The sequence below is a fragment of the Blastococcus sp. SYSU DS0541 genome, from assembly GCF_054050875.1.
The window spans coordinates 55485-112530 of the sequence record NZ_JBJHAD010000003.1; the positions used below are offsets into that span (position 1 = coordinate 55485).

General features: G+C 74.1%; 58 protein-coding genes and 1 tRNA gene (2 of these 59 only partly in view). 35 read left to right on the forward strand and 24 right to left on the reverse strand.

The annotated features are described in order from the left end of the window. The 20 genes from ACI794_RS04695 to ACI794_RS04790 form a co-directional block, all read left to right on the forward strand. Positions 1-898: the 3' portion of a FliI/YscN family ATPase gene (locus tag ACI794_RS04695; protein WP_456615757.1), read on the forward strand. Its footprint begins 413 nt before the window's first position; 898 of the gene's 1311 nt are visible here — the last part of the coding sequence; its start codon lies beyond the left edge, outside the window; it ends in the stop codon at positions 896-898. Next, the gene (locus ACI794_RS04700) at positions 895-1398 is read left to right on the forward strand and encodes a flagellar FliJ family protein (RefSeq protein ID WP_456615758.1); all 504 of its coding nucleotides are present in this window, start codon (positions 895-897) and stop codon (positions 1396-1398) included. The genes ACI794_RS04695 and ACI794_RS04700 overlap by 4 nt, the downstream gene beginning before the upstream one ends. After that, positions 1386-2339: a transglycosylase SLT domain-containing protein gene (locus ACI794_RS04705; protein ID WP_456615759.1), complete on the forward strand. Its 954-nt coding sequence runs from the start codon at positions 1386-1388 to the stop codon at positions 2337-2339. The genes ACI794_RS04700 and ACI794_RS04705 overlap by 13 nt, the downstream gene beginning before the upstream one ends. Next, entirely contained in the window at positions 2336-3709 is a 1374-nt protein-coding gene (locus tag ACI794_RS04710) for a flagellar hook-length control protein FliK (protein ID WP_456615760.1), read from the forward strand. The genes ACI794_RS04705 and ACI794_RS04710 overlap by 4 nt, the downstream gene beginning before the upstream one ends. A 16-nt stretch (positions 3710-3725) precedes the next feature. Next, positions 3726-4148 carry a flagellar hook assembly protein FlgD gene (locus tag ACI794_RS04715; protein WP_456600936.1) on the forward strand — a complete coding sequence of 141 codons (423 nt, stop codon included), beginning with the start codon at positions 3726-3728 and terminating at the stop codon, positions 4146-4148. Positions 4149-4227: 79 nt separating this feature from the next. After that, positions 4228-5460 (forward strand): flagellar hook protein FlgE, encoded by a 1233-nt coding sequence (locus ACI794_RS04720; protein ID WP_456615761.1) that lies wholly within the window; start codon positions 4228-4230, stop codon positions 5458-5460. A gap of 381 nt (positions 5461-5841) precedes the next feature. Beyond that, a complete protein-coding gene (locus ACI794_RS04725) occupies positions 5842-6123 on the forward strand; it encodes a flagellar FlbD family protein (protein WP_456600938.1) in 282 nt (93 codons plus the stop codon). A 3-nt stretch (positions 6124-6126) separates the two neighbouring features. Further along, positions 6127-6897, forward strand: a complete 771-nt coding sequence (locus ACI794_RS04730) for a motility protein A (protein WP_456600939.1) — start codon at positions 6127-6129, stop codon at positions 6895-6897. A 4-nt stretch (positions 6898-6901) separates the two neighbouring features. Beyond that, positions 6902-7804: a flagellar motor protein MotB gene (locus ACI794_RS04735; protein WP_456615762.1), complete on the forward strand. Its 903-nt coding sequence runs from the start codon at positions 6902-6904 to the stop codon at positions 7802-7804. Then, complete coding sequence (locus ACI794_RS04740) at positions 7801-8274, forward strand: flagellar basal body-associated FliL family protein (protein ID WP_456600941.1); 474 nt, start codon at positions 7801-7803, stop codon at positions 8272-8274. Before ACI794_RS04735 ends, ACI794_RS04740 begins: the two co-directional genes overlap by 4 nt. A gap of 166 nt (positions 8275-8440) precedes the next feature. Then, the gene (locus ACI794_RS04745; RefSeq protein ID WP_456579333.1) at positions 8441-9439 is read left to right on the forward strand and encodes a flagellar motor switch protein FliM; all 999 of its coding nucleotides are present in this window, start codon (positions 8441-8443) and stop codon (positions 9437-9439) included. Then, positions 9436-10176 carry a flagellar motor switch protein FliN gene (gene fliN, locus ACI794_RS04750; RefSeq protein WP_456600942.1) on the forward strand — a complete coding sequence of 247 codons (741 nt, stop codon included), beginning with the start codon at positions 9436-9438 and terminating at the stop codon, positions 10174-10176. Before ACI794_RS04745 ends, fliN begins: the two co-directional genes overlap by 4 nt. Then, positions 10173-10610 carry a FliO/MopB family protein gene (locus ACI794_RS04755; RefSeq protein WP_456615763.1) on the forward strand — a complete coding sequence of 146 codons (438 nt, stop codon included), beginning with the start codon at positions 10173-10175 and terminating at the stop codon, positions 10608-10610. Before fliN ends, ACI794_RS04755 begins: the two co-directional genes overlap by 4 nt. Beyond that, positions 10607-11440: a flagellar type III secretion system pore protein FliP gene (gene fliP, locus ACI794_RS04760; RefSeq protein ID WP_456615764.1), complete on the forward strand. Its 834-nt coding sequence runs from the start codon at positions 10607-10609 to the stop codon at positions 11438-11440. The genes ACI794_RS04755 and fliP overlap by 4 nt, the downstream gene beginning before the upstream one ends. Positions 11441-11442: 2 nt before the next feature. Next, positions 11443-11718, forward strand: coding sequence for a flagellar biosynthesis protein FliQ (gene fliQ / locus ACI794_RS04765; RefSeq protein WP_456579337.1), 276 nt, complete (start codon positions 11443-11445; stop codon positions 11716-11718). Positions 11719-11723: 5 nt separating this feature from the next. Beyond that, positions 11724-12488, forward strand: coding sequence for a flagellar biosynthetic protein FliR (gene fliR / locus ACI794_RS04770; RefSeq protein WP_456579338.1), 765 nt, complete (start codon positions 11724-11726; stop codon positions 12486-12488). An 11-nt stretch (positions 12489-12499) separates the two neighbouring features. Next, on the forward strand, positions 12500-13651 hold the full coding sequence (locus ACI794_RS04775) for an EscU/YscU/HrcU family type III secretion system export apparatus switch protein (RefSeq protein ID WP_456615765.1): 1152 nt from the start codon (positions 12500-12502) through the stop codon (positions 13649-13651). Between the two features lie 187 nt (positions 13652-13838). Continuing rightward, positions 13839-15884 (forward strand): flagellar biosynthesis protein FlhA, encoded by a 2046-nt coding sequence (flhA, locus tag ACI794_RS04780; RefSeq protein WP_456600946.1) that lies wholly within the window; start codon positions 13839-13841, stop codon positions 15882-15884. Beyond that, positions 15871-18552: a hypothetical protein gene (locus tag ACI794_RS04785; protein WP_456615766.1), complete on the forward strand. Its 2682-nt coding sequence runs from the start codon at positions 15871-15873 to the stop codon at positions 18550-18552. Before flhA ends, ACI794_RS04785 begins: the two co-directional genes overlap by 14 nt. Beyond that, entirely contained in the window at positions 18549-18797 is a 249-nt protein-coding gene (locus ACI794_RS04790; RefSeq protein ID WP_456600948.1) for a hypothetical protein, read from the forward strand. Before ACI794_RS04785 ends, ACI794_RS04790 begins: the two co-directional genes overlap by 4 nt. Before the next feature lie 39 nt (positions 18798-18836). Here ACI794_RS04790 and ACI794_RS04795 read toward each other — a convergent pair whose 3' ends face one another. The 6 genes from ACI794_RS04795 to ACI794_RS04820 form a co-directional block, all read right to left on the reverse strand. Next, positions 18837-20132 (reverse strand): PhoH family protein, encoded by a 1296-nt coding sequence (locus ACI794_RS04795; RefSeq protein ID WP_456615767.1) that lies wholly within the window; start codon positions 20130-20132, stop codon positions 18837-18839. 265 nt (positions 20133-20397) lie between these two features. Further along, on the reverse strand, positions 20398-21156 hold the full coding sequence (locus tag ACI794_RS04800; RefSeq protein WP_456615768.1) for an ABC transporter permease: 759 nt from the start codon (positions 21154-21156) through the stop codon (positions 20398-20400). Next, positions 21153-22139: an ATP-binding cassette domain-containing protein gene (locus ACI794_RS04805; RefSeq protein WP_456600951.1), complete on the reverse strand. Its 987-nt coding sequence runs from the start codon at positions 22137-22139 to the stop codon at positions 21153-21155. Before ACI794_RS04805 ends, ACI794_RS04800 begins: the two co-directional genes overlap by 4 nt. A 68-nt stretch (positions 22140-22207) precedes the next feature. Further along, complete coding sequence (locus ACI794_RS04810) at positions 22208-22627, reverse strand: hypothetical protein (protein WP_456615769.1); 420 nt, start codon at positions 22625-22627, stop codon at positions 22208-22210. Positions 22628-22630: 3 nt separating this feature from the next. Next, entirely contained in the window at positions 22631-23848 is a 1218-nt protein-coding gene (locus tag ACI794_RS04815) for a DUF885 domain-containing protein (RefSeq protein WP_456615770.1), read from the reverse strand. Between the two features lie 23 nt (positions 23849-23871). Next, a complete protein-coding gene (locus tag ACI794_RS04820; protein ID WP_456600954.1) occupies positions 23872-24660 on the reverse strand; it encodes an isoprenyl transferase in 789 nt (262 codons plus the stop codon). Between the two features lie 120 nt (positions 24661-24780). On the opposite strand from ACI794_RS04820, the gene trhA reads away from it, so the two are divergent. Continuing rightward, on the forward strand, positions 24781-25593 hold the full coding sequence (gene trhA, locus ACI794_RS04825; protein WP_456600955.1) for a PAQR family membrane homeostasis protein TrhA: 813 nt from the start codon (positions 24781-24783) through the stop codon (positions 25591-25593). A 147-nt stretch (positions 25594-25740) separates the two neighbouring features. Here the strand turns inward: trhA and ACI794_RS04830 are convergent, their stop codons facing one another. Continuing rightward, positions 25741-26991: a geranylgeranyl reductase family protein gene (locus ACI794_RS04830; protein ID WP_456600956.1), complete on the reverse strand. Its 1251-nt coding sequence runs from the start codon at positions 26989-26991 to the stop codon at positions 25741-25743. A gap of 19 nt (positions 26992-27010) precedes the next feature. Next, positions 27011-27505 carry a hypothetical protein gene (locus tag ACI794_RS04835; RefSeq protein ID WP_456579351.1) on the reverse strand — a complete coding sequence of 165 codons (495 nt, stop codon included), beginning with the start codon at positions 27503-27505 and terminating at the stop codon, positions 27011-27013. Positions 27506-27775: 270 nt separating this feature from the next. Between ACI794_RS04835 and ACI794_RS04840 the strand changes: the two genes are divergently transcribed. Beyond that, positions 27776-28240, forward strand: coding sequence for a Fur family transcriptional regulator (locus ACI794_RS04840; protein WP_456600957.1), 465 nt, complete (start codon positions 27776-27778; stop codon positions 28238-28240). Further along, a complete protein-coding gene (katG, locus tag ACI794_RS04845; RefSeq protein WP_456615771.1) occupies positions 28237-30459 on the forward strand; it encodes a catalase/peroxidase HPI in 2223 nt (740 codons plus the stop codon). Before ACI794_RS04840 ends, katG begins: the two co-directional genes overlap by 4 nt. Positions 30460-30518: 59 nt before the next feature. Here the strand turns inward: katG and ACI794_RS04850 are convergent, their stop codons facing one another. The 3 genes from ACI794_RS04850 to mca form a co-directional block, all read right to left on the reverse strand. Next, entirely contained in the window at positions 30519-30716 is a 198-nt protein-coding gene (locus ACI794_RS04850) for a hypothetical protein (RefSeq protein ID WP_456615772.1), read from the reverse strand. 666 nt (positions 30717-31382) lie between these two features. Continuing rightward, a complete protein-coding gene (locus tag ACI794_RS04855; RefSeq protein WP_456615773.1) occupies positions 31383-31694 on the reverse strand; it encodes a hypothetical protein in 312 nt (103 codons plus the stop codon). Beyond that, positions 31691-32578: a mycothiol conjugate amidase Mca gene (gene mca, locus ACI794_RS04860; protein WP_456600961.1), complete on the reverse strand. Its 888-nt coding sequence runs from the start codon at positions 32576-32578 to the stop codon at positions 31691-31693. Before mca ends, ACI794_RS04855 begins: the two co-directional genes overlap by 4 nt. A gap of 246 nt (positions 32579-32824) precedes the next feature. On the opposite strand from mca, the gene greA reads away from it, so the two are divergent. Both greA and ACI794_RS04870 read left to right on the forward strand, forming a co-directional pair. Next, complete coding sequence (gene greA, locus ACI794_RS04865) at positions 32825-33328, forward strand: transcription elongation factor GreA (RefSeq protein ID WP_456579357.1); 504 nt, start codon at positions 32825-32827, stop codon at positions 33326-33328. Positions 33329-33335: 7 nt separating this feature from the next. Beyond that, positions 33336-33668 (forward strand): RNHCP domain-containing protein, encoded by a 333-nt coding sequence (locus ACI794_RS04870; RefSeq protein WP_456579358.1) that lies wholly within the window; start codon positions 33336-33338, stop codon positions 33666-33668. 4 nt (positions 33669-33672) lie between these two features. Here the strand turns inward: ACI794_RS04870 and ACI794_RS04875 are convergent, their stop codons facing one another. From ACI794_RS04875 to ilvA, 5 genes are all read right to left on the reverse strand, one after another. Then, entirely contained in the window at positions 33673-34599 is a 927-nt protein-coding gene (locus tag ACI794_RS04875) for a DUF5996 family protein (RefSeq protein WP_456600962.1), read from the reverse strand. A gap of 115 nt (positions 34600-34714) precedes the next feature. Beyond that, complete coding sequence (locus ACI794_RS04880; RefSeq protein ID WP_456600963.1) at positions 34715-36778, reverse strand: M3 family metallopeptidase; 2064 nt, start codon at positions 36776-36778, stop codon at positions 34715-34717. 180 nt (positions 36779-36958) lie between these two features. Continuing rightward, positions 36959-37765, reverse strand: coding sequence for an ABC transporter permease (locus tag ACI794_RS04885; protein ID WP_456615774.1), 807 nt, complete (start codon positions 37763-37765; stop codon positions 36959-36961). Beyond that, a complete protein-coding gene (locus ACI794_RS04890) occupies positions 37762-38760 on the reverse strand; it encodes an ATP-binding cassette domain-containing protein (protein WP_456600965.1) in 999 nt (332 codons plus the stop codon). The genes ACI794_RS04885 and ACI794_RS04890 overlap by 4 nt, the downstream gene beginning before the upstream one ends. Before the next feature lie 146 nt (positions 38761-38906). Further along, the gene (gene ilvA, locus ACI794_RS04895) at positions 38907-40121 is read right to left on the reverse strand and encodes a threonine ammonia-lyase (protein ID WP_456600966.1); all 1215 of its coding nucleotides are present in this window, start codon (positions 40119-40121) and stop codon (positions 38907-38909) included. A gap of 153 nt (positions 40122-40274) precedes the next feature. On the opposite strand from ilvA, the gene ACI794_RS04900 reads away from it, so the two are divergent. Next, a complete protein-coding gene (locus ACI794_RS04900; RefSeq protein WP_456600967.1) occupies positions 40275-41738 on the forward strand; it encodes a sigma 54-interacting transcriptional regulator in 1464 nt (487 codons plus the stop codon). Between the two features lies 1 nt (position 41739). Then, a complete protein-coding gene (locus tag ACI794_RS04905; RefSeq protein WP_456615775.1) occupies positions 41740-43725 on the forward strand; it encodes a VWA domain-containing protein in 1986 nt (661 codons plus the stop codon). A gap of 106 nt (positions 43726-43831) precedes the next feature. Here ACI794_RS04905 and ACI794_RS04910 read toward each other — a convergent pair whose 3' ends face one another. Beyond that, the gene (locus ACI794_RS04910) at positions 43832-45157 is read right to left on the reverse strand and encodes a DUF2252 domain-containing protein (RefSeq protein ID WP_456600969.1); all 1326 of its coding nucleotides are present in this window, start codon (positions 45155-45157) and stop codon (positions 43832-43834) included. 94 nt (positions 45158-45251) lie between these two features. On the opposite strand from ACI794_RS04910, the gene ACI794_RS04915 reads away from it, so the two are divergent. Beyond that, positions 45252-46292: an SGNH/GDSL hydrolase family protein gene (locus ACI794_RS04915; protein WP_456600970.1), complete on the forward strand. Its 1041-nt coding sequence runs from the start codon at positions 45252-45254 to the stop codon at positions 46290-46292. 123 nt (positions 46293-46415) lie between these two features. Further along, positions 46416-47636, forward strand: coding sequence for an acetyl-CoA C-acetyltransferase (locus ACI794_RS04920; protein ID WP_456615776.1), 1221 nt, complete (start codon positions 46416-46418; stop codon positions 47634-47636). 176 nt (positions 47637-47812) lie between these two features. Here ACI794_RS04920 and ACI794_RS04925 read toward each other — a convergent pair whose 3' ends face one another. Beyond that, on the reverse strand, positions 47813-48661 hold the full coding sequence (locus ACI794_RS04925; RefSeq protein ID WP_456600972.1) for a Bax inhibitor-1/YccA family membrane protein: 849 nt from the start codon (positions 48659-48661) through the stop codon (positions 47813-47815). A 335-nt stretch (positions 48662-48996) separates the two neighbouring features. Between ACI794_RS04925 and ACI794_RS04930 the strand changes: the two genes are divergently transcribed. From ACI794_RS04930 to ACI794_RS04955, 6 genes are all read left to right on the forward strand, one after another. Next, on the forward strand, positions 48997-50112 hold the full coding sequence (locus ACI794_RS04930) for a MalY/PatB family protein (protein ID WP_456615777.1): 1116 nt from the start codon (positions 48997-48999) through the stop codon (positions 50110-50112). Between the two features lie 90 nt (positions 50113-50202). Then, positions 50203-50469 (forward strand): metal-sensitive transcriptional regulator, encoded by a 267-nt coding sequence (locus ACI794_RS04935; RefSeq protein ID WP_456615778.1) that lies wholly within the window; start codon positions 50203-50205, stop codon positions 50467-50469. Positions 50470-50492: 23 nt separating this feature from the next. After that, the gene (locus ACI794_RS04940; RefSeq protein WP_456615779.1) at positions 50493-50804 is read left to right on the forward strand and encodes a rhodanese-like domain-containing protein; all 312 of its coding nucleotides are present in this window, start codon (positions 50493-50495) and stop codon (positions 50802-50804) included. 59 nt (positions 50805-50863) lie between these two features. Next, positions 50864-52243: an MBL fold metallo-hydrolase gene (locus ACI794_RS04945; RefSeq protein ID WP_456615780.1), complete on the forward strand. Its 1380-nt coding sequence runs from the start codon at positions 50864-50866 to the stop codon at positions 52241-52243. 109 nt (positions 52244-52352) lie between these two features. After that, positions 52353-52928, forward strand: coding sequence for a rhodanese-like domain-containing protein (locus ACI794_RS04950; RefSeq protein WP_456615781.1), 576 nt, complete (start codon positions 52353-52355; stop codon positions 52926-52928). Next, positions 52925-53701 (forward strand): sulfite exporter TauE/SafE family protein, encoded by a 777-nt coding sequence (locus tag ACI794_RS04955; protein WP_456615782.1) that lies wholly within the window; start codon positions 52925-52927, stop codon positions 53699-53701. Before ACI794_RS04950 ends, ACI794_RS04955 begins: the two co-directional genes overlap by 4 nt. 68 nt (positions 53702-53769) lie before the next feature. On the opposite strand, the gene ACI794_RS04960 is transcribed toward ACI794_RS04955, so the two are convergent. The 6 genes from ACI794_RS04960 to eno all read right to left on the reverse strand — a co-directional run. Then, a tRNA-Leu gene (locus ACI794_RS04960) sits at positions 53770-53843 on the reverse strand. Between the two features lie 236 nt (positions 53844-54079). Continuing rightward, positions 54080-54844: a uracil-DNA glycosylase gene (locus tag ACI794_RS04965; protein ID WP_456600974.1), complete on the reverse strand. Its 765-nt coding sequence runs from the start codon at positions 54842-54844 to the stop codon at positions 54080-54082. A 62-nt stretch (positions 54845-54906) separates the two neighbouring features. After that, positions 54907-55854, reverse strand: a complete 948-nt coding sequence (locus tag ACI794_RS04970) for a Ppx/GppA phosphatase family protein (RefSeq protein ID WP_456600975.1) — start codon at positions 55852-55854, stop codon at positions 54907-54909. Continuing rightward, on the reverse strand, positions 55851-56411 hold the full coding sequence (locus tag ACI794_RS04975) for a DUF501 domain-containing protein (RefSeq protein WP_456600976.1): 561 nt from the start codon (positions 56409-56411) through the stop codon (positions 55851-55853). Before ACI794_RS04975 ends, ACI794_RS04970 begins: the two co-directional genes overlap by 4 nt. Before the next feature lies 1 nt (position 56412). After that, positions 56413-57003 carry a septum formation initiator family protein gene (locus ACI794_RS04980; RefSeq protein WP_456615783.1) on the reverse strand — a complete coding sequence of 197 codons (591 nt, stop codon included), beginning with the start codon at positions 57001-57003 and terminating at the stop codon, positions 56413-56415. A gap of 10 nt (positions 57004-57013) precedes the next feature. Further along, positions 57014-57046, reverse strand: partial view of a phosphopyruvate hydratase gene (eno, locus tag ACI794_RS04985; protein ID WP_456600978.1) — the 3' portion only. 1245 nt of this gene lie beyond the right edge of the window; the window shows 33 of its 1278 coding nt (coding positions 1246-1278); its start codon lies beyond the right edge, outside the window — the gene reads right to left on this strand; the stop codon is at positions 57014-57016.

A 57046-nucleotide genomic window follows, 5' to 3' on the forward strand; every position in this document is an offset into this window, starting at 1 on the left:
GGAGCCGCTCACCTTCGGCGTCCGCGCGCTGGACACCCTCGTCCCCTGCGGCAAGGGCCAGCGCCTGGGCATCTTCGCCGGCTCCGGCGTCGGCAAGTCCAGCCTGCTCGCCCAGATCACCCGCGGCACCGACGCCGACGTGCGCGTCATCGGCCTCATCGGCGAGCGCGGCCGCGAGGTGCGCGAGTTCATCGAGGAGAACCTCGGCCCCGAGGGCCTGGCCCGCACGGTCGTCGTGGTGGCCACCTCCGACGAGCCGCCGCTCGTGCGCCTCAAGGCCGCCTTCGTCGCCACCCGCATCGCGGAGGCCTTCCGCGACCAGGGCCGCGACGTCCTGCTGCTCATGGACTCCATCACCCGCACAGCCATGGCGCAGCGCGAGGTCGGCCTCTCCGCGGGCGAGCCGCCGGCCACGCGGGGCTACCCCCCGAGCGTCTTCGCGATGATGCCGCAGCTCCTGGAGAAGGCCGGCACCGGCGCGGTCGGGTCGATCACCGGGCTGTACACGGTGCTCGTCGAGGGTGACGACCACAACGAGCCGATCGCCGACACGGCGCGCTCCATCCTCGACGGGCACGTCGTGCTCACCCGCACACTGGCCACGGCCGGGCACTTCCCCGCCATCGACGTCCTGGAGTCGATCTCCCGCGTCGCAGGCGCCGTGGTGCCTCCCGCGCAGATGGCCGACGCCCGCGAGATCCGCCGGCTCATGGGTGCCCTCCGGGACGTGCGCGAGCTGATCGAGATCGGCGCCTACCAGGCCGGCAGCGACCCGATGGTGGACCGGGCCCGCCTGCTCGCGCCCCAGATCGACGCCTTCCTGCAGCAGCCGCTCGGGGAGTCGACGCCGGCGCCGGAGGCGTGGGCCTGGCTGCAGCGCATCGTGAGGGGCGCGTGAAGCGCGCGGCGTTCCGGCTGCAGCCGGTCCTCGAGCTGCGTCGCACCGAGGAGCGAGCCGCGGCCGCCGCCGCAGCCGCCGCGGCGAACGCCGCCGGCGAGGCCGCCCGGCGGGCCACCGAGCAGGAGACGGCGCTGGCCGGTGCCCTGCTCCCGCCCTCACTGCCGGCCGGCTCTTTCGTGGCGGCCATGGTGCTGCTGCGGACGGCGGCGACCGACGCCGCCGACGCCCGCTCGCTCGCCACGGCGCAGGCCGAGCAGGCCGAGGCCGTGCGCGCGGAGTGGACCGCCGCCGCGCGCCGGACGAAGGCGCTCGAGCGGCTGGCCGAGCGGCACCGGGTGGCCGAGCAGCAGGCCGCGGACGCCGCCGAGGTGCGGGCCGTGGACGACCTGGTCACGGGCCGCGCCGGCCGGGTCGCGGCCACGGACACCGCCTCGGAGGCAGCCGACGACACGGAGACGGACACAGACACGGACAGGGGGACGGCATGGACGGGGTGAGCGCGGTGCAGTCCCGGATCGCCGAGATCCAGGCCCGCTTCCAGCCGGCGGTCCCGCGGACGTCGTCGTCCGCGGCGTGGGCGTCCGCCGCCGGCGCCGCCGGCCTCACCGGCAGCACCGCGGCCGGCGCGGCGACCTCCGCCACCGCCACCGCCTCGGAGAGCGCGGTGGTCGCCGAGGCCCAGAAGTACCTCGGCGTCCCCTACCTGTGGGGCGGCACCGACCCCCGCACGGGCCTCGACTGCTCCGGCTTCACCAAGCTCGTGTTCGGCAACCTGGGGATCGACCTGCCGCGCACCTCCTCCCAGCAGGCGACCGCCGGCAAGGCCGTCGCCTCGCTCGCCTCCGCGCGCCCCGGCGACCTGGTCTTCTTCGACCACTCCTCCTCCCGCGCGGGCATCGACCACGTGGGCATCTACCTGGGCAACGGCCAGATGGTCGCCGCGCCCCAGGCCGGGGAGACGGTGAAGGTCCAGGCGGTCGGCAACCCGACGGTGATCCGCAGGGTGCTGCCGGAGGCCGCCGTCTCCCCCTCCGTCCCGACGGCTGCGGGGGCGCTGGCCGGCGTCCCCTACGCGGACCTGTTCCAGCGGGCGGCCAGCAGGCACGGCGTGGAGGCCTCGCTGCTGGCCGCGGTCGCCAAGCAGGAGTCCGGCTTCGACACCTCGGCCGTCTCCCCGGCCGGCGCCCAGGGCCTCATGCAGTTCATGCCTGCGACGGCGAAGGGGCTCGGCGTCGACGCGCTGGACCCGTCCTCGGCCATCGACGGCGCGGCCCGCTGCCTGAGCTCGCTGACCCGGCAGTTCGGCACCACGGAGCTCGCGCTGGCGGCCTACAACGCCGGGCCGGGGACGGTGAGCCGCTACGGCGGCATCCCGCCCTACCCGGAGACCCAGAACTACGTCCGGTCCGTGATGAGCAAGGCGGAGGCCTACCGATGACCGCACCCGTGACCACTGCCGCTCCGGCTGCGCGTGCCGCGTCCGCCGCGTCTTCCACCGGCGGGGCGGGCGAGAGCGCGGCACCGTTCGCCTCCGCCCTCGACGGCGCGCTGGCCGACGGTGTGCGCGACGCCGGCGCCGAGGGCCGGGAGCAGCCCTCCGGCGAGACCCCGGGCGAGGAGACCGTCCCCGCCGAGGAGTCGGTCGCCGCGCCGGTCGTGGACACCGCCGCGGTGACCGTGGCCGCCGCCGTGTGGGCGCTGGTCCGGGGCGAGGCCGCCACGCAGACGGCCGCAGGCGCCGCCGGCCCGGCTGGCCCCGCGGTCGCCGCAGGCTCTCCGGACACCGCGGCGGCCACCGCCCCCGGGGCAGCCGGGGCCACCGCCGCGCAGGCCCTGCCGGTGCCCGTGGCGACGGACCCGGACGGAGCCGCACCCGTGCCCGGTGCCGTCCTCCCGGTCGTTGCCGGCGCACCGGTGCCCGGCAGCCCGCCCACCGGGCGACCCGGCCCCGACTTGCCGGCCACGGCCTCGGCCCGGGCCGTGGAGGTCACCGCCGTCGTCGGCGACGGGGCGGCGCGCGGGCGGGCCACCGGGCACGCCGGCGCACCGGGGCTCGCCGTCGTCGCCGGCTCCCCCGCGCCGTCGCGACCGGCCGCGGAGCACCCGACCCCGGCGCCGTCCACCCACGCTGCCACGACGGCGACCGCCGCGACCGCCACCCCCGGTCTGCCGGTCGCCGGAGCGCCCGGGCAGCAGCCCGGTGCCGGCGACCCCGCGGCCGGGGCGGAGCCGACCGCCGCCGCGGTTCCCGCCCCGGATGCCGAGGGCCTCCCAGCGGTCACCGGAGCCACCGGCCCCGCGCCCGTCGCAGCCACCGCACCGGTGAGCGCCCCCGTCACCGGCGACGGTGCCGCCCTGCCTGTCTCCGGCCAGGTCTCCCGCCAGGTGGCGGTCCTGAGCGGCGCCGGCACCGGCTCCCACACGATGACCCTCGTGCTCACCCCCGAGACCCTCGGGCCGGTGCAGCTGCAGGTCACCGTGGCCGAGGGCGTGCTCGACCTGACCCTGCGCGGCGCCCACGAGCTCGGCCGCGCGGCCCTGCTGGACGCCCTTCCCGAGCTCCGCCGTGACCTGGAGGCCGCCGGGCTCAGCCCGTCGCGGGTCGAGGTGGACGCCGACGCGGGCGGCTCCTGGCTCTCCCGGCACGCCGCCGAGCAGCAGGCCCGGCAGGACACAGAGAGCCGGGGCGGACGGCAGCACCCGGCCGGCGAGTGGTCACGACCCGGTGGTCGCCCTGCCGATACCGGAGAGGGGCGTGCCGCCCTCCAGAACCGATCCACGTCGTCCGGCGTGGACGTGCGCGTCTGAGAGCGAGGAGCCGACCATGCCGGACGCAGTCAGCGCCACCACCGGGGCGACCGCGACGTACTCCGCCACGACCGCCGTCGACCGCGGTGACCAGATGGGGAAGGACACCTTCCTCAAGCTGCTGGTCGCCCAGATGAAGTACCAGGACCCGGGCAACCCGGCCGACACCAACCAGCTGATGGCCCAGACGGCCACGTTCAGCCAGGTGGAGAAGCTCGAGGAGATCGCCAAGCAGAACGCCTCGATGCTGGCCCTGCAGCGCTCCAGCAGCGCCGGGGCGATGGTCGGCCAGACGGTCACGTACACCGACTCGACCGGCGCCTCGAAGACCGGCGTCGTCAGCTCGGTCCGCCTGGCCACCGACAAATCCGAGGCCGAGGCCACCATCGGCGGCGTCGCCGTGCCCGTGGGCCGGATCACCGACGTCGGCACGCGCTGACGCCCACCCAGACCCCGCGCCGAACCGCGCTCCCCCACCCGAGCCCCCACCCGGAGGGAACCCCCCGATGCTCCGCTCCATGTTCTCCGCCATCTCCGGCCTTCGTGCCCACCAGACCAAGATGGACGTCACCGGCAACAACATCGCCAACGTCAACACCGTCGGCTTCAAGGGCAGCGCGACCGTCTTCCAGGACACGCTCTCCCAGGTCGTGCGGGCCGGTGGTCAGCCGGCGGCCGACCGCGGTGGCACGAACCCGGCGCAGATCGGTCTGGGCGTGAAGCTCGCCGGGATCACCACCAACTGGACCAACGGTGCGGCGCAGTCCACCGGGCGCTCGACCGACTTCATGATCGAGGGCGACGGGTTCTTCGTCGTCGAGGGCGCGGGCGGGCAGCAGCTGTTCACCCGGGCGGGCTCCTTCGACTTCGACGCCAGCGGCAAGCTGGTCACCCCCGACGGCTCCATCCTGCAGGGCTGGGTGGCCGACGCGAACGGCGTCGTGAACGCGAACGGCCCGGTCCAGGACCTGGTCGTGCCCTACGGCCAGATCGTCGACCCGAAGCCGACGACGGCCGGCAGCATCGTGGGCAACCTGCCTTCCGACGTCGTCGACGGCACCACTTTCCAGGTCGGCGCCGACATGTACGACAGCCAGGGGGTCATGCAGAAGGTCGCCTACAACATCCAGAAGGTGAGCGACAACAACTGGCGGGTCAGCGTCGTCCACGCCAACGGCGACGTCTTCCTGCCACCCACCGACATCGCCTTCGACGCGGCGGGAGAGCTGACCCCGGCAGCCGACCCGTACGAGTTGCCCTCGTTCAACCCGGCGACGCTGGACCCCGTCAAGTACGCCAGCTGGGACATCGACGTCACGATCGCCCTGCCGGACCTCACCCAGTTCGGTGGCGCCAACACCCTCGCGGCCCCCAAGCCCGACGGCTTCGCCCTGGGCTCCCTGCAGTCGTTCAGCCTCGGCAACGACGGGACCATCACCGGCGTCTACTCCAACGGACTGCGCCAGGCGCTGGGGCAGCTGGCGATGGCCTCCTTCAACAACCCCAGCGGGCTGGAGAAGGCCGGCAACTCCGCCTTCCGCGTGGGCGACAACTCCGGTGTGGCGATGATCGGCCAGGCCGGGCAGGGCGGCCGGGGGGTGCTCAGCTCGGGCGCGCTGGAGATGTCGAACGTGGACCTCAGCGAGGAGTTCACCGGGCTGATCGTCGCCCAGCGCGGCTTCCAGGCCAACAGCCGGGTCATCACGGCGTCCGACGAGATCCTCCAGGACCTGGTGAACCTCAAGCGCTGACGAGGTGTGCGGCGTGGTGTCTGCCGGGGCGTGACGTCCCGATCGCCACGAGCGGCCGCCGTGCTGCGGCCCGCCACACGTCGGTGACACCCGGCTCGAGCCGGGCCGGGCAGGGTCGAGCCGCGCGCGGACGCGGCCCGACCCTCCCCGGAGCGGCCGGACATCTCCTGGCGCACTCGTGGCGGGCCCCTGGAGGGGCCGTCCAGCACATCACCACCTGCGACGGCCCGGTCACCCCGAAAGGGTGACCGGGCCGTCGCAGGTCCCCCGCCAGCACCTTCGGCTCAAGGAGCCCCCGTCCGGGGCCGAAGACAGGAGTGCCGTTCCCGCCCGGACCGTGTTCACGCCCCACCGACCCCCACCGAGCAAGAGGACCGACCCGTGATCCGAGTGACGCGCCTGAACGGCGACGAGTTCGCGCTGAACCCCGACCTGATCGAGAAGGTCGAGGGCCACCCCGACACGGTCGCCTTCCTGGTGGACGGCACGAAGTACGTGGTGCGCGAGAGCGTGGCCGAGGTGCTGCAGGAGATCCGCGAGTACCGCGCCGGGATCCTGGCCCTCTCCTACGAGATGGACCGGGGCGCTTACCGGCCGCACGTCCCCGAGCAGCCGGTCGGCGACTCGTCCGTCGTCCCCTTCCCGACCCGAGAGGAGCGCTGATCCGTGGATCCGGCCACCCTGATCGGGTTCGCCATCTCGATCGTCGCCCTGGTCTTCTTCATGATCCTCGAAGGCGCCGACCCCACCTCGCTGATCTTCCTGCCGGCGATCGTCCTGGTCGTCATCGCCACCTTCGGCGCGGCGGCGGCCAGCCAGACGATGGACGACCTCAAGAAGGTCGGCAGCTGGTTCAAGATGGCCGTGATGCCGGCGAAGGTGCCCCCGCCGACCGACCAGATCCAGACCCTGGTCAGCCTCGCCGAGAAGGCCCGCAAGGAGGGCCTGCTCGCGCTCGAGGCGCAGGTCAAGCAGATCGAGGACCCGTTCCTCAAGCGCGGCCTGCAGATGGGCATCGACGGCACCGACCCCGAGGAGCTGCGTGCCGTCCTGGAGAGCGAGATCGCGGCCAAGAAGGCTGAGGACAAGGTCGCCGCCAAGTTCATGAACAACATGGGCGGCTACGCGCCGACCATCGGCATCCTGGGCTGCATCGTCGGCCTGATGAACGTCATGGGGAACCTGAACAACCCGGAGACACTCGGCCCGATGGTCGCCGCGGCGTTCATCGCCACGCTCTGGGGCGTCATGGCCGCCAACTTCTGGTTCCTCCCCATGGGCGCCAAGATCCTGCGCGTCAGCGAGCTCCAGGCCGCGCAGATGGAGCTGCTGGTCGAGGGCATCGCCGAGATCCAGGCCGGCACCAGCCCGCGCGCCGTCCGCCTCAAGCTGACCTCGCTCGTGCCGCCGGGCTCGGTCGCCAAGGAAGCGGCGTGACCCCGTGAGCAGCGGTCACGGCCGCCGCCGCGGCAAGAAGCACGAGGAGCACGAGGAGCACGAGAACCACGAGCGGTGGCTGGTGTCCGGCTTCGACATGATGACGTTGCTGTTCGTGCTGTTCGTGGTGCTGTTCGCGATGAGCAAGGTGGACGAGCAGAAGTTCGCCGCCCTGGCCAAGGGCATGGCGAACGCCTTCGGCACCCCTGTCAGCGTGCAGACCAGCGCGACCCCCGAGGGCTCGGTGCTCGACGGGCTGCCCGGGGTGGTCGACCTGGCCTCGGCCATCCCGCCCGACCCCACCGTGCAGCAGGCCCAGGTGGACAAGGCCGCCGCCCAGGCCGCAGCGGAACGGGCCGAGCGCATCGCCGCCGAGGCGAAGGCCGCCTACGACGAGCTCGCCGCCGCGCGCGACCGGATCGAGGCCGCGCTCGCCGCGGCCGGCTACGCCGGGGCCGCCCGCTACGAGATCGACGAGCGCGGCCTGGTGGTGCACATCGTGGCCGACCAGGTGCTCTTCGACGCCGAGGAGGCCGTCCTCCGGCCGGAGGGCCGCGCCATCCTGAGCGCGGTCGCCCCCACCCTCGCCGAGCTGCCCAACCAGCTCGGGGTCGAGGGCCACGCCAACCACCTCCCCGTCACCACCGGCGGTCCGTGGCCGTCCAACTGGGAGCTGTCCGCGACCCGCGCCACCACGGTCGTCCGGTACCTGGCCGCCGACGGGGTCCCGCAGCCGCGCCTGCAGGCCACCGGCTACTCGTCGACCCGGCCGCTGGTGCCCGAGTCCGACCCCACCGCCCTGACCGTCAACCGACGGGTCGACGTCGTCGTCCTGTCCACCGCGTCGGCGGAGGCCAACGCCCTCCTGCCCGGCCTCGACGCCGCCCACCGAGGAGTGACCGAATGAGCAAGAAGGACAAGACCGCCCCCGCCGACGGTGAGGAGACCCAGGGCGCGGGCGGGAAGAAGAAGCTCGTCCTGATGCTGGCCGTCGTGCTGCTCGCCGGGGCCGGCGCCGCCTACTTCTTCCTGTTCGCCGGATCGGGCGAGGCGGAGGCCGCGGCTCCGGAGCACGGTGGCTACACCGCGCTCGAGCCGATCGCGGTCAACCTCGCCGGCGGCGGGTACCTGAAGATCGGCATCACGCTGGACTACACGGCCGAGGCCGCCGCCGGCGGCCACGGCGGTGGCGGGGTCGACGGCGCCAAGGCCTACGACGCGATCATCTCCACCTTCTCGCAGGCGAACCCGACCGACGTGACCGGTGCCCGGGACGCGCTGAAGGCGTCCCTGGAGAAGAAGATCATCGAGGCGTACACCGAGGACGGCGTCCCGATGGTCATGGGCATCTACTACACGGAGTACGTGACGCAGTAACGCCCGCCCGACCAGCGCACACGCGACCACGCAGGGGTGTCCTCCGAGTCCGGAGGGCACCCCTGCCGCGCACCACCCGCACCACCGGTCCCACGCTCCCCGGCCGGCTCGGACCCCCCTCGGGACCCGGTCAGGGTGCTGCCGGTCCCCGCCGATGAGGTCATGCGTGACCACCCCCGAGACCGGACCGGCCCCGGCCGCCGCGCCGGCCCCGGCCCCCGCCCCCGCGCCGGCCCCGGCCGTCGCGAGCACCCGTAGCCGCCGCGGTGAGCCACGCACCTACGACTTCCGGCGCCCGACCAAGCTCTCCCGCGAGCACGTGCGGGTCATGCAGATCGCGCAGGAGGGCTTCGCCCGGCAGGCGACGACGATCCTGACGACGTTCCTGCGCGCCGGTGCGCGCCTGGAGCTCGGGGGGATCGAGCAGTTCTCCTACGACGACTACGTCGGGACGCTGCCCAACCCGACCTTCATGTCCACCTTCACCCTCGAGCCGCTCGCCGGGAAGGGCCTGCTGGCCTTCCCCCTCGACATGGCCATGGCGATGGTCGACCACATGCTCGGCGGTTCCGGCGCCGCCGCGCAGCCGAACCGGCCGATGACGGCGATGGAGACCACCATCACCAATCACCTGCTGGAGCGGCTGCTCGACGAGTTCGCGGTCTCGCTGGCGCCGGTCACCCAGATCCAGCCGGTGCTCGCCGGCCGCGAGTACAACCCGCAGCTCGCCCAGGCCGCCGCCGGCTCCGACACCGTCATGGTGGCGAGCTTCGCGATGTCCGTCGGCAGCCGCGAGGGCGAGGCGACCGTCGTCCTGCCGTTCTCCTCCTTCGCCCAGGCCCTCAACAACGCCGCCTCCCCGCAGCTCTCGGAGTCCGCGCTGCGCAAGCGGCAACGGGCCCGCGAGGCGCTGATCGACCGGCTGAACCTCGTGCCGGTGGACGTCAGCGTCCGCTTCGCGCCGCTCACCGTCTCCTCCTCCGACCTGCTCTCCCTCGCCGTCGACGACGTGCTGCTGCTCCGCCACCCGCGGGACAGCCCGCTGGAGGTCACGACCAACGACGTGACGTTCGCCTACGCGATCGCCAGCAACCACCGGCGCCGACTCGCCGCCTCGATCGTCCCCACCCCGCACGCCCCGCACGCCGCGAAGGACTCCGCATGACCGCGCCCCGCACCGACTCGCAGGACTCCCAGACCGTCACGGCGGTCGTCGCCGCGGCCGCCCGCGCGGCCGCCGCCCTGGTCCCCTCGACCTCGGCGCTGACCGCGGGCGCCCCCGTCAGCGACCCGGACACCGTGCCGCTGCCGCCGACGGCCGCCCTCGCCGTCACCGCCGGCCTGTCCGGTGAGGTCTCCGGCGACGTCGTGCTCGTCGTCTCCGGCGACGTCGTCGACGCGCTGCAGAACTCCCCCGTCGGCCAGATGGACGTCTCCGCGGCGCTCCGCCCGGCCCTCGAGGCCGCCGCGGCCACGCTCGGCCGGGTGCGGGTCGCCTCGGAGCGCACCGAGGAGCCGGTCGCCGCCCTGGACGGGCTGCGCGACAAGGGCATGTTCGTCGCCGTCCCCCTCATGGGCGACGGCGAGCACCAGGCCACGCTCGCCCTCCAGGTGACGCTGCCCGCGGCCCGCGAGCAGCGCGGCAGCCTGGAGCTCCTGCGGCACGTCGCCATGGAGGTCACCGTCGAGATCGGGCGGACCCGCATGACGGTGCAGGAGCTGCTCTCGCTGCACCCGGGCGAGGTCGTCGAGCTCGACCGCGCCGCCAGCGCCCCCGCCGACCTGCTCGTCAACGGCACCCTCATCGCGCGCGGCGAGGTCGTCGTCGTCGACGAGGACTTCGGGCTGCGGATCAGCGAGATCGTCACCGACGCCGCCGAGCTGGGGGCCGCGGCCTCATGACCTGGATGATCATCCGGCTCTTCCTGTCCCTCGCCCTCATCGGCGGCGTCCTCTGGTTCGCCGCCCGGCTGGCGAAGAAGAAGGGCCTGGGCCAGGGGAACGGCCTCATCCAGGTCGTCGCCCGCCAGCGGCTGGGCCGCGCCAGCTCGGTGAACGTGGTCCGCATCGCCGACGTCGTCCTGGTCATCGGGGCCACCGAGGAGCAGGTCACCCTGCTCGCGGAGGTCGACGGCGAGGCCGTCGACGCCGTCCTGGCCGAGCGCGGTGCCCCGGCCCGGCCGAAGGCAGCAGCGGCGCCGGACGCCGGGACCCCGGCCATCCCGGCCCAGGCGGCACGCTCCTCCGACGGCGTGCTCGCCGGCTCGGTCCTCGACCGGAACGGCTGGGGCACGCTGGTCGACGAGCTCCGCGAGCGCACGGTCCGCCGGTCATGACGGCCGCCGTGCGCCTGCCGGGCCACCGGACGCGGGGCCGCGCGCTCGTCGTCCTGGTGGCGCTGCTGGTCGCCGCGGTGGCGGCGGTCGTCCTCGCCGGCCCGGCCACGGCCGCACCGACCGCGCCCACCGCCCCGACGGCGCCCACGGCGCCCGAGGTCGGCGGGGCCGTGGACATCTCCATCGGCGACGGCTCCCCCAGCAGCTCGATCACCCTGATCCTGGCTATCACGGTGCTGTCGGTCGCGCCGTCGGTGCTGCTGCTGGCCACCTCGTTCACCAAGATCATCGTGGTGCTGGGGCTGACCCGGAACGCGCTCGGCATGGCGACCTCGCCGCCGAACCAGGTGCTCACCGGCATCGCGCTGTTCCTGACGCTCTTCGTCATGGGCCCGGTGTTCTCCGACATCAACGAGATCGCCGTCCAGCCGTACATGGACGGCGCGATGTCGGTGTCCCAGGCCTACGACGCCGGCGTCGTGCCGCTGCGGGAGTTCCTGCTCGCGAACACCCGCGAGGACGAGCTGCAGCTGATGATCGGGCTCTCCGGCGAGGAGGCCCCGGCGGATCCGACGCAGGTCAGCATGACGACGCTGATCCCGGCGTTCGTCCTGTCGGAGCTGAAGAGCGCCTTCATCATCGGGCTGGTCATCTTCATCCCGTTCCTGGTGCTCGACATGCTCGTCAGCGCCGCGCTCATGGCGCTCGGCATGATGATGGTCCCGCCGACCATCGTGTCGCTGCCGTTCAAGCTGCTGCTCTTCGTCGTCGTCGACGGCTGGGCGCTGATCACCACGGCCCTCGTGGGCTCCTACGTGGGGGCGGGGTAGCGATGAGCGACGCCGACGTCACCGAGATCGCCGCCCAGACCATGATGGTGGCGGCCAAGGTCGCCGCCCCGATCCTGCTGACCGCCCTGCTGGTCGGCTTCCTGATCTCGCTGTTCCAGGCGGCGACCCAGATCCAGGAGGCCACGCTCTCCTTCGTCCCGAAGATGATCGCGGTCGCGATCGCCATGCTGGTCACCGGCAACTGGGTGCTCTCCGAGCTGGTCACCTTCACCCACACGCTCTTCGACCAGCTGCCGGCACTGCTCGACCGGACGTAGCCGGCATGGACCTCTCGGTCCCGGCGGTCACGCTCGCGGCCCTGCTCCTCGGCACCGCGCGGGCCGCCGGCTTCATCCTGCTCGCGCCGCCGTTCAACTCCCGGGTGATCCCCGGCCCGGTCAAGGGCGCCCTCGCCCTCGCCCTGGCGGTGCTGCTGTCCACCCAGATCGCGCCCACGCTGCCCGAGCCGACGGCGGGGTTCCTGCTCGTCACCGCCGTCACCGAGGTCGTCATCGGCGCGGCGCTGGGCTTCGTCGTCCAGGTGCTGTTCACCGCGGTGCAGATGGCCGGCGACGTGCTCGACCTCGCGGGCGGCTTCTCGCTGCAGCCCGGTTACGACCCCATGGCGATGACGCAGAACAGCTCCCTGGGCAAGCTGCACTACCTGCTGGCCACGACCCTGCTGTTCACCAGCGGCGGGCACCTGCTGATGGTCAAGGGGTTCGCCACCTCCTACGAGGGGCTCCCCGTGGGCGGGGACGTGCCCACCGACCAGATCGCGGCGGTGCTGATCACCGCGTTCTCCATGATGTTCCTGGCCGCGCTGCAGATCGCCGGCCCGATGGTCGCCGTGCTCCTGCTCGCCGACGTGGCGCTGGCCCTCCTCAGCCGCGCCGCCCCCGCGCTCAACGTCTTCTCCCTGGGCTTCCCGGTGAAGATCATGCTCACCCTGGCGATGCTGGGGCTGACCTTCCCCCTGCTGCCGCCGGCCCTCGACCAGCTGCTCGAGCACGGCGCCCGCGCCATGACCTCGCTGCGCGGCGGCTGAGGGGGTGGGACATGGCCAAGGACGGACCGGGTGGTGAGAAGACCGAGGCGCCGACTCCCCAGCGCCTCAAGAAGGCGCGCAAGGACGGGCAGATCCCGAGGACCCAGGAGCTGGGGACCTGGCTGGGGGTGGCGGCGGCGAGCTTCCTGCTGCCGATGCTCGTGGGAGACGCGTACGACGCGGTGCGCCAGCTGTTCGTGCACGTCGGGACGGTGGTGAAGAACCCCGAGGTCGGCACGGTGACCGCGCTGCTCGGCACGGCGTTGATCGCCTTCCTGACGACGCTGCTGCCGACCGCGATCGCGCTCATGCTCGTGGGCGTGGCCTCGTCGGCGGCGCAGGGCGGGGTGCACGTGACGAGCAAGCCCCTGCAGCCCAAGCTGAAGAAGTTCAACCCGCTCCCGGGGCTCAAGCGCATGTTCGGCACCCAGGGGCTGTGGGAGATGTCGAAGGCGCTGATCAAGACGGCGGCCCTGGGCACCGTCGTGATCATCACCAGCGAGCGGGCCCAGGTGCTGGTCTCCTCGGCAGGTGCCCTGCCCCTGTCGGCCGTCGCCGCCGCCTTCACCGACTCGGCCGTGCTGATGTTCCGCGTCGTCGCGGTCACCGGCCTCGTCATCGCCGTCGCCGACTACGTCGTCGTGCGGAAGAAAATGATGAAGGAGCTGAAGATGAGCAAGTACGAGATCCAGCAGGAGCACAAGCAGGCCGAGGGCGACCCGTACATGAAGGCCCACCGCCGCGGGGTGCAGATGGCGATGTCGCGCAACCGGATGATGAGCGAGGTCGCCGAAGCCGACGTCCTGCTGGTCAACCCGACCCACGTCGCCGTCGCGCTGAAGTACGACGCCGCCAGGGGTGCACCGCGGGTGGTGGCCAAGGGCGCCGGCGAGGTCGCGGCGAAGCTGCGCGAGAAGGCCGCCGAGGCCCGGGTGCCGATGGTCCAGGACATCCCGCTGGCCCGGGCGCTGCACGCCTCCTGCGAGCTCGGCCAGGAGGTGCCGGCGCAGCTGTTCACCGCCGTCGCGCGGGTGCTCGCCTTCGTCATGCACCTGGGCGCGCGGGGCGTGCGCGGCGGCTTCCACCGTCCGGGCTTCGAGGCGCCCGACGTGACGGACCTGCCCAAGGCCGGTCGCCGCCGTCCCCCCGTCGCCGCCGCCTGAGAGAGGACCCCGGGTGGGCCATGATCAGGTTCCCTGATCGTGGCGCGTCCTCCCTCACGGTGGGCGGTGAGGGAGGACGCGGTACGGCGAGGGAGGACGGCGTCGGTGGCGCGGTACCGGGTGCCCGTCGGCCCGCCGATGAGGGAGGGGTGAGCCAGCGTCCCTCGTGCGAGCCCGGAGCGGGCGAGTGAAAGGCCTGGGCAAGGCCGCCGTCCCGATCGGCGTCGTCGCCATCGTGCTCATGCTGGTGGTGCCGCTGCCCGCGGGGCTGATGGACATGCTGATCGGGCTCAACCTGACCATCTCGCTCCTGGTGCTGCTGGTCGCGATGCAGATCAGGCGGCCGCTGGACTTCGCCATCTTCCCGTCGCTGCTGCTCATCGCGACGCTCTTCCGCCTCGCGCTCAACGTCTCCTCGACGCGGCTCGTGCTCACCGACGGCTACGCCGGCAAGGTGATCGAGGCCTTCGGCCACATCGTCATCGGCGGCTCGCTCATCGTCGGCCTGGTCATCTTCCTGATCCTCACGATCGTGCAGTTCGTGGTCATCACGAACGGTGCGGGGCGCGTGGCCGAGGTCGGCGCCCGCTTCACCCTCGACGCCATGCCCGGCAAGCAGATGGCGATCGACGCCGACCTCAACGCCGGCCTCATCAACGAGGCGCAGGCCCGCAAGCGGCGGCACGAGGTCACCGCCGAGGCCGACTTCTACGGCTCGATGGACGGCGCCTCGAAGTTCGTCAAGGGCGATGCCATCGCGGGCATCGTCGTCACCCTGGTGAACCTCATCGGCGGGTTCGCGATCGGCATGATGCAGCGCGGCATGGCGCCCGCCGAGGCGGTCAGCACCTACTCCCTGCTGACGGTCGGCGACGGGCTCGTCTCGATGATCCCGGCGCTGCTCATGTCCACCGCGACCGGCATCATCGTGACCCGGTCGGCCACCGAGGGCGACATGGGCACCGACCTGATCGCCCAGCTCGGCCGCTTCCGCCAGCCGGTCCGCATCGCCGGCGGCGCCGCCCTCGCCCTCTGCCTCATCCCGGGCCTGCCCAAGCTGCCCTTCCTGCTCGTCGGCGTGGTCTTCCTCGTCATGGCCAGCCGCATGACCGAGCCGGAGGAGGTCGACGAGGAGGCCGAGGCCGCCGCGGCCGCCGCCGAGCTGGAGCCGGCTCCGGACTCGCCCGAGGCGATCGCCGAGAAGATGCGGGTCGACCCGCTCGAGCTGGAGGTCGCCTTCGACCTGGTCGACCTCGTCGACGCCTCCCGCGGCGGCGACCTGCTGGACCGGGTCAAGGCGCTGCGGCGGAAGGTCGCCATGGAGACCGGCCTGGTGATCCCGCTGGTGCGCACCCGGGACAACCTCGACCTGCCGTCCTCGCAGTACGTCATCTGGCTCAACGGCGTCCCGGTCGCCAAGGGCAGCTCCCCCGCCGGCACGGTGCTCGCCATCGGCGACGCCCTGGACGGGCTGCCCGGCAAGCCCACCCGCGAGCCGGTGTTCGGCCTCGCCGCCAAGTGGGTGCCCGCGGAGCTGCAGCGCGCCGCCGAGATGGCCGGGGCCACCGTCGTCGACCGCTCGTCGGTCATCACCACGCACCTGGCCGAGGTCGTCCGGCAGAACGCCGCGGACCTGCTCGGGCGCGAGGACGTGCGCCTGCTCGTGGAGATGGTTCGCCGGTCGCACCCGGTCGTCGTCGAGGAGCTGACCCCCGCGCTGCTCACCCTGGGAGAGGTGCAGCGCGTGTTGCACGCGTTGCTCGCCGAGGGCGTGTCGATCCGGGACCTGGTCCGCATCTTCGAGGCACTCTCTGTGCGTGCCAAGCACTCGACCGAACTCGACGGTCTCGTCGAGGCGGCGCGGTCGGCGCTGGGGTCGGCGATCAGCCAGCCCTACGTCACGCCGGACGAGCGCCTGCACGTGTTCACGCTGGAGCCGGGATTCGAGCAGCGCCTGCTCGAGTCGGTCCGCCAGACCGAGATGGGCGCCGTCCTGGCCCTCGACGCCGGCGCGGTGGACGCCCTCGTCCACGGCTGCACCGGCATGCTCGAGGACGCCGAGCGGCAGGGCCTGTCCCCCGTCCTCGTCTGCTCGCCTCAGGTCCGCGCGGCCCTCGCGCGGCTGATGCGCCAGATCCTGCCCCGGCTGCCGGTCATCTCCTACTCGGAGGTCTCCCGGACGGCCCAGATCGAGTCGCTGGGAGTGGTGAGCGGTGCCGTTGCGATCCGTTGAGGCCGCCACGCGCGACGACGCGATCGCGGCCGCGCGCGAGCAGTTCGGGCCGCACGCCCGGGTCGTCGGCGTGCGCCGCGTCCGGTCCGGCGGCGTGCTCGGCTTCTTCGCCACCGAGCGCTACGTCGCCGAGGTGGCACCGGACCAGTTCGCCCGCCCGGGCGTCCCCGCGCCGTCGACGGGCCCCGTCCAGGCGACGCCCGCCGCCGCGTACGACTCCCCGCTGGCCGCGGCTGCTCCGGCCCGTGCGCGCAGCACGGCGCCGGCCCGCAACGGCGCGGCCGCCTGGGCCGCCGAGGCCGCCCGCCCGGGCACGGCCGCGCCGACCGCCCCTTCCCGGTCGCCCGCGCCCCGCCCCGCGGAGGACGACGAGCGGATCGACGAGCTGGCCGGCCTGCTGGGGGGCGCCCCGGGAGGCGCTCCCGCCCCGGCCGGGCCTGCCCACGGGCGGCCCACCCCGACCCGCGCCACCTTCCCGAAGGCGACCCGCGAGCCCTCGCCTGCCTCGCGCCCGAAGCACGCCGCGGCCCCGTCCGCTCCGGTGGAGCAGACGCCCGCGGCCCGCGACGAGGCGGCCGTCGCCCCGTCCCCGTTCACGGCGGCGCTGGCCCGCATGGTCTCCGGGGACCGCGACGTGCGCCAGGCCGTCGACCAGGCGCTTGCCCGGCCGACCGAGCCCGCGAAGGCCTCCGCCCCCGTCTCGGCCGCGCCGGCCGGTGCGGCGGCGACCCGGCCGTCGTTGGCCGCGGCCATCCGTTCAGCAGATCCGTCGATGCGGTCCCAGGCCGTGCAGCAGGAGGAGTCCACGGTGAGAGATCAGGCCACCGCGCCGCCCTCCACGTCGACGACCGGCGCCGAGGAGCTGCCCACCTGGGCGGCCGAGCCGCACCAGCCGGCCGCGACAGGCCCGTCCGCGCGCCAGGAGGAGATCGCGGAGGCGCTCCGCGACGCCCTCGCCCAGGGCCACTCCGACGAGGCGCTCGCCGGGATCCTGCGCAAGATGCTCGCCGGCGACTCCCCTCGCGAGGCGCTGGCCGAGCCGGAGCTCCCCCTCGCGGTGGCCGACGAGCCGGCCCTGCCGGTGCTCGACTCGCCGGTCCTCCCCATCGCAATGGTCGACGAGCCGGGCATCCCGGCCGAGCCGACCGCTCCGGTCGTCGACGTCCCCGTCCTCGATGCGGTGCACCCGAACGAGCCGGTGGTCGCCGACCTGCTCTTCGCGCCGGCCACCACGCTGGCCGCCGCGCCGGCGCCGGTCGTCCCCGCCCCGTCGTTCCCGCTCTTCGACGTCCCCGCTGCTCCCGCGCCGGTCTCCGCCGGCCTCGTCTGGGGCGGCTCCCCCGCCGACATCCCGCTGTGGGGCGAGCCGGTGCCCGCTCCCCCGGTCGCTGACGACGCCCCCGTCTGGGCCGACGTGCTCAGCCCGGCTCCCGCGCCGGTGCAGGAGCCCGTGGCCGAGGAGCCCGTGGCCGAGGAGCCCGTGGCCGAGGAGGCCGTGCTCGAGGAGACCGTCGCCGACGAGCCCGCGGCCGACGAGGTGCCGGCCCAGGCAACCGCCGTCGAGGAGGCCCCCGTCGAGGAGCCGGGCATCCTGCTGGCCGAGGCCGCTCCGCTGCTGGCCCGCACCGCCAGCGACCCCGCCCCGCTCGCCATGTCGCTGGACGCCACCACCGTCATGCCCCGGATCTCCCTGCTGCCGCCGATGCCGGGCGCGCGGGGCCGCGGGCTGCCGCCCGTGCCGCCGTCTTCCGGCCGCCCGGCGGTCCCGCCGTCGCGTACGGACGCCTCGGGCCCGCGCGACGACGTCGCCCCCGCGGCTCCCGAGGTGGACGCTGCGCCGGCCACCCCCGCCGGCCGCGCCCTCGCAACGGTCACGCGGCTGCCGGTCGGCCCGCTGATGGGCGGGGACGACCACACCGAGATTCCCGAGCTCGGGAACCGCGTCTCCGAGCCGGCCGCCGACGCCCCCGCGCCCCGGACCGGGCGTCCCGGTAGCCCGCAGGAGGTCGTCGCCCGGCTGACCGAGCTGGGCGTGCCCCCGGAGCTGCTCGGCGGGGACATCGCCGACCGGATCGAGGCCGACGGCACCTACGCCGCGCTCACCCACGCGCTCGCCGCCCGGTTGCCCGAGGCGCCCCGGCTGCCCACCGGCGCCGGTGAGGTGCTCTTCGTGGTCGGCCCGGGCGTCGAGACGCTCCGCGCCGCCCGCGCGCTGGCCGCCTCCCTGCGGCTGGATCCCGACCGCGTGCAGTGGGCGACGCGCGGCGACCTGGCCGGCCTCGCGCCCAAGGGCAGCCGCATGACGACCATCGACGCCGCCGTCGACCGCCGGCAGGAGGCCGCCGACGCCGGCACCCTCACCGTCGTCGCCGTCGACGCGCCGCTGCGGAGCGACGTCTACTGGATGTCGCAGATGCTGGCGATCTGGTCGCCGGTCGCGGTGTGGGCCGTCGTGGAGGCGACCCGCAAGCCCGAGGACCTCGAGCTCTGGCTCGACGGCCTCGCCCGCGTCGACGCCCTCGTCGTCCAGGACACCGACCTCAGCGCCGACCCCGCCGCGGTGCTGCAGCGGCTGACCGTGCCCGTGGCCCTCCTCGACGGCGTCCGGGCGACCCCGCACCGCTGGGCCTCGCTGCTCTGCGAACGCCTGGACAGCCCGCAGGCATGAGCCCGTTCCGCTGGGACGTCCTCCTCGTCGGGTTCGTGCTGGCCGTCCCCGTGCTGGCCCTCGGGTTGCGTGGTGACTTCACCACCGAGGAGACGATCGGCCGGCTGCCGTGGTGCCTGCTCGCCGGCTGGGTGGTCGTGGTGCTCGTGCGCGCCGTCGCCGCCCCGCCCAAGCCCGCCCCCAAGGAGCGACGCCGGCCCGCTGCCCGGCCGCAGCCGGTGGACGAGCCGGCCGACGCGAGCTGACCGCTCCGGGGGCCGAAGCCCCCGGAGCGGCCGCCGCGGTCAGAGCGGCAGGTCCTCCAGCATCTCGGTCACCAGCGCGGCGATCGGCGAGCGCTCGGAGCGGGTGAGCGTCACGTGCGCGAAGAGCACGTGGCCCTTGAGCTTCTCGATCACCGCCGTGACGCCGTCGTGCCGGCCGACGCGCAGGTTGTCGCGCTGGGCGACGTCATGGGTGAGCACCACCCGCGAGTTGCTGCCCAGCCGGGAGAGCACGGTCAGGAGCACGCCCCGCTCCAGCGACTGGGCCTCGTCGACGATCACGAAGGAGTCGTGCAGCGAGCGCCCGCGGATGTGGGTCAGCGGCAGCACCTCGATGAGGTCGCGCGCGGCGATCTCCTCGAGCACCTCCTTCGACACCAGCGCGCCGAGGGTGTCGTAGACCGCCTGCGCCCAGGGCGACATCTTCTCGCCCTCGCTGCCCGGCAGGTACCCGAGCTCCTGCCCGCCCACGGCGTACAGCGGCCGGAAGATGACCACCTTCTTGTGCGCCCGCCGCTCCATCACCGACTCCAGCCCCGCGCACAGCGCCAGCGCCGACTTGCCGGTGCCCGCGCGCCCGCCGAGGGAGACGATGCCGATCTCCGGGTCCAGCAGCAGGTCCAGCGCGACCCGCTGCTCGGCCGAGCGGCCGTGCAGGCCGAAGGCCTCCCGGTCGCCGCGCACCAGGCGCACCCTCTTGTCGGGCAGCACCCGGCCCAGCGCCGACCCGCGGGAGGACAGCAGCACCATGCCGGTGTGGGTCGGGAGCTCGGCCGCCGCCGGCAGGAACGCCTCGCCGGTCTCGTAGAGCTCGTCGAGGTCGGCGTCATCGAGGCTGAGCTCGGTCATGCCGGTCCAGCCGGCGTCCACGGCGTCGAGCACGCGGTACTCGTCGGTCTCCAGCGCGACCGCCGCGGCCTTGACCCGCAGCGGGACGTCCTTGGTGACCAGGCAGACGTCCCGGCCCTCGGCCCGCAGGTTCAGCGCGACGACCATGATTCGGCTGTCGTTGCTGTCGTTGCGGAAGCCGGCCGGGAGGGCGGACGGGTCGCTGTGGTTCAGCTCGACGTGCAGCGTGCCGCCCTGCTCCCCCACGGGAACGGGAGCGTCGAGCCGGCCGTGGGTGACCCGGAGGTCGTCCAGGATGCGCAGCGTCTGGCGGGCGAACCAGCCCAGCTCCGGGTGGTTGCGCTTGTCCTCGAGCTCCCCGATGACGACGAGCGGCAGCACCACGTCGGCGTCCCCGAAACGCAGCAGCGCAGCGGGGTCGGAGAGCAGGACCGAGGTGTCGAGGACGAACGTGCGGCGAGTGTTCACGAGTCGGCTCCCGTGGGGCGCCACCTGCGGTGGCAGGCGCACCCCGGCTCGAAGGTGACCGGGCCCCGGCGCAGAGGCCGGGTACCGGCCCCTCTGGACGACGAACGCTCTCGCGCCAACCGGGCCTCCCGTGGACGGCGAGGGCAGCTCGCCTTCCACTGCGGACGCTAGGCCCGGCCAGTGACATCCGCGTGACGTACACCCCACGAGGAGGGGGCGATGTCACCCGGAAGTACCACCGGCACCAGCCGTCCCGCGCGCACGTTCAGCTGGACTCGCGGCGGAACCGGCGCACCCCGAACAGCCAGCCGAGGACCGCCAGCACCAGGGTGAGCACGACGCCCCACCAGGCGGTCGCCGTGCCGTAGCCGCCGACGAAGAACTCCCGGGCGGCCTCGACGATGTGCTTGAACGGGTTGACGTCGCTGAGGGTCTGCAGCCAGCTCGGGGCCAGCGACATCGGCAGCAGGATGCCCGAGAGCAGCACGACCGGGAACACCACCGCGTTCAGGAGCGGCGCGAACGCGTCCTCGCTCTTGAGGGTCAGCGCCAGGGCGTAGGACACCGCGGCGAGCGCGGCGCCGAGCAGCGCCACCACCACGAGGGTCAGGGCGACGCCGGCCACCGGTGCCCGCAGCCCGAGCGGGATCGCGACCAGCACCAGCAGCACCCCCTGCGTGAGCAGGACGACGACGTCGCGCAGCACCCGCCCCAGCAGCAGCGCCATGCGGCTGGCCGGGGTGACCCGCTGGCTCTCGATGACCCCGGCCCGCCACTCCGCGATCAGCCCGAAGCCGACGAACAGCGCCCCGAACATGCCCAGCTGCACCAGGATGCCGGGCACGAAGATCTGGTAGGCATCCCCCGGGCCGAGCTGCTCGGCCAGCGGCTCCAGCAGCGGCCCGAACAGCACGATGTAGAGGATCGGCTGCATCAGGCTGATCACCAGCCAGGTCGGGTTGCGCAGCGACATGCGCATGGCGCGGACGAAGACGGTGCCGGTGTCGCGCAGCAGGGTCCTCATCGCGCCGCCGCCGGGACCTCGGCCGGTGCGCCGCCGGACTCGCGCAGGGACCGGCCGGTCAGGCCGAGGAAGACGTCGTCCAGGCTGGGCCGGCGGCTCTCGATCCCGCTGACGACGACGTCGGCGGCGTCCAGCGCGCGCACCAGCTCGACCAGCGCGCGGCCCCCGTTGGGCACCCGGCCCACGACCCGGTCGGGCAGCAGCTGCGGCGGCTCGGCGCCGGGGAGCGCGCCCACCAGGTGGGCCACCTGGGCCAGCTGGTCCGGGCGCTCCGCCGTCACGGTGAGCACGTCGCCGCCGACCTGGGACTTCAGCTGGTCAGGGGTGCCCTCGGCGACGATCGCGCCGTGGTCGATGACCAGGATCCGGTCGCACAGCGCGTCGGCCTCGTCGAGGTAGTGGGTGGTGAGGAAAACGGTCGTCCCGCGGTCCTCGCGCAGGCTCCGGATGTGCTCCCACAGGTTCGCCCGCGCCTGCGGGTCCAGCCCCGTCGTCGGCTCGTCGAGGAAGACCAGCTCCGGTACGTGGACGAGCCCCACCGCGATGTCGAGGCGGCGGCGCTGGCCCCCCGACATCGACTTGGGCTGCCGCTCCCACAGGCCGTCGAGGTCGAGCTCGGCGAAGAGCCGGCGCCCGCGCTCGGTGGCCTCGGCGGTGCTCATGCCGTAGAGCCGGGCGTGGTCGACCACCTCCTCGCCCGCTCGCGCCTCCGGGGCGGTGGCGCCGCTCTGCGAGACGTACCCGATGCGGCGGCGCACCCCGACGGGGTCGGTGCGCAGGTCGCAGCCGGCCACCGTAGCCGTCCCGGCCGTGGGCTCGAGCAGCGTGGTGAGCATGCGCAGCGTCGTCGTCTTGCCGGCGCCGTTGGGACCGAGGAAGCCGACGATCTCACCGGGGGCGACGTCGAGGTCGACACCGACGACGGCGTGGACCTCCTGCTTCCGCTTGCGGAAGGTGCGGGCGAGACCGCGGGCGTGGATCACGCGCGACAGCATCCACCGGTCCACCGACGGCTTCCACCGGTTTCACCGAGGGCGTCAGCGCCGGCCGGTCACCACCGGTGGTCGGTGCCCTCGGGCCGTCGGCGCAGGGCCGGGCGCTCGACGGTGTCGGTCCGCTCCCCCGGCGGCGGCCGGTGCCGCGGGCCCTGCCGGCGCCGCCGCTCCTGCGCCCAGCCGTCGTCCTCGGGCCACCCGTCCTGCCCGGACCAGCGGTCGTCCGCCCACCTGTCGTCCTCGGGCCAGCGGTCGTCGGCCCGCTCCTCCTCCGGCCACTCGGCCGCCGCCCGCCGCCCGGCCCGCCCGCCGCGGGGCCGCAGCGCCACCAGCGCCCAGACGACCGGGACGACCAGCACCGGCCACTGCACCGCGGGGTCGCCGAACCGCACCATGCCCAGCACCAGGAGCAGGGCGAGCCAGCCCGCGGTCCACAGCCCGAGGAACCGGGCCTGCGACGGCGAGCGGGCGGCCACGGGTCAGGCGACCGGGATCTCGGCGGCGATCCGCTGCGGGGTGAGCGGCTCGTCGAGCAGGCGGACGAAGCGGTCGGCGACCGGCTGCCCGGCCGGGCGGGCGTCGAGCCAGCGCGTGAGGAGGTCGAAGCCCTCGACGTAGGTGGAGATGTAGGCCCGCCACAGCGGATCGGTGAGGAAGCGGATCTGCTGCCGGGCGCGTTCCGGGCTCACCAGCGCCCAGCGCTGCAGGTGGGCCGCCACCTCGTCGGCGTCGGCGCCCCGGTCGTGCAGGAGCACCGCGGCGTCCTGCCGGACCCGGTTGAGCGGCCCGGCCGCGACGGCGATCCGCTCGGCCAGCGCACCGTCGAACCGCAGGCCGAGGTCCCCGAGGATCTCCTCCGACCACACCCCCCAGCCCTCGCCGATCGCCGCCGGGACGCCGAGGTCGGCCAGCCCCTCGGCCATGAGGCACTCGGGGGTGTTGACCAGGAACACGGTGTGCTCGGTGTGACCGGACCGCTCGACGAGCCCCTGCTCCTTGCGGCAGTGCTCCGTGTGGTGCCCCGGGTAGGACTCGTGGGCGACCAGGTGGGCGAGCTGCGAGAGCCGGTGCGGCAGGTCTGCGTTGATGGCGACCCGGGAGCGGTAGCCGCCCTCGTAGTAGTTGAAGCCCGACCACGGCTTGTCGGTGACCACCTCGTACCGGACGGTCTCGACCTCGGGGAGCCCGTACTGCCCGCGCACCCGGTCGCGGAGGGCGCTCGACAGCGCCTGCACCGCGCGCTCGAGCCGGTCCGGCGGGCACTCCTCGCGGCGGCGGTGGGCGGCGTACCGATCGGCCAGGGTGCCGTCGCCGGGGAGCAGCCGGTCCAGCTCCGCGTGGGCGGCGGCGTAGGTGGCCTCGTCACCCAGCTCGACGTCGACCTGGAAGTAGGCGCGCACCTCCTCGACGAAGCCCACCGGCTCGCCGCTCATCTTCCGCGCGCTGCACTCCAGGCCGGTCAGCTGGCCGCGCAGGAAGGCGGCGCGCTCGTCGGGGAGGCCGGCCGCGTCGAGCTCGCGCAGCAGCTCCCGGGCGCGGTCACGCAGCTGCCGCGGGGTCGGCGCCGGCTCGTCCTGGACCTGCGCCCGGATGCGCGGGTCACCGGTGTAGGCGTCGACGAAGCCGGCCTCCAGGCGGTCGAAGCGCAGCCCGAGCCGCACGTACTCCAGGGCGACGTCGAGGGCTCCCGCGGTCATGGCGGCCAGTCTCGCAGCCGCCGTCACCCGCCGAAGCGGCGGTGCCGGGCCGAGTAGTCGCGCAGCGCGCGCAGGAAGTCCACCCGGCGGAAGTCCGGCCAGTAGACGTCGGTGAAGTGGAACTCGGCGTTCGCCGTCTGCCACAGCAGGAACCCCGACATGCGCTGCTCACCGCTGGTGCGGATCACCAGGTCGGGGTCGGGCTGGCCGCGCGTGTAGAGGTGCTCGGCGATGTGCTCGACGTCCAGCACCTCGACCAGCTCCTCCAGCGAGGTGCCGCGAGCGGCGTGCTCGCTCAGCAGCGAGCGGACGGCGTCGGCGATCTCCCGCCGCCCGCCGTAGCCGACGGCCAGGTTGACCGTCGCCCCCGGGCGGTGGCAGGTGTCGCTTTCGGCCTGCTCGAGGACGGCGACGGTGCGCGCCGGCAGCACCTCGCGCGCGCCCATGCTGCGGATGCGCCAACGCCGGCCCGGCCGCGACAGGTCCACGGCGACGTCCTCGATGATCGCCAGGAGCGCGTCGAGCTCGGACGCGGGCCGGCGCAGGTTGTCGGTGGAGAGCATGAACAGGGTGACCACCTGGACGCCGGCGTCGTCGCACCAGCCGAGCAGGTCGGCGATCTTGTCGGCGCCCCGGCGGTGCCCGTGCGCGACGTCCTCGAGCCCGATGGCCCGGGCCCACCGCCGGTTGCCGTCCATGATCACGCCCACGTGCCGCGGCACGTCCGCGCCGACCAGCGCCCGCGCCAACCGCCGCTCGTACACCTGGATGAGCGCCTCACGGACCCGCCGGCGCACCCCCACGACGGTCACCCTAGTTAACGGAGCGCGTCCTGCTCGCCACGCGCAGGCCGCGGCGAGCCTCGGGCCGGGGACGTGCACGTCACAGCCGCAGCGGATGCCGCCACCGCCGCGCGTCCGTAGCCTCGGAGCATGACTGTCCCTCCCTCCGATCGACGAGCAGTACGGGTGGAGGCCGACGGTGCGGAGCTCGAGGCCCCCGCCGGGCAGGCGGTCGCGACCGTCGTCGCCGAGGGCGAACAGGTCCAGCAGACCTGGGACGCCAGCCACTTCGCCGACGCCGACTGGGAGCACCCCGACACCCGTCCCCGCGCACGCGGCTGGATCCACCTGTTCTCGTTCTTCGGTGCCATCGTGGCCGGCGCGGTGCTCGTCCCGCTGGCCTCCGCCCAGGGCGCCCGCGCGGGGTGGTCGGTGGCGGTCTACTGCCTGACCATCTGCGGGCTGTTCGGCATCAGCGCGCTCTACCACCGCCGGCGCTGGTCACCGCGCGGCTGGAAGATCATGAAGCGGCTCGACCACTCGATGATCTTCCTCTTCATCGCCGGCACCTACACGCCGTTCGCGCTGCTGGCCGTCGACCAGCCCACCGGCTTCTGGGTGCTCGGCCTCGTGTGGGCCGGGGCGCTGGCCGGTGTCACGCTCAAGATGACCTGGCCGACGGCGCCGCGCTGGGTGGGCGTGCCGCTCTACATCGGCCTGGGCTGGGTCGCGGTGTTCGTGCTCACCGACATCCTGCACATCGCCGGGGTCGCCTCGATGGTGCTGCTCGCCGTCGGCGGCGTGCTCTACACCCTGGGTGGCATCGCCTACGGCATCAAGAAGCCCAACCCGTGGCCGGAGACGTTCGGCTACCACGAGGTCTTCCACGCGATGACCGTCGTCGCGGCGCTCTGCCACTACATCGCGGTGTACTTCGCGGTGTTCAACTCACCTTTTGTCTGACTCCGTCGGACGACCGCGTCCACTGTCCGTCCCGGCCATGACATCGCGGTCCTCCGGACCGCACCGCGACCACGTGCCGTTCCCCCGTCGCACCGAGCGCGTCCCGTCGCCACTCGGGGAGCCTCCGGGCCCCGCTCGGCCGGGCGATCAGGAGAAGGGCTTGCGGTCGTCCAGGCGGACGGAGAGCTTTCCTGCCGTTCGCCAGAGCCGGGCGACGAGGTCGCGGTCCTCGTCGGTGACCAGGTTGCCCATGACCCGCAGCGCCACCGTCATCAGCGGCCGCGAACGCATGCCGACCGGGCCCGCCAGGGGCAGGAACCGCGGCACGGTGAGCAGCCCCGCCAGGCGCCGCGCGATGGAGAACGCCTCCCCGTACTGCCGGCGCAGGGACGCCGGCCACGCCGACGCCCAGTCGTCCTCGTCCAGCAGCCCCGCCAGCGTCCGGCCGGTCTCCAGCCCGTAGTCGATCCCCTCGCCGTTGAGCGGGTTCACGCAGCCGGCCGCATCCCCCACGAGCGCCCAGTTCCGCCCGGCCACACCCGACACGGCACCACCCATGGGCAGCAGCGCTGAGGTCACCTCCCGGACCGGCCCGTCCAGCTGCCACTCCGCGCGCCGCGACTCGGCGTAGAACTCCAGCAGCGCCTTGAGCTGCACCCCCGCGGGGCGGCGGGCGGTCGCGAGCGTGCCCACGCCCAGGTTGACCTCGCCCGCCTCCCGGCCCAGGGGGAAGACCCACCCGTAGCCCGACAGCAGCTCCCCCTCGGTGCCGCGCAGCTCCAGGTGGGAGCTGATCCACTCGTCGTCGCTGCGACCGGAGCGCACGTAGCTGCGCGCCGCCACCCCGTACGCGGTGTCGCGGTGCCACTCCCGGCCCAGCATGCGGCCCAGCGGCGAGCGGACGCCGTCGGCCACGACCAGCCGCCGGCAGCCGATCGTCCGCGTCGCGCCGTCGGCGCCCTCGAGCACCACCGCGCGCACCCGGTCGCCGTCGCGCTCGACGTCCACGGCCCGGGCGTCGTCCACCGGGAGGGCCCCGGCGTCGACCGCGACCTGGCGGATGCGCGCGTCCAGCTCGGTGCGGGGCACGGCGCTGCCGTGGTCGGGGAACGCGCCCCCGGGCCAGGGCAGCTCCCACTCCCGGCCGAAACCGGCGGCCCGCAGACCGCGGTTGCGCGCCTTCGACCGCGCCCAGACCCCCAGGCCCAGGTGGTCCAGCTCGGCGATCGCCCGCGGGGTCAGCCCGTCACCGCAGGTCTTGTCCCGCGGGAAGACGGCGGCGTCCGCGAGGACGACGTCACGACCGGCCCGCGCCGCCCAGGCGGCGGCCGCGGAGCCGGCCGGGCCCGCTCCCACCACGAGGACGTCGGTGGCTGCGGGCAGGGCGTCGACGGGCACGGGGCCCAGTGTCCCCGAGCTACTGGGGCCCCCGGCGGCGGACCTCCTCGACCGAGGCCATCGCGTCGCGGAGCTCGGTCAGCCAGTCGTCGGCGTGCCGGCCCACGAGGCGGACCGCCCACGCCAGCGCCTCCGAGCGCGACCGGGCGACCCCGGCGTCGACGAGCGTGTCGAGCACCAGCCGCTCGGGCTGCCGGAGGCGGGTCATGACCGGCACGGACGCGTGGGTGAACAGCTGCCGGGTGTCCCCGCACACCGCTCCCCAGGCGACCGATCGGCCGTAGCGCTCCTGCGCGGCGTCGGCGATCGCCATCCGGCGGCCCCGCGTCTCCTCGCGGAAGCGCTCGATCCGTCCTGCGCGGGCGGCACCGGCGTCACCCTCCCCGGCCGCCGGCTCCTCCAGCGTGCCGACGACGGTGATCTCGTCGCGGTCCACGGTCAGCTCGACGGGGCCGGTGAACCAGTCGTCGGGCAGCCGTCCGGCGAACCAGCCGGCGACCTCCGTCCGGTCCACCGGAGGTGGGACGTCCTGGCCCCGCCCGCGGGGCCCGCGACCCCGGCCGCGACCGAAGCCGGGACCCAGCGGTGCGTCGGCGAAACGGTGTCCGTGCATGGCGACCTCCCGGTGCGCGTTGATTACACCGTTACACGGTAAGTCGGGTCGTTGTCCGCCGGTAGGGCGCGGGTTGCGCCGTGAGCGGACACCGCGCGCCCCCGTCGACACCCGTCCGAGATCACGTCCGGAAGACTGGATCGGATCAAGGAAAGCCGACAGGATGACCCGGTGCCCGACTCGGTGGAACTCGCGCACGACCTCCGGGCCGTGGGTCTGCGGGTGACCCGTCCGCGGCTGGCGGTGCTGGACGCCGTCCACGCGCACCCGCACCTCGACACCGACGCGCTGATCGCCGCGGCCCGCGCCCGGCTGGGGGCCGTCTCGCACCAGGCGGTCTACGACGTCCTGCGAGCCCTGACCGACAGCGGCCTCGTGCGGCGGATCCAGCCGCAGGGGTCGCTCGCCCGGTACGAGGCCCGCGTGGGCGACAACCACCACCACCTGGTCTGCCGCGACTGCGGCGCGATCGTCGACGTCGACTGCACCGTCGGCGCCGCCCCGTGCCTGGCCCCGTCCGACGACGCCGGTTTCGTCGTCGACGAGGCCGAGGTCGTCTTCTGGGGCCGCTGCCCCGCCTGCACCACCGCCCGACCCGCTCCCCGTTCCGCCCACCCCCAGGAAGGCACACCGTGAAGGACGAGACCAACAAGGTCGTCACCGACAGCACCAGCGAGAGCGAGAACCCGGCGATCCCCTCGCCGACGCAGGTCACCAACCGCCGTCCGCAGAGCAACCGGGACTGGTGGCCCAACCAGGTCGACCTGTCGGTGCTGAACAAGCCCTCGAAGGACTCCGACCCGCTGGGCGAGGACTTCGACTACCAGGCCGCCTTCGCCACGCTCGACGTCGAGGAGCTCAAGCGCGACGTCGCCCAGGTCATGCGCACGTCGCAGGACTGGTGGCCGGCCGACTGGGGCCACTACGGGCCGCTGTTCATCCGCATGTCGTGGCACGCGGCCGGTACCTACCGCATCGCCGACGGCCGCGGTGGTGGCGGCCAGGGCGCGCAGCGGTTCGCCCCGCTCAACAGCTGGCCGGACAACGCCAACCTGGACAAGGCCCGCCGCCTGCTGCTGCCGATCAAGCAGAAGTACGGCCGAAAGCTCTCCTGGGCCGACCTGCTGGTCTTGGCCGGCAACGTGGCCCACGACGACATGGGCCTGAAGACCTTCGGCTTCGCCTTCGGCCGCGAGGACAGCTGGCAGCCGCAGGAGGTCTTCTGGGGCCCGGAGGACACCTGGCTGGGCGACGAGCGCTACGCCGACAACGCCCCCCTCGACCTCGACGAGGGCCACCTCGCCGCCGTCACCATGGGGCTGATCTACGTCAACCCGGAGGGGCCGAAGGGCCAGCCCGACCCGGTCGCCTCCGCGCACGACATCCGCGTGACCTTCAACCGCATGGGCATGACCGACGAGGAGACCGTCGCCCTCATCGCCGGCGGCCACACGTTCGGCAAGACCCACGGTGCCGGCAACCCCGAGCTCGTCGGCCCGGAGCCGGAGGGCTGCCCGGTCCACGGCAACGGCCTGGGCTGGATCAGCCAGCACGGCACCGGCAAGGGCGCCGACACCATCACCAGCGGTCTCGAGGGCGCCTGGACCCCGACGCCGACCACGTGGGACAACACCTACTTCGAGATGCTCTTCAGCTACGACTGGGAGCTCACCGAGAGCCCGGCGGGCGCCAAGCAGTGGCAGCCGTCGAACCCCGAGGCGCAGGAGCTCGTCCCCGACGCGCACATCGAGGGCAAGAAGAACCCGCCGATGATGGCGACCACCGACCTCGCCCTCATCAAGGACCAGGCCTTCCGCGAGATCTCGGAGCGCTTCTACCGCGACCCCGAGTACTTCGCCGACCAGTACGCCCGCGCCTGGTTCAAGCTGCTGCACCGCGACCTGGGCCCCAAGACCCGCTACCTCGGCCCTGACGTGCCCGCCGAGGACCTCATCTGGCAGGACCCGGTGCCCGCGGTCGACCACGAGCTGGTCGGTGAGGCCGAGATCGCCGACCTCAAGCAGCGCCTGCTCTCCTCCGGGCTGACCGTGTCGCAGCTGGTGCACACCGCCTGGTCCGCGGCCGCCTCCTACCGGGGCACGGACAAGCGCGGCGGCGCCAACGGCGCCCGGCTGCGGCTCGAGCCGCAGATCGGCTGGGCGGTCAACGAGGGCGTCCGCGACGTCCTCCCGGTGCTCGAGCAGGTCAAGGCCGACTTCGAGCAGCAGACGGGCAGGAAGGTCTCGCTCGCCGACCTCATCGTCCTCGGCGGCAGCGCCGCCGTGGAGAAGGCGGCCGCGGACGCCGGCGTGCAGGTGACGGTGCCCTTCCACCCGGGTCGCACCGACGCCTCGCAGGAGCAGACGGACGTCGACAACTTCCGCTGGCTCGAGCCGCGGGCCGACGGCTTCCGCAACTGGATCGCACCGGGCAGCAAGCTGCAGCCGGAGACGCTCCTGGTCGACCGGGCGTACATGCTCGAGCTGACCGCCAAGGAGATGACCCTGCTCGTCGGTGGCCTCCGGGTCCTCGGCGCCACCACCGGCGGCGTCGGGCACGGCGTCTTCACCGACCGGCCGGGCGTGCTGTCGCAGGACTTCTTCCGCAACCTGCTCGACCTGGGCATCCAGTGGCGGACGTCGGTCGACACCGAGGGCGTCTACGAGGGTCTCGACGCCGACGGCAACGTGGTGCGCACCGCCACCGCCGCCGACCTGGTCTTCAACTCGAACTCGATCCTGCGGGGGATCGTCGAGGTCTACTCGGCCGACGACGCGCGGGAGAAGTTCGTGCAGGACTTCGTCGCCGCGTGGGTGAAGGTCATGGAGCTCGACCGCTTCGACCTGCACGCCTGATCGGCCCCGCCGGACGCCCCGGTCCCCTTCGCGGGGGCCGGGGCGTCCGCGCGTGCGCGTCAGGGAGCCTCGTAGACCTCGATCTCCGCCGCACCGGTGTTGCCCCCGCTGGTCGTCCCGGCGTCGATCCGGAGGACCTGCCCGGTGAAGGCGGTCTCGTTCACGACGACGGCGGTGCCTGCCTCGAAGGGCCCGTAGGTGCGCCCGTCGTCGACGGTGACGGTGAACGTCTCGACGACCGCGGTGCCGTCGCTCATCGAGCGACTGCGCAGGGCCAGCCCCACGACGTCGACCGGCCGTCCCAGGTCCAGCGAGGGAGGCGTCGTCGCCGTCGCCCTCGCTGGACCACTCGGTGCCGAGGTCGCCGTCGACGGCGTTGGCCGCGGCGAAGGCCTCGGAGAACTCGGAGCTCACGTCCACGACCTCGGCGCCGAGGGCGGCGTTCGCGCCGGGCGCGGCGGCGACCTCCGCGGACGGCGTCCGGAAGCCCATCAGCTCGCTGCGGTAGAGGTTGCCGTCGGCGCCGGAGCCCTGGACCCGGTAGAAGTACTCGGTGCCGGGCTCGAGGCCGCGCATGACCGCCCGGTGGTCGGCGTGGGCGCCACCGCCCATGTCGGTGTCCGTGGCGATCCCGTCGCCGAGCGACTCGTCACGCCCGAACACCACCGCGCAGGCCATGTCGAGCGTCGTCGACACCTCCAGGGTCGCCGACGTGCCGGACGGGTCGGGAACCACGACCGGCGCCTCGACGAACACCTCCTCCGCCGCGCGCACCTCGGTGCCGGGGGACGCCGGAGGGCCGCAGCCGGCCAGGACGAGGACGGCGAGGGCCGCCAGGAGCAGCCGGCGCAGGGCGGGGGTCACATCCTGCGTCAACGGCCCGTCCGGGGTGCACGTTCCACCACCCCGGACGGGCCGACGGGTCAGCGCGGGTCGCCGTCCTCGCGCCGGGGCGGCTCGATCGCCAGCGGCGCGCGGCGCAGCGTGTCCAGGAGCTCCTGCCCCGGCTCGCGGTCCTCGTCCAGCCCGGCGGGCGAGTCGGGGACGACGACGCGGTCGGCCTCGTCGAAGCTGCGCGGCAGGCGCTTGAGGTGGCCGGTCATCGACTTCACCAGCAGGGCCGACGCGATCAGCAGCAGCACCAGCAGCAACAGACCGAACGGGCCGGCCTTGCCGACGTCCTGGGGAGCCTGCTGCTGGGCGGCGGCGAGCACGCTCAGGGTCATCGCGGTCATCGGGCGGTCACCTCGCTGCGGATACCGGCGAACAGATCGTCCTCCGGGGTGGGCGTGTCGACCAGCGAGCGGGCCAGTTCGTAGTCCTCGGTGGGCCACACCTGCTGCTGGGTCTCCACCGGGCACGCGAACCAGCGGCCCAGCGGGTCGATCTGGGTGGCGTGCGCGATCAGCGCCGCGTCGCGCACCGGGAAGTACTCACCGCACGGGACGCGGGTGGTGACCCGGTGGGAGATGTCGTGCGCCGGGTCCCACTTCGCCAGCCACTCGGCGTACGGGGACTCCGAGCCGGTCGCCACGATGGCCTCGTGCAGCGCCTTCGTGCGCGGCAGGGTGAAGCTCATGTGGTAGTAGAGCTTGCTCACCTGCCAGGGCTCGCCCAGCTCGGGGTAGCGGTCGGGGTCGCCGGCGGCCTCGAAGGCGTGCACCGAGATCTCGTGGGTCTTGATGTGGTCGGGGTGCGGGTAGCCGCCGCGCTCGTCGTAGGTGGTCATCACCTGCGGCTTGAACCGCCGGATGAGCGCGACCAGCGGGGCCGCGGCCTCCTCCACCGGCACGAGGGCGAAGCAGCCGTCGGGCAGCGGGGGCAGCGGGTCGCCCTCGGGCAGCCCGGAGTCGACGAAGCCCAGGAACTCCTGCTCGATCCCGAGGATCTCGCGGGCCCGCGCCATCTCCTCGACCCGGATCTGCGGGAGCCGCTCCCACACCTCGGGCCGGTCCAGCGCCGGGTTGAGCACCGAGCCGCGTTCGCCACCGGTGGCCGTCGCCACCATCACGCGGACGCCCTCGGCGACGTACTTCGCCATCGTGGCGGCGCCCTTGCTCGACTCGTCGTCCGGGTGGGCGTGCACGGCGAGCAGCCGCAACTGGTCGGGTTCGGTCACGCGCACAGTGTCCCTCGCCCGGCGGCGGTGGTGGCGGACGCCCACCGGATGTGGCCGACGACTCGCAGGTCAGCCACCCGTCCGGGCGGAACGTGTCGTCGGTCACGCCCCGGTCGGTTACCGTTCCGCACCAGCCACGACCGCCGCAGCGGTGCACCGGCCCGCGCCGCGGTGTTAGCTTGGCCGTTCGACCAGCGGCCGCTCCCACACGGGGGCGGCCTCCCGAGTTTTTCAGGAGTACCTCACGTGTCCACCCCCACTGACGAGCAGGACCAGGGCATCTGGCTGACCCAGGAGGCCCACGACCGGCTCAAGGCCGAGCTCGACCAGCTGGTGGCGAACCGCCCGGCGATGTCCGCCGAGATCAACGCCCGCCGCGAGGAGGGCGACCTCAAGGAGAACGGCGGCTACCACGCCGCCAAGGAGGAGCAGGGCAAGCAGGAGGGCCGGATCCGCCAGCTCACCGACCTGCTGCGCAAGGCCCGCGTCGGGGACGCCCCCAAGACGGCCACGAACGCCGCCCTGGGCACGGTCATCACCATCCGCTTCGCCGGCGACGACGACACCGAGAAGTTCCTGCTGGGCTCGCGGGAGATCGCCGGCACCACGGAGCTCACCGTCTACTCCCCCGAGTCGGCGCTCGGCTCGGCGATCATGGGCGCGGCGCCCGGCACCTCGGTGACGTACCAGACGCCGAACGGCAAGGACATCACCGTCGAGGTCGTCGCGGTCGAGCCGTTCGTCCCCTGACCGACCGGTGAGCACGCCGCGCGCCCGCTCCCGGCGGGCGGAGAACACCGGCTTCCCGTGCGTGCACTGCAGCGCGCCGGTGCCGGCCAACACCGACGGGCACTACCGCAACCACTGCCCGTACTGCCTGTGGTCGCTGCACGTCGACGACCTGCCCGGCGACCGCGCGAGCGAGTGCCGGCAACCCATGGAGCCCATCGGGCTGGTGGAGAAGTCTGGCAAGGGCTGGCAGGTGGTGCACCGCTGCACGGCGTGCGGCCACCGCCAGCCCAACCGCCTCGTGCGCGACGGTGCGGCCCCCGACGACCTGGACCTGGTCCTGTCGCTGCCCTGGCTGTGAGCGTTCAGCCGGCGAGGAGGGGGTCGGTGATCCCGTTCCGGCAGGCGAGGCCCTCGACGTCCCACCCCGCGCGGGTCGCGCCGGACCGGTACGCCGCCTCGAGGAACGCCAGCACCGCCGCCTTCGGGTCGTCGGCCGAGCGCGCGGCGGCGTAGGGCAGCACGGCCAGGTGGCTGCCGTTGCGCTCGAGCCAGTACGCGCCCCCGGGCAGCTCGGCCTCGGCCAGCCCGGCGGGCTCCGGCGCGGTGTAGGAGTAGAACGCCGGCTCGGGGAAGGTCGGGTCGCCGAACCAGAACCCGGAGCTGACCACCTCGCGGGAGTACGCCTCCCGGGTGACCGGGTCGGCGCCGTCGGCCGGTGTGACGACGCGGTCGGAGAACCGGGTGACGGCGATGTCGAACGTGTGCCAGAAGTGGTGGACCGGGCTGGTCTTGCCGGAGAACCGGCCGGCGAACTCCTCGAGGACGAGGTTCACCTGGCCGAGGACCTGCCAGTACCGGGTCACCGCGGCCGGGTCGTAGCTCGCGTGCTCGGTGTCCTGGGCGAAGGGCCGGTCGGAGTCGGGCAGGTCGAACGGACGGGCCTCGGCGATGTCGACGCCGCGCACCCCGACGGCGGCGAGGGCGTCCTGCAGCTCCCGGTGGAAGGACGCCACCGAGCGCCCGGCCATGCCGAAGGATGCCCGCCGCCCCTCGACCGTGGTGACGTCGACGCGGTGGTCGAGCAGGTCGAGGTCGACGGTGAATGTCGGGTCGAGCCCCATCGGCCGCGTCGTGATCCCGCGGCCGGCGAGGTGGAAAGGGACGTGCCACCAGTGGTTGCGCCGCGGGCTCGCCAGCAGCCGGACCCGGCCGACCACCTGGGCGAACCGGTGCACCGTCGCCAGGGTGTCCGACCACCCGGCGTAGGGGATCGGCGGGAAGAGCTCCATCGGGTACCTCCAGGGACGGGCCGGGGCCCCGGCGGCAGCAGTCTGGCGCAGACCACGGCCCGGCACGACGTCGTGGACGACGGCGCCGGGCGCGCGGCCGTCCCGCGCACAGCGATCAGCCCACCGGGGCCAGCCCGCGCCGGCGCAGCAGCGGCGCCGGGTCGGCGTCCCGGCCCCGGACGGCGCGGAACGCGTCCAGCGGGTCCACCGAGCCGCCGACCGCGAGCAGCCGCTGCCGGAAGGCGTCGCCGTTCTCCCGGCGCAGGCCACCGTTCTCCTTGAACCACTCGACCGTGTCGGCGTCGAGGACCTCCGACCAGATGTAGGAGTAGTAGCCGGCCGAGTAACCGCCGGCGAAGACGTGCTGGAAGTAGGTGGTCCGGTAGCGCGGGGGCACGAGCGCCGATGAGACGCCGGCCGCCGCCAGGGCGGCCTGCTCGAACTCGACCGGATCACCCACCTCGGTCTCCGGGGTGAGGCGGTGCCAGGCCTGGTCCAGGAGTGTGGCGGCCAGGTATTCGAGGGTCGCGAAGCCCTCGCCCCACAGCCGGGCGGCGTCGATCGCCTCGACGACCGACGCCGGCAGCGGCTCGCCGGTGTCCACGTGCCGGGCGTAGTGGGCGAGCACCTCGGGCCAGAGCGCCCACATCTCGTTGACCTGGCTGGGGAACTCGACGAAGTCCCGCGGCACCGCGGTGCCGGCGAAGCGCGGGTAGGTGACGGCCGAGCTCAACCCGTGCAGGGCGTGGCCGAACTCGTGGAAGAGCGTGTTGACCTCGTCCAGGGTCAGCAGCGTCGGGCGGCCGGTCGGCGCCCGGGTGATGTTGAGGTTGTTGACGACGACCGGGCGGGTGCCCAGCAGCCGAGACTGGCGCACGAAGGAGCTCATCCACGCCCCGCCGCGCTTGCCCTCGCGGGCGAAGAAGTCACCCAGGTAGAGCCCCACCTCCGCGCCCTCGGCGTCGCTGACCTCCCAGACGCGGACGTCGGGGTGGTAGCCGGCGAGGTCCGGCCGCGGGCTGAAGCGGTACCCGTACAACAGCTCGGCCGCCCGGAAGACGCCGTCGACCAGCACCCGGTCCAGCTCGAACCACGGCCGCAGCGCGGTGGTGTCGACGGCGTACCGCTCGGCGCGCACCCGCTCGCTGTAGAACGCCCAGTCCCAGGCGGCGAGCTCGACCCCGTCACGACCGGCCAGCTCGCGCAGCACCTCGGCCTCGGCCCCGGCGTTGGCCACCGACGCCGGGACCATGGAGGCGAGCATCCCGTCGACCGCCGCGGTGGTGCGCGCGGTGGAGTCGGCGAGCACCAGGTCGGCGTGGGTGTCGAAGCCGAGCAGCCGGGCCCGCTCGGCGCGCAGCCGGGCGATGCGCTCGGCGACCGGCCGGTTGTCGTGCTCGCCCGCCGACGCCCGGCCGACCGAGGCCTCGAACACCCGGCGCCGCAGCTCCCGGTTCCGCAGCTTGGCCAGGACCGGCTGACCGGTCGGCAGCACGAGGGTCAGCAGGTAGCCGTCGAGGCCGCGATCGGTGGCCGCACGCGCCGCGGCGGCGACCTCCTCCTCGCTCAGCCCGTCGAGCTCGGCGGCGTCCGCCACCCGTACCGCCGCCGCCTCGGTGGCCAGCTGCAGGTTCTGCCCGAACGTCGTCGACAGCCCGGAGAGCTGCTGGTTGAGCTCCCCGAGCCGCGCCCGGCCCGCCTCGTCCAGGCGGGCACCGGCGAGCACGAAGTCGAGGTGGTACCGCTCCACGAGCCGTACCGACTCCGCATCGAGGCCGGCGGTCTCCCGCGCGCCGTGCACGGCGTCGATGCGGGCGAAGAGCGCCGGATCCAGCCGGAGCGCGTCGTCGTGGGCAGCGGCGAGCGGGGCGATCTCCCGCTCGATCTCCCGCAGCCGGGGCGTCGCGACCGAGGAGGAGAGGTTGCCGAACACCGACCAGGCACGGTCCAGCAGCGCCCCGGAGCACTCCAGGGCCACGACGGTGTTCTCGAAGGTCGGCTCCTCGGCCGAGGCCAGCAGCGCGTCCACCTCCCGGCGCTGCTCGGCCATCCCCACCAGCAGCCCCTCCCGGCAGTGCTCGAGGGTCAGGTCGGCGAACGGGGGCAGCCGGAACGGCAGCTCGGACGGCGCGGCGAGCGCGTTGTCGACGGACAGGGCGGGGGTGGGCTCGGCGCTCATCGCTCGCCATTACATCGCGATCCTCCGGATCGCACCGCGGCGTCGAACGCGATCCTCCGGATCGCACCGCGGCCAGGTGCCGTCCCCGACCGGCGCTGAGCCGTTCCGTCGCACCTGCGCGGAGCCCTCCGGGCCCCACTCGGCGCGACCAGGCAGACGCGGGCCGAACCAGCGGCTGCGTCAACGGCCGGCGGCGTGGCGGTAGGCGCGCACCGACAGCGGCACGAAGACCGCCAGGATGAGCGCCACCCAGATCAGCGTGTAGAGGACCGGGTTCTGCAGCGACCAGGCGTCCGGCGACGGCGCGAGCGGCGAGGTGTTGCCGAACAGGTCGCGCGCGGCCTGGACCACCGCCGACACCGGGTTCCACTCCGCGAAGGTGCGCAGCACGGCGGGGAAGGTCTCCAGCGGCACGAAGGTGTTGGCCACGAAGGTCAGCGGGAAGATGACGATGAAGCTGGCGTTGTTCACCACCTCCGGCGTCCGGACGAGCAGCCCGACCATCGCCATGAGCCAGGAGATGGCGTAGGCGAACAGCAGCAGCACCAAGAAACCGAGGACCGCCTCCCCCACGGAGGAGTTGATCCGCCAGCCGACCACCAGGCCGGTCAGGGCCATCACCGTGATCGAGATGACGTTCAGCCCGGCGTCGGCCACCGTGCGGCCGATCAGCACCGCGGACCGCGACATGGGCAGCGACCGGAACCGGTCGATGAGCCCCTTCTGCAGGTCCTCCGCCAGGCTCGCGCCCGTGGTCGTGCTCCCCAGCACGATCGTCTGGGCGAAGATGCCGGGCAGCAGGAACTCCCCGTAGCTCGTGCCCGGCGGCAACTGGATCGCGCCGCCGAAGACGTAGCGGAACAGCAGCACGAACATGATCGGCGAGAGCGTCGCGAACACGATCAGGTCGGGCACCCGCTTGACCTTGATCAGGTTGCGCTTGGTGATGACCACGCTGTCGGACAGCGTCGCGGCCATGCTGCTCATCGGGCACCTCCGGTCGTGGCCGGCTCGACCGTCGGGTCGTCGTCGGTGGCGACCTCCTCGGCCGCGCGGCCGGTGAGGGCGAGGAAGACGTCGTCCAGGTCGGGCCTGCGGAGGCCGACGTCGAAGATCTGCGCCGTCGCGCCGTCCAGCCGGCGGAGCGCCTCGGCGAGGACCTCCGCGCCGCCGCTGACCGGCAGCGACAGCCGCCGGGCCTGCGCGTCGACGACCGGGGCGTCGACGGCGAGGGGGCGCAGCCGCTCCACCATGCCGGGCAGCACGGCGGCGTCGGTGACCGTGAACTCCAGCCGCTGACCGCCCACCTGTGCCTTGAGCTCGTCGGACGTGCCGCGGGCGATGACCCGCCCGCGGTCGATGACGACCATCCGGTCGGCCAGGCGGTCGGCCTCCTCCAGGTACTGCGTGGTGAGCAGGATCGTCGTACCGCCGTCGGCGAGGTCGGCGATGAACTCCCACATGGCCAGCCGGCTGCGCGGGTCCAGCCCGGTCGTCGGCTCGTCGAGGAAGAGGACCCGCGGCCGGGCGATCAGCGAGGCCGCGATGTCCAGCCGGCGGCGCATGCCGCCGGAGTAGGTCTTCGCCGGCCGGTTGGCCGCGCCGGCGAGGTCGAACCGCTCCAGCAGCTCACCGGCCCGCCTCCGCGACTCGGCGCGGCCGAGCCGGTACAACCGGCCCACCATCTCCAGGTTCTCGAACCCGGTGAGGTACTCGTCGACCGCCGCGTACTGGCCGGTGAGCCCGATCGCGGCCCGCACCCGGTCGGCGTCCCGGACCACGTCGAGGCCCACCACCTGCACCCGGCCCGCGTCGGCCTCGAGCAGGGTGGTCAGGATGCGCACCACCGTCGTCTTGCCCGCGCCGTTCGGGCCCAGCAGCCCGAGCACCGACCCCTCGGCCACGGTGAGGTCCACCCCGTCGAGCGCGGTGGTGGCGCCGAAGCGCTTGACCAGCCCCTCGACCACGATCGCGTCGGTCATGCCACGGACGCTAGGCCCGCCCACCGACACTTCCCCGCCGCTCTTCTCCGTCGCGTACACGCGCACGCCCTCCGTCCCCGCCCCGCGAGGTGCGGGACAGGGCTGAGACCGCGATCGGCCGCCGGACTCATCGGTCCGGCCGGCGGCTACTCCGGCGTGACGGCGTACCCGGCCCCGCGCAGGGCCGCGATGACCTCGCCGGCGTGCACCGGCCCGCGGGTCTCGACGACGACGAAGACCTCCACCTCGCCGATGCCCAGCCGCGTCGAGGTCCGCTCGTGCTCGACCTCCTGCACGTTGGCGCCGGCCGCCGCGAGCTCGGCCAGGACGGCGGCCAGCGACCCCGGACGGTCGGGGACGCGCAGCCGCAGCGAGAGGTACCGGCCGGCCGCCGCCATGCCGTGCTGCACGACCTTGAGCAGCAGCACCGGGTCGATGTTGCCGCCGGAGACGACGGCGACCAGCGGCGGCTCGAAGGCCCGCGGGTCGGCCAGCACGGCGGCGACCGCGGCCACCCCGGCCGGCTCGACGACCATCTTCGCGCGCTCCAGGCAGAACAGCAGGGCCCGCGACAGGTCCTCCTCGCTGACCGTGCACACCTCGTCGACCAGGCCCTTCACGTGGGCGAAGGTCAGGTCGGTGGGGCGGGGGACGGCGATCCCGTCGGCCATCGTCGACATGCTCTCCAGCTCGACCGGCCGGCCGGCGGCCAGCGAGCCCGGAAAGGCGGCGGCCTCCTCGGCCTGCACGGCCACCACCCGGACGTCGGGGCGGCGCTCCTTGACCACGGCCGCGATGCCGGAGACCAGCCCGCCGCCGCCGGCGCAGACCAGCACGGTCGCGGCCTCGGGGCACTCCTCGAGGACCTCGAGCCCGACGGTGCCCTGCCCGGCGATCACGTCCGGGTGGTCGAAGGGGTGGATGAAGACCGCGCCGGTGCGCTCGGCGTGCTGGGCGGCGGCCAGCAGCGGCTCGGCCAGCGACTGCCCGAGCATCTCGATGTGGGCGCCGTAGGCCCGGGTGGCCGCCACCTTGGGCAGCGGCGCGCTCTCGGGCATGTACACCGTCGCCCGCGCGCCGAGCAGCCGGGCGGCCAGCGCCACCCCCTGGGCGTGGTTGCCCGCGCTGGCTGCGACGACGCCGCGGGCCCGCTCCTCGTCGGTGAGCCGCGCGATCCGGGTGTAGGCGCCCCGGATCTTGAACGAGCCGGTGCGCTGGAGGTTCTCGCACTTCAGCCAGACCGGGCCGCCCACCAGGTCGGCCAGGCCGCGCGAGTGCTCCAGCGGGGTGCGGCGGACGACGCCGGCGAGCAACTCCGCCGCCGCCGCGACGTCGGCAGCGGTGACCAGGGGGACCGACATGGGCGAGATCATCGCAGTGCCAGGACTCGGCGAGGTCACGGCGGAGGGGGCCGCGCAGGCGTGACGGAGCGGCTCCGCGAAAGTCGGGACGGCAACTGGCCACGGTGTCGTCCGGAGGACGACAAATGGACTCGGCGTCGTACCGTGGCTGAGGTGACGGACACCCCCGCACCGGCATCCCCCTCCCCCGCACCCACGACCCTCGGCGAGCTCCGGGCGACCGGCGTCACCGCCCGTCCCGTCAAGGCCGAGATCCGCGCCAACCTGCTCGCCCGCCTGGCCGCCGGGGAGCCCTCCCTGCCCGGCATGGTCGGCTTCGAGGACACCGTCCTGCCCGAGGTGGAGCGGGCCCTCATCGCCGGGCACGACCTCGTCCTGCTGGGTGAGCGGGGCCAGGGCAAGACCCGGCTGATCCGCACACTCGTCGGCCTGCTCGACGAGTGGACCCCGGTGCTGGTCGGCAGCGAGTTGAACGAGCACCCGCTGCACCCGATCAGCGTGTGGGCGCACCGGCAGATCGCCGAGCACGGGGACGCGACCCCGGTCGGCTGGCTGCACCGCAGCGAGCGGTTCGGCGAGAAGCTGGCGACGCCGGACACCAGCGTCGGCGACCTCATCGGCGACGTCGACCCGATCAAGGTCGCCGAGGGCCGCACGCTGGGAGACCCCGAGACCGTGCACTACGGCCTCGTCCCCCGCACCAACCGCGGCATCTTCAGCGTCAACGAGCTGCCCGACCTCGCCGAGCGCATCCAGGTCGCGCTGCTCAACGTGCTGGAGGAGCGCGACATCCAGATCCGCGGCTACCGCGTCCGGCTGCCGCTGGACCTGCTGCTCGTCGCCAGCGCCAACCCCGAGGACTACACGAACCGCGGCCGGATCATCACCCCGCTGAAGGACCGCTTCGGCGCCGAGGTGCGCACCCACTACCCGGTCGAGCTCGCCGACGAGATCCGGCTGCTCGAGCAGGAGGCCGAGGTCAGCTGGCCGACGGCGTTCGGCGCGGACCACCTCGCCCGGCCCGTCGTCCCGGCGCACCTGGTCGAGATCGTCGCGCGGTTCACCCGGCTGGTCCGCGAGTCCAGCCACGTCGACCAGCGCTCCGGCGTCAGCGCGCGGTTCGCCATCGCCGGGCTGGAGACGGTCGCGGCCTCCGCCGTCCGCCGGGCCGCCGTCGCCGGGGAGACCCGGCCGGTGGCGCGGGTCGTCGACCTGCCGAGCATCGTCCCGGCCAGCCGCGGCAAGGTCGAGTTCGCCGACGCGGGCAGCGACCCGGACGACGACCGCGAGCTCGAGATCCTCGAGCACCTGCTGCGCCAGGCCACCGCCCAGACCTTCCGCGCGCGCTGCGCGGGTCTGGACCTCACCGGCCTGCAGGAGCACTTCACCGGTGGGGAGACCGTCGAGTCCGGCGACCTCGTCCCGGCCCCGGCCCTGCTGGGGCAGCTGGGGACCGTGCCCCGCCTGGCCGAGCTGCTCGGCCGGCTGGGGGTTCCCGAGGGCGACCAGTCCGCCGAGCAGGCCGCGGCCGCCGTGGAGTTCGCCCTCGAGGGGCTCCACCTGACCCGCCGGCTGGCGAAGGACACCGACGGCGGCCGCACCGTGTACGGGGCCTGAGGTGGGCACGCACCGCCCCCGCGGCTACCGGTACGGCGAGTGGCGGGGCGGCCCCGACCCGCTGGCCCCGCCCTACGACCTCGGCGACGCCGTCGACGAGATCGGCGACTCGGTGCTCGACGGCAGCGGCGTCCGGGAGGCGCTGCGGGAGCTGCTGCGCCGCGGCACCCAGGGCCGGCGCGGCCTCGACGAACTGCGCCGGCAGGTGCGCGACCGGCTCCGGCAGGCCCGCACCGCCGGCCGGATGGACGGCACGCTGCAGGAGGTGCGGGAGCTGCTCGACCGCGCCGTGCAGGCCGAGCGGCGGGAGCTGTTCCCCGACCCGGACGACATGGCCCGGCTCAAGGAGGCCGAGCTGGACGCGCTGCCCGAGGACACCGCCGGCGCCGTCCGCGCGCTCAAGGACTACGACTGGCGCTCCGAGGAGGGCCGGCAGGCCTACGAGCAGATCCAGGACCTGCTCCGCCGCGAGGTGCTCGACAGCTCCTTCGCGTCGATGAAGCAGGCGCTGGAGAACGCCACCGAGCAGGACATGCAGGCGGTCAAGGACATGGTCGCCGACCTCTCCCGGCTGGTCGACGCGCACAACCGCGGCGAGGACACCGACCGGCAGTTCGCCGACTTCATGGAGAAGCACGGCCAGTTCTTCCCCGAGAACCCGGGGTCGGTCGAGGAGCTGATCGACTCGCTGGCCCGCCGGGCCGCCGCGCAGCAGCGGATGATGGCCGGGCTCTCCCCCGATCAGCGGGCCGAGCTCGCCGGCCTCATGGCCCAGACGATGGAGGACATGGGTCTGGCCAGCGAGATGGCCCACCTCTCCGACGCGCTGCGCCAGGCCCGCCCCGACCTGCCGTGGGGCCAGCGCGGCCAGGTGCCCGACGGCGAGCAGTCGCTCGGGATGGGCGACGCCACCACCGCCGTCGCGGAGCTGGCGGACCTGGAGGCGCTGTCCAACCAGCTCTCGCAGGGGTACGCCGGGGCGTCGCTGGCCGACGTCGACGAGGAGCTGCTGGAGCGCGCGCTGGGCCGCTCGGCCGCCGACGACCTGGCCGCGATGCGCCAGCTGGAGCGGGAGCTGGAGCGGCAGGGCTACCTCAACCGGTCCGGCGGCACGCTGGAGCTCTCGCCGAAGGCGGTCCGCCGGCTGGGTGCCACCGCGCTGCGCCGGGTGTTCGCGAAGCTCGACGCCACCGGCCGCGGGGAGCACGACGTCGCCGACGCCGGGGCGGCCGGGGAGCTCACCGGCGCCTCGCGGGACTGGCGCTTCGGCGACGAGCAGCCGCTGGACGTCGTCCGCACGGTCCGCAACGCCGTGCTGCGGACGGCGGGCGTCCCCCGCCCCGGCGGCGAGCGCCGGGTGCGCATCGCCGTCGAGGACTTCGAGGTGGTGGAGACCGAGCGGCGGACCGGCGCCGCGGTCGCCCTCCTGGTCGACCTCTCCTACTCCATGGCGCTGCGCGGCACATGGGGGGCGGCGAAGTCGACGGCGATGGCGCTCCACTCGCTGGTGACCACCCGGTTCCCGCAGGACGCCATCGAGATCATCGGCTTCTCCTCCACCGCGCAGGTGCTGCGGCCCGAGACGCTCGCGGAGCTCTCCGTCGACACCCTGCAGGGCACCAACCTGCAGCACGGGCTCATGCTGGCTCGGCGGTTCCTCGCCCGGCACCGGGACGCCGAGCCGGTGGTCCTGGTGGTCACCGACGGCGAGCCGACCGCCCACCTGGAGGACGACGGGACGCCGTTCTTCTGCTGGCCGCCAATGCCCGAGACGATCGCCCGTACCGTCGCCGAGGTGGAGCGCGTCGCCCGGTCGGGGGCCACGGTGAACGTCTTCGCCCTCGACCCCGACCCGGGGCTGGTCCACTTCGTGCACGACCTGACCCAGCGCGCGGGGGGGCGGGTGTTCGAGCCGGACGCGGACCGGCTGGGCGAGTACGTCGTGGCCGACTACCTGCGCACCCGGCGGGGACGACGCGTCCGCTAGCTGGTGGTGACGTGCTGGAACGGCCCCGAGAAGGACCCCGTCCCCCTCACCCCTCGCAGGCTCGGGGCGAGCCTCCGGACGGAGCCGCAGGGGGCGGGGTCCTCTTTCAGCCGCTGGAGCTGATCCCCGGGATGCGCCCGGCCCGGAAGGCGTTGACGAACAGCCGGTGGTCCTCCTGCGTCCGGTGCGCGTAGTCGTGCGCGAACGCGACCAGGTCGGCCACGAACTCCTCGCGGCGGCCGCCGAGCATGGCGGTGATGGCCTCCTCCGTCTGGAACGGGACGAGGGTGTGGTCGCTGTCGGCGTCGCCCACGCAGTGCAGCTTCGCCGTCGCCCGCCCGAGCTGCTCCAGCACCGGGCGGATGTCGGCGGGCTCGGTGAGGTCCTCCCACTCCAGGTCCAGCTCGTAGGGCGAGAGCTCCGCGACGACGAACCCGGTGCCGCGGATGTCGGTGTAGCCCAGGAACTGGGAGGCGTGCGACTGCAGCGCGCGGCGGCTCACCGCCGTCCGGTGGCCTTCGTGCTCGAAGTACCCGCGGATCTCCGGGTCGTCGACGACCCGGCTCGGGGCCGGCACGTTGCCCTGCTTCACCGACAGGACGACGTCGTTCTCCAGCGCCTGGTCGTACCCCTCCAGCAGCACGTTGTAGGCCGGCAGCCCCGCGCTGCCGATCCCGAAGCCCCCGGTGCCGATGAGGTCCTTGACGTCGTAGGCGACCTCCCGCCGCCACGGCCGGGGTGGGAGCGTCGCCTTGTACCGCTCCAGCGCCGCGAGCACCTCCTCGCGCTCGGCGTCGCCCAGGCGCCGGTTGCGCGGGGATTCTGCGAAGCGGCGCTCGTGGTCCTCGACCACGGTCATCCGCTGCAGCAGGCCCAGCCGGGTGCGGGTCGCCGTCCGGCGGATCAGGTCCCGCACCGCGCCGCCGGTGTTGCCGGCGACCAGGGCGAACTCCCGGTCGGCGTCCGAGCGGGTGAAGGCCGCCACCTGGTCGAGCCAGGCGTGCAGGTAGACGGTGAGTAGCTCGCCGATCACCTCGTCGGAGAACGCCTTCCGCCACGCCATGAGGGCGAAGCTGGCGACGAAGCGGCGCAGGTCCCAGCTGACGTGCCCCAGGTAGGCCTCGTCGAAGTCGTTGACGTCGAAGACGATGCGGCCGTTGGCGTCCATGTAGGTGCCGAAGTTCTCGGCGTGCAGGTCACCGTGGATCCACACCCGGGCCGTCTTCTCGTCACACCAGGGGTCCTCGGCCGTCGCCATGTCCGCGTAGAACAGGGGCGCACTGCCCCGGTAGAAGGCGAACGGGTCGGCGGCCATCTTGCGGAACTTGGTGCGGAAGGCCTCGGCGTCGGCATCCATGAGGTCGCCGAAGGCCTCGACCAGGACGTCGACGATCTGCCGCGTCCGCTCGTCGGAGCCGGGGGACGCGGTCACACCAGGGAGGGATGGGGGCACAGGTTGCACCGTAGGGGCCGATAACGTCGGTGGTGCCCCGACGACGCAGGCACCGAGCAGGGACGGAGGGACCATGACCCGGACGGACACGGCCCGACGGCTGGCCACGGGTGCCGTCTACGGCGGCGGCGGGGTCGGTCTGGCCGGAGCCGCCCTGGTCGCCCTGCTCCGCGAGGAGGCGCGGTCGGCCCGCCGCAAGGTCGAGGCCCGCAACCTCAAGCAGGACCCGCCGTCGGGTGACGGCGTCTACGGCCGGGGCGGCGGCATGCCGATCGTGCTCACGGTCCTGGGCGACTCCAGCGCCGTCGGGCTGGGTGTCCAGCGCGCCGCGGAGACCCCCGGCGTGCTGGTCGCCGCCGGGCTGGCCGAGCTCGCCGAGCGCCCCGTCCGGCTGGTGCGCCTGGCCCGCTCCGGCGCCCGCGCCGCCGACCTCGACGAGCAGGTCGACCGCGCGCTGGCCGAGCACCCCACGGTCGCGGTCATCATGATCGGCGCCAACGACGTGACGGCGCGGACGGCGACGTCGGTCTCCGTCGGTCACCTCACCGACGCGGTCCGCCGGCTCACCGCGGCCGGCTGCGAGGTCGTCGTCGGCACCTGCCCCGACCTGGGCACCATCCGCCCGATCGCCCAGCCACTGCGCACGCTGGCCCGGCGGTGGAGCCGGCAGATGGCCGCGGCGCAGACGATCGCCGTCGTCGAGGCCGGGGGCCGCACGGTCTCCCTCGGCTCGCTGCTGGGCCCGGCGTTCGCCTCCGACGCCGGCATGTTCAGCGCCGACGAGTTCCACCCCAGCGCCGCCGGCTACGCCGCGGCGGCGGCGGTGCTGCTCCCCTCGGTCGCCGACGCCCTCGGCGTCTGGCCGGCCAGGGCCGACCGCGGGCTGCGCACTTTGCGCCGCGACACCGCGCGTCCCGTCGCCCGGGCGGCGGCCCGGGCCGTCAACCGTCCCGGGACCGAGGTCCAGCCGGCCGAGGTGGGCGGCTCGGACACCGGCCCGTGGGGCCCGTGGGCGCTGCTGCGCCGGCGCCGGCCGACGGAGATGCCCACGCCCGAGGAGGCCCAGCACGCCGGGGACGACGAGGGCAGCCCGCTCGCCGGCCGCTCGGGGTGACCCCGGCCACACCCGCGTCCTCCTGACCTGCGGCCCGTCCATCCGGCCGCGGCGCGGGGGTAGTTTCCGAGATGACCGACGTCCGGCGAACTGCGCCCGGACCGCCCTCACCGTGGAGGAACCATGCCAGAAGCCGTCATCGTCTCGACCGCGCGCTCGCCGATCGGGCGCGCGTTCAAGGGGTCGCTCAAGGACATGCGGCCCGACGACCTCGCCGCCGCGGTCATCCGGGCCGCGCTCGACAAGGTGCCCGCCCTCGACCCGCGCGACATCGACGACCTGATGCTGGGCTGCGGCCTCCCCGGCGGCGAGCAGGGCTTCAACATGGGCCGCGTCGTGAGCGTGCTGCTCGGCATGGACCACCTGCCGGGCACCACCATCACCCGCTACTGCTCCTCCTCGCTGCAGACCACCCGCATGGCCATGCACGCCATCAAGGCCGGCGAGGGCGACGTCTTCATCTCGGCCGGTGTCGAGACGGTGTCCCGGTTCGTGAAGGGCAACAGCGACGCGATCCCCGACACCAAGAACCCGGTGTTCGCCGACGCCGAGGCCCGGGTGGCCAAGGTGGCCGAGAGCGGCGCCGACTCCTGGAGCGACCCGCGGGAGAACGGCGACGTCCCGGACGTCTACATCGCCATGGGGCAGACGGCGGAGAACCTGGCGCTGCTCAAGGGCGTCACCCGCCAGGAGATGGACGAGTTCGCCGTCCGCAGCCAGAACCTCGCCGAGGAGTCGATCAACAACGGCTTCTGGGAGCGCGAGATCGTCCCGATCACGCTCCCCGACGGCACCGTCGTCACCAAGGACGACGGCCCGCGGCCGGGCACCACCCTCGAGGGCATCTCCGGCCTCAAGCCGGTGTTCCGCCCCGACGGCCGGGTCACCGCCGGCAACGCCTGCCCGCTCAACGACGGCGCCTCGGCCGTGGTGGTCATGAGCGACACCAAGGCTCGCGAGCTCGGCCTCACCCCGCTGGCCCGCGTGGTCTCCACCGCGGTCACCGGGCTCTCGCCGGAGATCATGGGCTACGGGCCCGTCGACGCCTCGCGCCTGGCCCTGCAGCGGGCCGGCATGACCATCGACGACATCGACCTCGTCGAGATCAACGAGGCGTTCGCCGCGCAGGTCATCCCGAGCTACCGCGACCTGGACATCCCGATCGAGAAGCTGAACGTGCACGGTGGTGCCATCGCCGTCGGGCACCCGTTCGGCAGCACCGGCGCCCGCATCACCGGGACGCTGATCAACGGGCTCCAGACCAAGGACAAGACGTTCGGCCTGGAGACCATGTGCGTCGGTGGCGGCATGGGCATGGCGATGGTGCTCGAGCGCCTGTCCTGAGGTAGCCCCCTCCGCCGCGATCATGGCGCGGTGACCACCCCGGCCCCCGGGGACCTGGTCCCGACGCCATGATCGCGGCGGGAAGGCAGCGCACACGACAGCGGCCCGGCCCCCTCGCGGGGACCGGGCCGCTGTCGTGTGTGCGCCCCGCCGCCCTGCGGCGGCGGGGCACCGGCTCACTCGTCCTGGAAGTAGGAGAGCAGGCGCAGGATCTCGAGGTACAGCCAGATGACCGTGATCAGCAGGCCGAAGGCGACGTACCAGGCGAACTTCGCCGGGGCGCCGCGGCGGATGGCCTCGTCGGCCATGTCGAAGTCGAGCAGCAGCGAGAACGCCGCCACACCGATCACGACGAGGCTGAAGATGATGGCCAGCGGGCCACCGTCACGCAGGCCCAGGCCGCCCTCGATGAAGAAGCCGGCGACCAGGTTCACGACCACCAGGACCAGGACACCGATGAGGGCGCCGACGATCCAGCGGGTGAGCTTCGGGGTGACCCGGATGGCACCGGTCTTGTAGATGACCAGCATGCCGGCGAAGACGCCGAAGGTGCCGATCAGCGCCTGCACCACGATGCCGGGGTAGAGGTCGTTGAACGCCTCGCTGATCGCCCCCAGGGCGATGCCGTACAGACCGCCGTAGGTCAGCGTGGCGACCGGGTTGGCGATCTGCTTGAAGGCGATCACCAGGCCGAGCACCAGCGCGACGAGCACGGCCGGGATGGCCAGGCCCCACGCCAGCTCCTGCGGCAGCACCGCCCAGGTGACCGCCGCCGAGACGACGGTGACCAGGAAGGCCAGGCCGGTCTTCTGGACGACGTCGTCCATCGTCATGTAGCGCGTGGCCTCGCTCGTCCCGTACGGGGACGGCGCGGCGTACGGGTCCTGCTGCGGCGCCGGGGCGCCGTACTGCGGGGCCCCGTACTGGGGGGCGCCGTACTGGGGCTGGTTGCCCCAACCGGCGTACTGCTGGCCGGGGCCCGCGTTGCCGAACCCACGGCTGAACGCCGGGTTCCTACTGGCCATCGTCATCTCCTCGAGGTGACTCGTCGGTCGTGGAGCCTGATCGCGCACTCCACTCGGTCAGGTCAACGCCCGACACGGCCATAGCGTTCCACAGCTCCGGGCAATCCGGATCACCCCCGCGGGTGCGTGCCGGATCCGCTCGCCGAGCGGGCTCCGCCGGGGCTGGTCGATGCTGTCCTGGCACCGGCCCACCGGCAGCACCGATCGGAGCCCCCATCACCGCCGACGCATCCCGCCCCGCGGGCGAGGAGCAACCGGCCAACCCGTTCCTGCAGGTCACCCTCGAGGACCTGCGCCGCAGGACGAGCAGCAAGTGGCGCACCCACCCGGCCGACGTGCTGCCGCTGTGGGTGGCCGAGATGGACGTCCGGCTCGCACCCCCCGTCCGGGAGGTGCTGCACCGCGCGGTCGAGACCGGGGACACCGGCTACCACGCGGGCCAGGAGTATCCCGAGGCGATCGCCGCCTTCGCGGCCGACCGGTGGGGCTGGACCGGCGTCGATCCGGCACGCACGGCCGTCGTACCGGACGTGATGATGGGCGTCGTCGAGGTCCTCCGCCTGATCACCGACCCCGGCGACGTCGTGGTGGTGACCCCGCCGGTGTACGCGCCCTTCTACGCCTTCGTCGAGAGCGCGGGCCGCGCGGTCGCCGAAGCCCCGCTGGATGCGGACGGCCGCCTGGACCTCGAGACCCTGGAGGCCGCCTTCGCGGGAGCCCGCGCCCGCCGCACGCGTCCGGCGTTCCTGCTGAGCAACCCGCACAACCCCACCGGCGCCGTGCACACCCGCACCGAGCTGGAGGCGGTCGCCGCACTCGCCCGGCGGCACGGCGTGCGCGTCGTCTCCGACGAGATCCACGCACCGCTGGTCCTCCCCGGCGCCCGCTTCGTGCCCTACCTCAGCGTCACCGACGACGGCTTCGCCCTGGTGTCGGCATCCAAGGCGTGGAACCTCGCCGGTCTCAAGGCGGCCGTGGTGATAGCCGGGCCGGAGGCGGCCGGTGATCTGGCCCGCCTGCCCGAGGAGGTGGGCCACGGGGCCAGCCACCTCGGCGTCATCGCGCACACCACGGCCTTCCGCGAGGGGGGCGGATGGCTGGACGCGCTGCTCGCAGCCCTCGACGAGAACCGGCGACTGCTGCAGCAGCTGGTGGCCGAGCACCTGCCGACGACGACGCTGCGCATTCCGGAAGGGACCTACCTGGCCTGGCTGGACTGCCGGCCGCTGGGCCTCCCGCCCGAGCCGCCCAGCCGCGGCCCCGCCGTCGTCAGCGACCTCGAGGGGCCGGCCCGGTTCTTCCTGGACCACGCCCGGGTGGCGCTGAGCTCGGGCCACGTGTTCGGCACCGGGGGCGCCGGGCACGTGCGCATCAACTTCGCCACCTCCCCCACGGTGCTGACCGAGGCGCTGGCGCGCATGGGCAGGGCCGTCGCGAACAGGACGGGATAGGCCCCGGCGAACGGCCCGCGGGCAGCGACTGTGCCGGCCCTCACGAAGCACCGGGTTGCTCATACCCCGGGGGGTATGCATGATGGGTGCATGGACATCCCTCAGGGTGAGCTCACCGACGTCGTCAAGCGCCTCCGCCGGATCGAGGGGCAGATCGGCGGCATCGTGAAGATGATCGAGGACGGCCGGGACTGCTCGGCCGTGGTCACGCAGCTGGCTGCCGCCTCGAAGGCGCTCAGCAAGGCGGGGTTCGCGGTCATCTCCACCGGGATGCGCTACTGCTCGATCAACGAGGACGGCGAGACCCGCGAGGTCGACCTGCGCGAGCTCGAGCGACTCTTCCTCAGCCTGGCCTGACCCACCGACCCCCGGAGCACGCCGTGAACCCGCAGATTCCCCCACTCACACCCGCCCAGGCCGCCGACCGCACCGAGGCCGTCCTGCTCGACGTCCGCGAAGCCGACGAGCTCGCCGAGGGGCGCATCGCCGGCAGCACCCACATCCCGCTGGGCCAGCTGACCGCCCGCGCCTTCGAGCTCGACCGACGCCGACCGGTCATCACCGTCTGCCGCAGCGGCGGCCGCAGCTCGCAGGCCGCGGCGCTCCTGGCCGCCCAGGGCTACGACGTCGCCAACCTCGCCGGCGGCATGACCGCCTGGATCGACGACGGCCGGCCGGTCACGACGCGCTGACCCCGCGCCTCATTTCGGCCGCGCATACCCCTACCCCGTAATGTATAAGGAGATCTTCCGTGCAGATCGACATCATCGAGACCACCGGCCTCGGCGACCGCAGCTACCTGGTCAGCGCCGACGGCGTCGGCGTGGTCATCGATCCGCAGCGCGACATCGACCGGGTGCTCGCCCTGGCCGAGAAGCGGAACGTCGACATCGCTCTCGTGGCCGAGAGTCATCTCCACAACGACTACCTGAGTGGCGGGCTGGAGCTGGCGCGCACAGTCGGGGCCGACTACGCCGTCCCGGCCGGGGACACCGTCGCCTTCGAACGGACGGCGGTCGCAGACGGTGACGTGCTCACCGCCGGCCCCATGCGGCTGCGGGTCATGCACACCCCCGGACACACCCACCACCACGTCAGCTACGTGCTCGCCGACGCCGACGGCGCGGTGCAGGCGGTGTTCACCGGCGGCTCGATGCTCTACGGCGCAACCGGCCGCACTGACCTGGTCGGCCCCGAGCACACCGACGAGCTGACCCACGCCCAGTACCACTCGGTCCGCCGCCTGGTCGACGAGCTGCCCGCCGGCACCCCGGTGTTCCCCAGCCACGGCTTCGGCAGCTTCTGCGCGGCCACCCCGACCAGCGGGGACTCCTCCACCGTCGGCGAGCAGGCACAGGTGAACCCGGCGCTCACCCAGGACGAGCAGACGTTCGTCGACCAGCTCGTCGCCGGCCTCACCGCCATCCCGGCCTGGTACGCCCACATGGGGCCGGGCAACGCCGCCGGACCGGCGCCGGTGGACCTGTCGATGCCGCGGCCGGTCGACCCCGCCGAGCTCGCCGACCGGCTGGCGACCGGCGAATGGGTGATCGACCTGCGCAGCCGCATCGCGTTCGCCGCCGGCCACCTGCCGGGGGCGCTGAACTTCGAGCTGGCGATCGCGAACTTCGTCACCTACGTCGGCTGGCTCATCCCGTGGGGTGCACCGATCACCGTTATCGGGGAGACCGCGGAGCAGGTCGCCGAAGCCCGCCGCGAGCTGGTCCGCATCGGCATCGACCGGCTCACGGGTGCTGCGATCGGCAGCCCCCAGGCGCTGGCCCACGGCCGAGAACTGGCCACTCACCCGGTCAGCGACTTCGCCGGCCTTGCCGCTGCGCAGGCCGAGGACCCGACGCTGGTCGTGCTCGACGCCCGCCGCGACGACGAGCGCGCCGGTGGCGGGGTCCGAGGCTCGCTGCACATCCCGATCCACGACCTGGCCGACCGGATGGACGAGGTCCCCGACGGCGAGGTGTGGGTCTACTGCGGCTCGGGCTACCGCGCCTCGATCGCCGCCTCGATACTCGCCCGCGCCGACCGCCGCCCGGTGCTGGTCGACGGTGGCTACGGCGATCCCGACACCGGCGCGGCCGCCGCCGGCCTGCATGCCCAGCCCGCCACCGTCTGATCGGCCCACCTCGCGCTCCGTCGGCCACCGGGAGACCCCGTCCCCGGTGGCCGACGGCTGCACCCTGCCCGCACCACCTCAGCCCCCGATCCAGAGGACACCGCACCCCGTGAACTCCGGCACGACCGACCTGATCACCCCCGCCGAGCTGACCGATCGGCTCGCCGCCGACACCGCGCCCACCCTGGTCGACGTCCGCACCCCGGCCGAGTACGAGACCGCGCACATCCCCGGCTCGATCAACATCCCCCTGCCGCTGGTGCAGGCCCACGCCGACCAGCTGGCCGACGACCTGGACGGGTCCGTCGTGCTCGTCTGCCACGCCGGCGGCCGCGCCCGCACCGCGCACGCCGCGCTGACAGCGGCCGGCGCACATCAGCTGGCCGTCCTCGACGGCGGCATCGCCGCGCACACCGCCGCCGGGCAGCCGGTCCGCCACGGCCGCCCCCGCTGGGGTCTGGAACGCCAGGTACGCCTGGTGGCCGGCGGCCTGGTCGCGACCAGCATCCTGGCCAGCCTCCGCTTACCGAAGGCACGGTTCCTCGCCGGCGGCGTCGGCGCCGGCCTGACCGCCGCCGCACTCACCGACACGTGCGCCATGGGTGCGGCGCTGGCGAAGCTGCCGTACAACCGCGCCGGGCGCCCGGTCACCCTCGACGACGCGCGGGAAGCGCTGCGTCCGTGATCGTCGCCGTCGTCGCCGGGCTGGTCGTCGGCGCACTCGTCGGTCTGCTCGGCGGCGGCGGCTCCATCCTGGCCGTCCCCGCCCTCGTCTACGCCGCCGGCCAGGACCTCCCCCAGGCAGTCGCCACGTCCCTGCTGGTCGTCGGCAGCACCTCGCTGGTCGCACTACTGCCCCGCCTACGCGCCGGCCAGATCGCCTGGCGGATCGCGCTGCTGTTCGGCACGGCCGGCGCGGCCACCGCCTTCGCCGGCGCCGCGGTCAACCGGCTGCTGCCCGCCGACGTCGTCCTCGGCCTGTTCGCCGCCCTCATGATCGGCGCCGGCATGCGGATGCTGGCCGAGAAGCCGGCAACCGGCGCGGCCTGCGCCGTCGACGGCGGCCGGGTCAACTGGCGGCGCTGCCTGCCGCGCACCCTGGCCGGCGGGCTGGTCGTCGGGTTCCTCACCGGCCTGCTCGGCGTCGGCGGCGGATTCCTGATCATCCCCGTGCTGGTCATCGTGCTCGGCCTGCCCATGACCACCGCGATCGGCACGTCGCTGGTCATCATCGCGGCCAACTCCGCCGCCGGTTTCGCTGCGCACGCCGGAGAGGCGCCCCTCGACGTGCCGGTCACCGTCACGTTCACCGCCGCGGCCGTCGTCACCGCACTGACCGCCGGCCGGCTCGGCAGCCGCCTCGACACCGTCCGGCTGCGCCGCTGGTTCGCCTACCTGGTGTTCGCCGTCGCCCTCGGCATCCTCGTGCAGATAGGGGCGACTCTCGCCGCGGCCTGAGGCACCGGCCGCTCACCTGCCGCACCCGGACCCGCTGTACGCGGCCCGGGCCGCGTAAGCCGGCCTCGTGCCCCCGGTCGGGTTCGAACCGACACTGGGACCCTTTTAAGGGGCCTGCCTCTGCCAGTTGGGCTACGGGGGCGCGGAAGGCACGGTAGCGGGCCGGGCCCGCTCCGGTCGGGTGCCCGTACGGCGGTCCGCACCCTGGTGCGCCCGGCGCTGGGGCCGCGCGTGCCGGCGGGCGCGCAGCGGCGCCGGCTGGACGCCGTCAGCGCGACGACGCCACCGGCCGGCACGTGGAGGTCCGCCGGCCAGCTGGGTGACCGGCCCGCCGAGGTGCCGGTGCCGACGACGCCGTCGACCGGTGAGGTGCCCCGATCAGCTCGCGGCGAGCTCGGTCGCCCGGGTGAGGACGGCGTCCAGCATCGGCTCGGTCAGCTTGCCGGTGAAGGTGTTCTGCTGGCTGACGTGGTAGCTGCCCAGCAGGGTCAGCGGGCCGCGGGAGCCGGCCAGCGCGACCTCGACGCCGTGCCCGAACGCCGGCCTCGGGCGGGGCAGCACGTACCCCGCGGCGGCGAGCACCGGCCACAGCGCGGTCCAGCCGAAGCCGCCCAGCACCACGACCACCCGCAGCCGGGGCAGCAGCTCCAGCTCGCGGGCCAGCCACGGCGAGCAGGTGTCCCGCTCCTCGGGCGTGGGCGCATTCGCCGGTGGGGCGCAGCGCACCGCGGCGGCCACCCGCACGTCGGTGAGCTCGAGCCCGTCGCCGATGTGCGTCGACGTCGGTTGGTTCGCCAGCCCGGCGCGCCAGAGCGCGGCGAAGATCCAGTCGCCGCTGCGGTCGCCGGTGAAGACCCGGCCGGTGCGGTTGCCCCCGTGGGCGGCCGGGGCGAGCCCGACGACGGCGATCCGCGCGTCGGCCGGGCCCAGCCCCGGCACCGGCCGGCCCCAGTACTCCTCGTCGCGGAAGGAGGCGCGCTTGACCCGGGCCACCTCCTCCCGCCACGCCACCAGCCGCGGGCAGGCGTAGCAACCGGAGATGCGGTCGTCGAGGACGGGCAGCTCGCGGGCGGCCCGCGCGCTGCGCACCACGCCCGCCGGCGTCCGCGTGACGGGGAACCCGCCGTCGTCCCGCGAGGTCATGGAACGGCCCCGGTGCGGGGGCCCGCGACGAGCGTGCGAGTCGTGGGGGGCACCGGGGTCCTTCAACGGGCGAGGCGCAGGGCGATGCCGTCGAGGATGTCGTGCTCGCTGACGGTGACCTCGGGCAGCCCGAACTCGTCCATGAGCACGCGCAGGATGAGCGCCCCGGCGCCGATGACGTCGACCCGGCCCGGGTGCATGACCGGCTCGGCGGCACGACGCGCCCGCGTCGCGGCCAGCAGGTCCGCCGAGACCTGCCGGACGTCGGCCACCGGGATGCGCGACCCGTGGATCGCCGTCGAGTCGTAGGCGGGCAGCCCCATCGCGAGCGCGGCCACGGTGGTGACCGACCCGGCCAGCCCGACCAGGCTCGCCGCCTTCTCCACCGGCACCTCGGCGGTGGCGGAGACGAGCGCGGCGCGGATGTCGCGCTCGGTCCGTGCGACCTGCTCCGCGGTGGGCGGGTCCTCGTGCAGGTGCCGCTCGGTGAGCCGCACGCAGCCGATGTCGACCGAGCGGGCGGCGAGCACGCCGTCGTCGTCGCCGAGCACGAACTCGGTGGAGCCACCGCCGATGTCGACGACGAGCCAGGGGGCGGGCGCCGGGTCCAGCCCGTGGGCGGCGGCCGCCGCCGCGATCGACCCGGTCGCCCCGAGGAAGGACAGCTCCGCCTCCTCCCGGCCGGTCACGACGTCGGGCGTCCGGCCGAGGGTGGCCCGCACCATGCCCTCGAAGTCGGCGCGGTTGGCGGCGTCCCGGGTGGCGCTGGTGGCGACCATCCGGACGTCGGTGGCGCCCAGGTCGCGGGCCTGCGCGGCGTACTCGGCCAGCACCACGCGGGTGCGCTCGATCGCCTCCGGGGCGAGCCGGCCGGTGGCGTCGACCCCCTGGCCGAGCCGCACGACCTCCATCCGCCGCAGCAGGTCGGTGTGGCCGCCCTGCACCGGGACGTCGGCGACGAGCAGGCGGATGGAGTTGGTGCCGCAGTCGATGGCGGCCACCCGCGTCATGCGTCGTCCTCGGGCCGGGCGCACGGCCCCTTGGCCCACCACTCCCCCATCTCGGCGACCGCGCGGTCCCCGATCGGGTTGACGCCCGGCCCGGCGGCCAGCGCGTGGCCGGCCAGCGCGTGCAGGCACTTCACGCGGTCGGGCATGCCGCCGGCGGTCGCGCGCGTGGGCAGCACGTCCTCGGCGTCGCGCGTGGCGAGGTAGGCCTCGTGCGCGGCGCGGTACCCGGCGGCGAGCTCCGGGTCGGTGGCGAGCTCGTCCTGCCACTCCCGCATGCGCCCGGTGGACTCCAGCCGGCTCGCGGCGGCCGAGGCGCGCGGGCAGGTCAGGTAGTACAGCGTCGGGAACGGGGTGCCGTCCTCCAGCCGCGGCGAGGTCTCGACGACGTCCGGCTGGCCGCAGGGGCACCGGTGCGCGACGCCGACCAGCGCCCGGGGCGGGCGGCCGAGCTGCCGGCCGACGACCTCCCGGTCCTCCTCGCTGACCGGGCTGGAACGGCCGCGCCGCAGGGGCCCGGGCGGAGCGTGCGAGGGCTGGGGGCTAGCGGGGTCGTTCATCTCACTCCGCCGTCCCGTCGTCGTCCTGCGTGCCGTCGCCGCCGTCGGCGTCGGCCAGCGAGCGCATCAGCCCCTCGTACCAGGGCAGCTGCCCCGGCTCCGCGGCGGCCGCCGCCAGCGTGCCGGCATCGCCCTCCACGGCCTCGCCGTCGACGACCAGCACCAGCCGGTCACCCGGAAGCACGTAGGACAGCCGCTCGCGCGCCTGCCGCTGGGCGTAGACCGGGTCGGCCTGCAGCTCGAGCTGCCCCTGCAGCGCGGTGACCCGCTCGTCGAGCTGCCGGCCCTCCGCGGCCAGCCGGGTGAGCTCGGCCTGACCGGCCAGGTACTGCCGGATCGGCCCGGCGAGGGTGAGGGCCAGCAGCAGCACCAGCCCGACGAGCACCACCGCACGGCCGGTGAACAGGGGGCGCCGCCGGGCCGCCGCGGCCGGCCGTCGCTCCGGACGGCGGTTGGGGCGCCGCTGCGCGGGCCGGCTGGACGCCCCCGACCGCAGCCCGGTGCGGACCGGCCGCGAGTGGTGCACGCGGGGCGCCCGGCCCGTCGCGCGCCGCCCCTCGCTCCCGCCCCGCCGGCCGCGGACGCTGCTCATCGCCCTCCGCTCAGCCGTTCAGCCGCGGGAAGGCCGACGCACC

Coding starts and splice junctions, on each gene's coding strand:
- ACI794_RS04875 (WP_456600962.1), bottom strand. CDS start 34,599: ATGGAGCTCTTCCCGCCGATCCCCTACGCCGGGTGGTCGGACACCCTG.
- ACI794_RS04980 (WP_456615783.1), bottom strand. CDS start 57,003: ATGAGCAGCGTCCGCGGCCGGCGGGGCGGGAGCGAGGGGCGGCGCGCG.
- fliR (WP_456579338.1), top strand. CDS start 11,724: ATGGACCTCTCGGTCCCGGCGGTCACGCTCGCGGCCCTGCTCCTCGGC.
- ACI794_RS04775 (WP_456615765.1), top strand. CDS start 12,500: ATGGCCAAGGACGGACCGGGTGGTGAGAAGACCGAGGCGCCGACTCCC.
- ACI794_RS04925 (WP_456600972.1), bottom strand. CDS start 48,661: ATGGCCAGTAGGAACCCGGCGTTCAGCCGTGGGTTCGGCAACGCGGGC.
- ACI794_RS04965 (WP_456600974.1), bottom strand. CDS start 54,844: ATGACCTCGCGGGACGACGGCGGGTTCCCCGTCACGCGGACGCCGGCG.
- ilvA (WP_456600966.1), bottom strand. CDS start 40,121: ATGTCGGTCCCCCTGGTCACCGCTGCCGACGTCGCGGCGGCGGCGGAG.
- ACI794_RS04885 (WP_456615774.1), bottom strand. CDS start 37,765: ATGAGCAGCATGGCCGCGACGCTGTCCGACAGCGTGGTCATCACCAAG.
- ACI794_RS04935 (WP_456615778.1), top strand. CDS start 50,203: ATGGACATCCCTCAGGGTGAGCTCACCGACGTCGTCAAGCGCCTCCGC.
- fliN (WP_456600942.1), top strand. CDS start 9,436: ATGACCGCGCCCCGCACCGACTCGCAGGACTCCCAGACCGTCACGGCG.
- ACI794_RS04705 (WP_456615759.1), top strand. CDS start 1,386: ATGGACGGGGTGAGCGCGGTGCAGTCCCGGATCGCCGAGATCCAGGCC.
- ACI794_RS04880 (WP_456600963.1), bottom strand. CDS start 36,778: ATGAGCGCCGAGCCCACCCCCGCCCTGTCCGTCGACAACGCGCTCGCC.
- fliP (WP_456615764.1), top strand. CDS start 10,607: ATGACGGCCGCCGTGCGCCTGCCGGGCCACCGGACGCGGGGCCGCGCG.
- ACI794_RS04740 (WP_456600941.1), top strand. CDS start 7,801: ATGAGCAAGAAGGACAAGACCGCCCCCGCCGACGGTGAGGAGACCCAG.
- trhA (WP_456600955.1), top strand. CDS start 24,781: ATGACTGTCCCTCCCTCCGATCGACGAGCAGTACGGGTGGAGGCCGAC.
- ACI794_RS04720 (WP_456615761.1), top strand. CDS start 4,228: ATGTTCTCCGCCATCTCCGGCCTTCGTGCCCACCAGACCAAGATGGAC.
- ACI794_RS04710 (WP_456615760.1), top strand. CDS start 2,336: ATGACCGCACCCGTGACCACTGCCGCTCCGGCTGCGCGTGCCGCGTCC.
- ACI794_RS04975 (WP_456600976.1), bottom strand. CDS start 56,411: ATGAACGACCCCGCTAGCCCCCAGCCCTCGCACGCTCCGCCCGGGCCC.
- ACI794_RS04915 (WP_456600970.1), top strand. CDS start 45,252: ATGACCCGGACGGACACGGCCCGACGGCTGGCCACGGGTGCCGTCTAC.
- ACI794_RS04920 (WP_456615776.1), top strand. CDS start 46,416: ATGCCAGAAGCCGTCATCGTCTCGACCGCGCGCTCGCCGATCGGGCGC.
- ACI794_RS04755 (WP_456615763.1), top strand. CDS start 10,173: ATGACCTGGATGATCATCCGGCTCTTCCTGTCCCTCGCCCTCATCGGC.
- fliQ (WP_456579337.1), top strand. CDS start 11,443: ATGAGCGACGCCGACGTCACCGAGATCGCCGCCCAGACCATGATGGTG.
- ACI794_RS04815 (WP_456615770.1), bottom strand. CDS start 23,848: ATGACCGCGGGAGCCCTCGACGTCGCCCTGGAGTACGTGCGGCTCGGG.
- ACI794_RS04800 (WP_456615768.1), bottom strand. CDS start 21,156: ATGAGGACCCTGCTGCGCGACACCGGCACCGTCTTCGTCCGCGCCATG.
- ACI794_RS04790 (WP_456600948.1), top strand. CDS start 18,549: ATGAGCCCGTTCCGCTGGGACGTCCTCCTCGTCGGGTTCGTGCTGGCC.
- ACI794_RS04890 (WP_456600965.1), bottom strand. CDS start 38,760: ATGACCGACGCGATCGTGGTCGAGGGGCTGGTCAAGCGCTTCGGCGCC.
- ACI794_RS04855 (WP_456615773.1), bottom strand. CDS start 31,694: ATGACCGCGATGACCCTGAGCGTGCTCGCCGCCGCCCAGCAGCAGGCT.
- ACI794_RS04715 (WP_456600936.1), top strand. CDS start 3,726: ATGCCGGACGCAGTCAGCGCCACCACCGGGGCGACCGCGACGTACTCC.
- ACI794_RS04970 (WP_456600975.1), bottom strand. CDS start 55,854: ATGACGCGGGTGGCCGCCATCGACTGCGGCACCAACTCCATCCGCCTG.
- ACI794_RS04850 (WP_456615772.1), bottom strand. CDS start 30,716: ATGAGCGACGGCACCGCGGTCGTCGAGACGTTCACCGTCACCGTCGAC.